Source organism: Alkalihalobacillus pseudalcaliphilus, from assembly GCF_028610675.1.
GTDB lineage: Bacteria > Bacillota > Bacilli > Bacillales > Bacillaceae_D > Alkalihalobacillus > Alkalihalobacillus pseudalcaliphilus.
The window spans coordinates 260,843-318,513 of record NZ_JAQQWS010000002.1 but is presented as its reverse complement, the minus strand read 5'-3'; the positions used below and the strand labels follow the sequence as shown (position 1 = coordinate 318,513).

The following is a 57,671-nucleotide window of genomic DNA, read 5'->3' as shown; positions in this document are numbered from 1 at the left end:
ACTAATTAAAGGGGCATTTTCTAGCTCAAGTTGCCAACTAATTTTATCAATAATGGTATGTTTTATTTGTAAAATATATCCGTTCTGAATATTGCGAATGTGAAGAAAGGCCTTATATGGTGAAATGGCTTGCCTCACTTGATATATCGTTGCATACAATTGTGATTTTGCTTTATTTAAATCCAGATGAGGGAATAACAGCTCTAATAAGTAATCTTTAGAAACAACCTCATTATGTTGTTGTAGTAAATAAAGAAATAACTGACAAGCACTGTTTGTTCGCCAATTAATAACCTCAGGTGCTTGGCTTCCTAATTGAAATGAGAACTCTCCAAGAACATGAATGGTTAATGACTCGTGGGGCATTTGAACGTGCTGTCTGGCCGCGTAGTAACTCTCAATTTTATCGATCGTTTTAGTTAAGCGCTTTAAGGTTACGGGTTTCAGTAAATAATCTAAAGCATCAATATCAAATGCCTTTACAGCATATTTCTCATAGCCCGTCACAAAAACGATAGGAATATGCCTGGTTTGTTTGGCGAGAGCCTTTGCTATGTCAAAGCCATTGACATGAACCATTTCAATATCTGAAAAAATGACATCAGCTTCTGCTATTTGACTATAAAGATTGTCTGATTCAAAGGTTGTATACTTGCCAACTATATGTACATCTTGAATCATTTTTAGCTGATGCTCTAAGTAATCCAAGGCAAGGGGCTCATCATCAAATAATACAATATTCATATAGTCTGACCTCCGACAATTATATGATTGAATAAACATGTCTCACCTGAACAAAACATGAAAATCTATTTACATATATATGAATAATTTTACATAATAAGAAATTTTAATCAAGCATTAATCAAGTTTTGGGTGAAAAAGGAAACTAGAAAGCTGAAATTTCTCTGACTAATTATAGGCTTTGGGAGAAAATATGTCTCAATAAAACTCATGTTTGTATTCGTTTAAAAATGAATAAAAAATGGTACTGAATGTCAATACATCAAGTACCATTTGTTTTAGTTACTTCTATTTTCATGGTTATCGGCTTTCGGCAATTTAAAGGTCACACATGTACCATGTGGTTGAATATTTGAGAATAATAAACCGGTATGATTAATTCTTTTCAGACGGTAATGAGCGTTATAGATACCGACAGAGTCAGGGTTTTGTGAATGAATAAGTCTGTTCACCTTATCAATATCAATACCTGGGCCGTTATCGGTAATAGCTAGTTGTGGCTGTTGCTGATGTTCGATTAATTGAATCGTAATAACCCCTTTTTGTGCCCGATTCTTTAATACACCATGATGAAGTGCATTTTCTACTAATGTTTGCAGTACAAGAGGTGGAATGAGAGCTTCAATGTCTTCTTGAATTGCCCATTCTACCTTAAATGATTGTGGAAAACGAGTTACCTGTATTCTTACATATGATTTTACAAGTTGTATTTCATCCTTTAAAGGAACAAGCTGTTTCGTATTTTCACTATCAAAACTACGATTTAAATAAGAACCGAACTCTTGTAATAAATCGACCATCGCCTCATGGTTTGTGGTGCCTAAAGATGCAATCGAATTAAGTGTATTATAGATAAAATGAGGTTTTATTTGTGCTTGTAGCCAGGCCGATTCCTTAGCGATTTGGTCTTTGACAGCACGTTGTAGTTCCACTAAAGTTTGGACTCTTGCCAGTAATTCATTGCGTTCTATCGGTTTACAAACATAATCATTTGCTCCATTTTTTAAACCGGTTGCTATTTCGCTAGGGTGGTTTAAAGCTGTTAGTAATAGGATAGGTAAATCGGTTAATGAAAATTGCTCTCTAATTTTTTGGGTGAACGTATGCCCTGACATTTGCGGCATCATTATATCGGTAATAATTAACGAATAGGTATATAAATCCTGTAATTCTAAGACTTGCTCTGGATTATCGTAAGTTACGACATCGTATTGATCCGCCAAAGCCATTCGAATCGTTTGTAGGTTAAGAGGGTGATCATCTAAAACAATTATTCTATCCTTGTGACGATTGGATGTGCTTGGCCTATAAGGTTCTTGGTGTTGCATAAAAGTAGAATGAGTAATTGTTGATGTGACCTCTGTCGTTTTGGTGCTCAAGTCTAAATGTATGGTGACCTTTGTACCGCTGCCTACCTCTGATTCAATCGAGAACTGGCCATCATGTAATTCTATGAATTGCTTAGCGATGCTAAGACCTAGACCAACCCCACCTACATCATGATAATAGGATAGATTACTCCCTCTTTCATACGGTTGAATAATGGTTTGTAATTCATCTTCTCGGATACCAATACCAGTATCTTCAATGGTGATTATCGCCTTACCTTTATACACATTGGCTTGAATATAGATAAAGCCTGCTTTTGTAAATTTGATCGAATTCTGTATTAGGTTAAAGAGAACTTGGAAAAGGCGTTGCTCATCGGCTTCAATAGGTGGAAAATGCTTTGGTACCTGATTTTTAATTTCAACCTTCTCACTTCGTGAATAAAGTCTGAGTATCTCAAGAATGTGATTGGTCAGACCATAAAGGTACGTAGGTTTGATATCCAAAACAATTTGATGGTCATGTAATCGAGATAAATCCTGTAAATCATTAAGTGTATATTTTAAATGATGAGAAACTTCTAATGCCAGTTGTAGCTCATTTTTCGCTTTTTTTGAAAGTGACTCATTTTGAAAAGAGAGAACATTTTCAAGACTGACCATCATCGCATGTAATGGATTGCGAAGCTCATGTGCCGTCATAGCTAAAAAATGGTCTTTTTTCTTCTCATTTGCAATGATAATATCGGTCTGTTTCTTATTCTCCTCTACGATCTCACCATGTTGTTTGAAAAAAATGATCATAATAAAAACCATAGAGAAAATGTAGTCTAGTGGATAAAAAGGCATCTCTATCGTATTTGATTTAATAAGAGCCCCCCAAAAGGCATTAGAAAAGTAGGAGACAACGAATAAGAAAATAAAGTAGCCAAAATGATTGCGATGTAGGATGGCTTTCACTGCTAAATAAAGCATAAAAATGACCGTATAGAGAAAAACAATGAATTGAAACATCGTCCAAAAATGAACATATTCAATAGGTATAAACATGGTCGAAACAATGAGAATAGGAAAAAGAATATAAGGGTTATTCCATTTTTTAAAAGTCATTTGAAATATCTTAGAAATTAACATGAACATGATAAATAATGTACTGATGAAAATGCATAAAATAAGCTTATTAGCTGCTCCAATAGAGAGGGGGAGCTGCAAGATTACGTCATCATCGATAAGTATGCCTGCTCCAAATAATGTTAACATGAGAGAAAAATATAAAAAGGTGTTTTTCCGAATATCTTTTAAAGTAAAAAAGATGATTAAAGAGTAGATGGCGTGTAAAAAGAAGATAAAGCTAACAAGGAGCTGCATGGCATAGGACGTTGATGAATGTTGCTCTATAACCCTTTGGTCCCCTAAATGCACATCGCCAATAATGCCGCCTATAAATGGTATTTGTTGATTACTAACTTGAACGATTAAATTAATGGAATGGACGTCATTTGGTAAATCTATTCGAAAAGGGCCTCTCATTAAGCCTCGATCATGTTTTTGATGGCCTAATTCATTAAATGTGCCAATTAATTCTCCATTTACAAAAAAGGAAGCAGCTGAGAATATGTTAAGAAACCTTAAAGTAAGTGGATTCTCTCGATTTATGGGTAATTCAATTTGAAGCTGATAAGTCCCGTGTGTAGAATAATTTTGGTTACGGAAGATCGATTCGTTCCAATTATCTGGAATAACGATGGTAGAGCTGTTTCTATTAAGTTCGTTGGGGTGTACGATTTCATCAGGATAAAATACCCATTCTCCTGCTAAAGATACGTATTTTTCTTCTAAATCCATGCTACGTAGATCAGCTAGTCCACCCTGGATATGTACAAATAATTCATCATTGGAATGATAATTAAACCAAGCTAACCTTAACGCGATGATAAGTACAATACTTATTAGTGTGAAGGTAATTAATGATTTAGAAGTCTTAAACAAAAGAAGCACCCCCGTAAATGGTCCATTCAGAACACGAAAATAGTTAGATTCTAAGAATGAGCTCTACTCGCCTATCATAACCCAATCAAGATTAAGATTCTATCTATGTTTTCCATCAATAGCGCTACCCTATTACTTAGAAATATCCTTTACCTGAACCCCGATTCATCCCTCCTTCCTAGTTCATTCCTCTCATTTACATATTTTCACAAAATCTTCATGCTAGATTCATAGAACTGTATTAAACTGGTACTGTACATAATCTACTAACCTTATCGGAGGACAAATTCTATGAAAAAAAGTTCATATTTCTCTTTGTTTTTCAGAGTATTTTTAGTTTTTGTTTTACTCGTTTCCTTCACTGCACCGATTAGTGCGGGGGCTGCTGAGGGTGAGAGTAATCATTTTTCGTTGTCAATTATGCATATGAATGATACGCATGCCCATGTTGAACAGCTACCTTATATGTATACAGCGGTGCAGGAGGTTCGTGCCCAGTATCCGGATGCCTTGTTGCTGCATGCAGGCGATGTTTTTTCAGGGACGTTGTATTTTAATCAGTTCCATGGAAAAGCCGATTTAGCTTTGATGAATTTGATGGGGTTTGATGCAATGGTTTATGGCAATCATGAATTCGATTTAGGATCCTCAGAGGATGGCCATCAGTCATTAGCTGAGTTTGTCGAAGGAGCTAATTTTCCATTTGTCGGAACGAATATTGATTTTTCTGGCGATGCCTTTATGAGCACACTCGCTAGTAAAGAATTTACTTCACCTGCCGAGGCGGGCAAGTCCTATGATGGAATTATTAAAGAAATTAATGGCGAGCAGGTTGGTATTTTTGGTTTAACGACAGAGGAAACAGCTGATATTGCTAGTCCGGTTAACGTTATTTTTTCTGATTATATTGAGGCAGCGAATAGAGCTGTAGCCGCTTTTGAAGAGCAAGGTGTGAATAAAATTATTGCGGTGACACATCTTGGTTATAACAGTAATCCACAAGTGGGTAATGATTTATTATTAGCTCAACATGTGGAAGGAATTGATGTCATTGTTGGTGGGCACTCCCATACACAGTTATCTGCACCTGTGTTGATTGAACAAGATAGTCAAGGCAATGAAAAGGATCCAACATTAATTGTACAAGCCTATCAATATGCGAATTATTTAGGTGAGTTACATGTTGATTTTGATGAGAATGGTGTAGTAACAAGTTATACAGGTCAGTTAATTGATACGAATGAAAAAGAAGCTGACGCAGAGGCACTGTCAATCTTACAGCCGTTTAAAGATAAGGTTGACGAGTTAGCGAACCAGGATTCAGGAGCGGTTGCCAAGAAAACATTAGCGAATCCGCGTCTGGGTGATAGTGAAGTCAGTGTGCGTGCCAATGAAACGGAGTTGGGCAATGTCATTACAGATGCGATGCTTGCTAAAGCACAAGAGCAATATCCAAATGCTGTGATTGCGATGCAAAATGGTGGTGGCATTCGAGCACCGATTGCTGAGGGTCCAATTACCGTAGGAGAAATTATTGCGGTATTGCCTTTTGGAAATGACCCGGTTGTCGTTGAGCTGACAGGTGAAGAAATTAAAGAAATCCTTGAATACAGTGTTCGATTAGCTCCTGCGGAGAGCGGGGCATTTTTACATGTTGCAGGGATGAAGTTTACGTATGATAGTACAAAAGAGCCAGGATCTCGTATTATCACGATGGAAGTGAAGCAGGGTGAGGCATATGAAGAAATTGTCGCTGAACAGACTTATCTAGTGACAACGAATAATTTTACGGCTAAAGGTGGCGACGGTTTTGACGTTTTTGCTACAGCCTATGCAGATGGACGTGTTAGTGATATCGGACAAATTGACTGGCAGCAATTCCTTGATTATTTAGTAAACCCTATGTACTTAAATGGCGTTGTTGATCCTGTTATAGAGGGCAGAATCATTGATTTAATAGGGGTTGAGGAAGAGGACGAAACGCCAGATCCGGACCCAGAGCCTGAGCCTAATCCAGATCAGACACCAATACCGGATCCAGATCCAAGCCCAGACCCGACTCCAAACCCAGATGATCAGAATGGTGTCGATGAGGACCAAGACCCAATTAATGACGGGAAAACGGATGACGATACTAACGAAGACGGAACGAGAACAGATGACGATCAAGGTCGTCAGTCAGGTGTCGGCGGCACACTACCAAATACCGCGACGAATTCTTATACGATTTTATTGGTTGGTGGCGTGCTCCTATTAATGGGTGTTACCATTATTATAGTGAGAAAGATAAGGTACAAAAAGTTAGTTTAATAAGAAATAAGTTAAAAGGTACGTTTTCTTTGGATTAAGTTTGTATTGTTAAGCTAGTTTAGGAAAAGAAAAATATTGACAAGGTTTGTTGGATATGAGAGTTTGTTGTCATTACGACACCATACACGTATTCAACAAGCCTTTCTTTTAATATTTTTATAAAACTAATAGAACTCTTTTGACTTGATTGGAAGAAATCAATCGTTTTGTTAGGAAAAGATTTTTTGCGGATATAAGGGAAAATCGGACGTATATCTAGAGGTTTTGAAGAAAGGCCATTATTATTTTTCTAGAAGTGAATAATTCTTAACTTTTTATGTAACTTCATTAGATATTTTCTCGTATAATCTAGTAAAATACCATGACAGGACGGAGAGACTCTTTTTGAAAAGTATCTTAAACTTAGTTATTAAATGGATCATTTGTTTCATCCTTTTTATTGCGATCGCTGTTGGCTCTTATTTACTTATCAATGGGATCCAATTCTTATTGTTTGTGCCAGATGATGCTGTGCTCTGGACCTTTGAAGCCACTACTCTGATTTTAATCTTTTTCCAGTGTGTGTTGCCGATCTCTGTGTTGTATGCCTTTATATTTGTTGGGAGAAGGAAAAGAAAGGATTTCCTGAGTGCTAACAAAAAGAAACTACTAGTCAGTATTTCGGTCGTTGGTTTACTTTTTTTGTATGCAGCGCTCACCTCGATTTCGGTGATAACAGATCGGACAATCACCCATCATTCAATGCTACAGCCTTTTGGTCAAGAATATCCGTTTACTGAAATAGAGGCGATTGAGACGGGCGTATATGGACGTAGCTCGGGCATTTTAATGAAGCAGAATAAGGGGGAATTCTATTACATACTCGAATTAAGCGATGGCACAAAAGTCCATACTCATCAAGCAGGTAGCGTAGGTGAGATGGATCATCCACTTGTTACGATTGAAAGGCTTGATCAAGTTTGGGTAGAGCTTGGGACCACTAAGAAAACGAGCACGGACTATTTCGAATTAACACAAGACCATTTAGCTAAGCCATACACAGACGCGATTTATAAGATTTTGACGAATACGAAGGATTAGAAGTAATGAAGGAATAAAGCCACATTTAAGTGGCAAAACGAGCGGAAGTGGCCGTAAATAGAAAGAAGCAGCCACATTGAAGGGAAAAAAGTAGAGGAAGTGGCTGTAAAGAGAGTAACAGGCACTTCAAATTAAAATAATCTTGGCCGACTGGATAGAGAGTCACAACCATGTCCACGTGACTCACGAGCACCATTTCCTAACAAACAAGTCAGTTAATTTACATCAATATGTTAGAATATTTAAAAAAGGAGTGATGACTATGAAGAAAACACGCCAAGAGGTGTCTGTCGAGGAAACGTGGGATTTAACCCCGATTTTTGCATCGGAGCAAGCATGGGAGCAAGCTTATGACCAAGTAGAACAGCAATTAGATCAGCTTTTACATATCAAGCCACAAGCTAAAAGTGCGCAGGACTTATTCCGTTTACTCCAACAATACGATCACATGATGGTCGACTACAGCAAAGTTTCAAATTATGCTTTCTACCGGCACACAGAGGATGCAACTGACGAGAGTAATCAAAATCGTATCGGTCGCTCACATGCATTAGCGAAAAAAAGTACACAACTAAGCTCTGAACTTGTGAATCATCTACTCGCCACGCCGAGCGAATTAATCGAGACTTATATCGAACAAGAGCCTCAGCTCCAAATCTACTCCCGCTATTTAGAAAAGATCGAACAAACAAGAAAGCATGCCCTAGATGCTAGAAGCGAAGAGCTTTTATCGGCATTGCGTCAAACGCTACAAGCCCCAAATGGTAACTATTTAACGGTGACCTCTTCGGATCTTGTCTTTAAATCTGTTAAAAATAAGGATGAAAAGGAGATACCTGTTTCTCTTTTTACATACTTAACTCAAATCGAAACATCCCCTGATACCGTGTTAAGAAGGAATGCGTATCGTTCTTTAACTGAAGGACTTAGTAAATATCAACATGGGATGGCACAAACACTGAACAGTGAAATCCAAAAAAATGTGACGATTGCTAAGCTGCGCGGTTATGAATCTACGATGGATTATTTATTGCAGTATCATTCACCAGCGGAGAGTCACTTTTATGCAGGTGATGGCGTTTCAACCGAATACTTTGAGCAGGTACTTGATACATTTTTACAGAAGCTCTCCCCACATATGCAGCGCTATGCAAGTCTTAGAAAACAGCAGCTTGGGTTGGACGAACTCTTACTCTCTGATGTAAAGGCACCTTTAGATCCAGACTTTGACCCAATGATTTCCTATGAGGAAGCTGGTGAAATAATTGTAGAAGCTGTTGCTGTGCTTGGACCTGAATATCAAGCACTAATGAAGCGGGTATTCACGGAGCGTTGGGTGTATCGTGCTGATAATGTTGGAAGAAGGATGATTGCCTTTGGTGGTGGTGTGCACGGCGTACATGGTTACTCTTTTTATCCATGGGTAGGTAATCTTTTTGATTTATTACTACTCGGACATGAGCTAGGTCACGCGATTCATCTCACTTTAGCGGCAGACAATCAGAAATTTATTAACAATAGTCATTCATTGCTTTTTATTGAATCACCTTCTACGTTAGTTGAGCACTTGATTGTGCAGTATTTGGAGAAAAACCGTACCGATCCGCGGTTACTTCGTTGGCTCAACATGTATCAGATGATGAGTTATCATCATAATTGTGTGACGCATATTTTAGAAGCGGAACTATTAAGGCGATTATATAAGATGGCGGATCAAAAAAAGCCGTTGTCAACAAATGTGATCAATGAAACAAAAGGAGCAGTTTTAGCAGAATTTTGGGGAGATACCGTAGATTTGGATGAGGGGGCTAAGTTAACCTGGATGCGCCAGCCTCACTATTATATGGGCTTATATCCTTTTACGTACTCGGTAGGCATATCCGCTTCGACCGTCATTGCCAATCGGATAAAAGCAGAGGGAGTATCAGTAGGTGAACAATGGACAGAAGTTCTAAAGCTCGGTGGAACGTTAAATGGTCTTGATTTATATAAACAGGCAGGTATGGATATGTCGTCAATGGCAGTCATTGAACAAGCGATTGACCATGTCGGACATATTGTAACGACGCTTGAGAAAAGTTTTTATTAATCAAATGACATGGTGGAGAAGTCACCTTGGGATTACCGAATCCTAAGGTGACTATGTAATTAAGGAATAAAAAGTATCACGAGCGAACCAGTAAAGCAGAGAGAGTATAACGAGAACAATATAAATAACGGCAAAAACGAATGACCATATGTTTGCCTTTCGTTTGAAGTTATTGGTGATGATTTTTACGCCTATTAAACCGATATGTGTGAGGCCAATCATGATAGGTGCTCCAATTATAAAATAAATTAGATAGGGAAGAATCCCCTCTTGAAGCGGGTAGCTGAAAAGCCATCCTTTCATTAGCCAAATGAATAGACCATAAATGAACATAATTGCACAGCTCATCATCATACCTACTCCGTGATTAATGAGGGCGTCGTTTACGCCACTGTTTTTCTTGGCAAGATCGACAGCAAGACTACGAGCACCCAAATAACCCAAGAATACGACAAGTACCGTAACAAAATAAAATGAAGATAAAAAGAGGTCTTCGTGATACATACGATTTTCTTCAGCAGTAAAAAAAAGCCCCATTCCAATCATAACGATAACGTTCAAGATGACCATCATCACTAGTGAAATGGACAAGTTATCAAGAGCCAACATCTGAGTTACGTAGAGGATGGCTCCTACAACTATGATAAGAGCTAATGCGACCTTTACGAGCACATCTAAGTATGGCATAAACCCTTCATTCATATAAAAGCCATAGTGAAGTCGCTTCATGCCTGCCATGCTCATTGAAAATATGTATAGAAGGAAGCCCTGGATATACATAAAAGTTAAAAGCCACCTCTTTCTCGATTCCGAAGCCGCTTCATTATCCGGTGTGGTAATGAAGTCAGTTGATAGGGCTGAGATAGCCATATATAAAAGGATACTGCTTATGATAAAAGGGGTCTGGAAAGAGTCAATCATCTCTTGCGGTGATTTAAAAAAACCAATAATAAAATAGAAAAGTTGGGAAAGGAGTAAGATGAATGTGATTAACATGTAAAGGACCATCAAATTACTTATCTCATCTTCTGATTTTTTCGGTGTGTTCACTTGTACGTTTTCTTCCATTCCTTTTTTACCTCCATCGTTGTATTTCATTTTATTGTAATAATCAATGGTTTCACCTAAAAAGGGGCTTCATTCCTATTTTAAGTAAGAAAATATTAAAAGGTCTACACAATCAATATCGAGTGTGCAGACCTTTGTAGGAAATAAGTATATCTCTAGCTGTTTAAACAGAAATAGTAAGTTATTTACCTCTTACAGTTTCTATAATGAGTACGAGGGCTGTAATCATATGCATAATCATACCGACGATCGGAATGATACCAATGATTGAGGTAATGATTCCCAATAGATGTCCAGCCTTACTTGTGCGACTAGACATAGCAAGAACGAGCCCGATAATGTGTACAGCTAACATAAACATAAGTGGTGCCCAACCTGTTCCAAAAATAATAAGTCCACCTAATAAAGGAATACCCCAAAAAGCCTCCAGTCCACCAGCGACAGCTTTTAATAGTCTCGATGCAGTAACCACATGATCTTCTCCTTTAATCTTTAATGAAAGATATTATATTAAAATATTGTTCGTGTGTGCCATTAGAATTCGTATTTGCTTGCTCCATGTTATGGTTCCTAAGCATATATTTGAGCGAGAGCCATGCTGAATAAAGAGTCATCAGTATTAAGTACATATAATCATATAATACGTCATCTGCATTTTTTAATCCATGCCTATAGCAAACTCTCCATGCTTATTTACATGAATACTAACCTGTTTATTTTTACGTCTTTTCTTCCTGAAATATGTAACTCCAATCATTTTGAAGTGGTTTTTGTAAGGTTTTGATTATTCCTTGTTTAATCAAAAAGTGTATGTTACCATAAAATAGAATTATATAGGACATCCACTAGGGGCGCCTTTTTTGGGCTGAGACAGTTTAACTGAACCCTTAGAACCTGATCTGGTTGATACCAGCGGAGGAAAGTGGAGCACGGATTATTGTCATGTAGACGTTTTATGAAAAACGCTTTATTTGGCATACTTTTCAAACATTCTGCTCCTCTACCATTTTTGGCAAGAGGAGTTTTTTATTTGAATAGAGAAGTAGGTTGAGTCCGTTGGCTATTGGGAAATGACTTTCAGGCAGGTTCGCCATGTTGTGATGTCCTCCAACTTAAAGGAGGAATTTTTGATGAAGTTTTCAGAGTTATTACGTAAGGAAGCAGACCCGGTTTTTGAGGCGATTTTTGAGCATCCTTTTATTCGTGGAATTGCTAAAGGCGATGTACCGAAGGAAGCGTTAATTCATTACGTCGAGCAGGATTATGAGTATTTGAGTACGTTTTGTCGCATTTATGGTTTAGCGGTATCTAAGTGTGAAGAGCGTCATGATATGGCATTTTTTCAGGAGCAAATTGGTTTTGTTCTAAATGATGAGGTACACCCACATAATAATTTTTGTCAGGTAGCGGGTGTTCAGTATGAGGATTTGCAAAAAGCCCCATTGGCGCCAACTGCTCATCATTATACGCGTCACATGCTAGAAGCTGCTCAAAGTGGTACCCTCGGTGAGACGTTAGCTGCCCTTGCTCCGTGCCCTTGGACGTATTATGAAATTGGCGTTCGCCTCGTTGAAGAAATCAACCCGGGACCTGAGCACCCATTTTATGATTGGATTCAATTTTATGCCAATGCAGAAGTCACTCAGATTGTCGAAACGTTTATTGAAAAAATTGACCAACAAGCCGAGCAAGCAAGTGAATCGGAAAAAACAAAAATGCTCGACCATTTCATCAAAAGCTGCCAGCTAGAGCATCAATTCTGGACGATGGCCTATGAGCAAGAAGACTGGCCAGTATCATTAAAAAAAGAAATAGTAAAATAATGAAAACGAGGGGTTTCCCTCGTTTTTTTATGCATAAAAGTATAGATACTATTCCATTAGCTGTTTCCACGGATGGCGAAAAAATGATTGATTAATCTGTTAACATTCGTTTAGATTAATAGATAAGATGGGATGCTGATCTTATTTTTCGTTCAATTCGCTCATGATAACACGTATATTCAACCAATGAGGAGGGGTGACATGCACAATCAATGGCCGTTGCAGCGGAAATTTCTCGTCCTTGTTTGTATATTAGTGACAGTAATTATGCTGATGGTAACGGTATTATATATATCCTTCGAGCGTGAGCAGATGCGACAAATGATTGGCCAACAAGCATTAACGACAGCCATTGCTGTTTCAGAAATACCAGAAGTAAAAAGGAGTATGGAGATAGATGGTGATGCGAGTGAGATTCAACCTTTTATCGAGAGAATCCGTATTCAATCGGGTGCCGAATTTATTGTCGTAGGTGATCGTAATGAAATTCGTTATACCCACCCCGACCCGAGTAAGGTAGGACAGAATATGGTCGGTGGTGATAATGAACAAGCTCTTGTTTATGGAGAAAGCTACGTCTCCATTGCTGAAGGTAGCCTTGGGATATCGGTGAGAGGAAAAACACCGATTTATGATGATGAACAGATTATTGGAGTTGTTTCTGTTGGGTTTATGGCATCGTATGTCGATTCACTATTCCAGCAAGGGTTACTTGGTTTCTTACTATGGCTGTCTTTGATTTTTATAATAGGTGTGATCGGTAGTTACTTACTTGCCCGCAGTATTCGTAATGATACATTTGGATTGGAGCCTTATCAAATTGCTCGTATGTATAAGGAGAGGGGCGCGATTTTAGAGTCAATAAAAGAGGGCTTACTTGCGACCGATCAAGCAGGGAATATTACGCTGGTTAATCATTCGGCTAAAGAAATTTTACACATCGAACAGGATGTTATCGGTAAGCCAGTTTTGGACGTATTACCGCACACCGAGTTAGCCCATGTTTTGTCAGACGAGCAAAGAGAGGGTTCCTACGAGACGACGATTCATCAGCAAGCTCTTTTAGTCCGCTATAAGTTCATTCATGACGATGGTCACTACGGTGGGAAAGTAGCTAGCTTTCAAGTCCGTTCAGATTTGCAGGAGCTTATTCATACATTGTCTGAGGTCCAGCAGTATTCTCAAGGCCTCCGAGCACAGACTCATGAATATACGAACAAATTGTATGCGATTTCAGGCTGGATGCAGCTTGGCCATCTTGATAAAGCCAAGCAATTTATTCATGAGGAAATAGGGAAACAGCATTCCTATGAAAAAGTTTTATTTGATCAAGTGGCAGACCCGACGATTCAAGCGGTATTGATTGGGAAAATCTCAAAAGCATCTGAAAAGAAAGTGGAGTTCTCCATTAATGAGGATAGTTTTGTTACGTATAGATGGCCCGATCAAACGACCAATCAGCTTGTTACGATTATCGGCAATGTTATTGATAATGCCTTTGACGCTGTTGCAATGGTTACCAAGCCGCAAATTGATATTTTCTTAACCGATATGGCTCATGATTTAGTTATTGAGGTGGCAGATAACGGTCTTGGCATTGCTAAAGAGCATGAGGACCGTATCTTAGAGCAAGGCTTTTCCACAAAAGAGGGAGAACACCGTGGTTTTGGTCTAGCACTTGTGCAAGCATCGTTGGCTGAGTTAGGTGGAACGTTAGAAATAACTAAAAATGAACCACAGGGCACCATTTTTATCATCTATATTCCAAAAGAAAGGGGCTAGGATCATGAATGTACTCGTCGCAGAGGATGATTTTCGTGTTGCAGAAATCCATCGCCATTATTTACAGGAGCTTCCTGGGATTAAGTATGTAGAACGTACAGCAAACGCGAATGAAACGTTGTTAAAGCTAAAAGATTGGCCTGTGGATTTGTTGCTTTTGGATGTTTATTTACCCGATAAGCTCGGTACGGAAATGATGGAAGATTTCAAAAAGGAAAATCCCGATTTACAAATTATCCTTATAACGGCAGCGACCGATATGGACATCGTTAAAAAAGCTTACTTGTCAGGTGCTGTTGATTATTTGGTTAAACCAATCGCATTAGAACGTTTAGCAGAGGCAGTCAAAAAAGCAGAGGCCAACTTGAAAATTCTTCAGTCTGAAGGAGAGGCTACGCAAAAGATCGTCGATGATTTATTCCAAGCGAAGCGTCTTAAGCTTGAAAAGGTGGAGGATTATCCAAAGGGCATTGACCAATTAACATTAGAAAAGGTGAAGGTCGTGTTGGAGGAGCAGAGAGAGGGAATGGCTGCCGAGGAAGTAGGTCAAGCGATCGGAGTCTCCCGTACGACATCTCGACGTTATTTAGAATATTTAATCTCTGTCGGTGAGGCCAAAGCTGAACTCGCCTATGGCATAGTAGGACGCCCAGAGCGAAAATACGTGTTACAAAAGAAAATCTAATGGGGGAGAGTAGTAGCTGAGGCTGCTACTTTTTTAATGGGGAAAATAAGGGGGGATTTATTTTGGGAATGTAGAGTGGCTGTGAATGCGCAGTCGTGAAGTGGGCAGATACTTGCAGTGCTGAGAACAGGAGAATAGGCGGAACTAGAGGAAGAAAAATGTCTCGCAGTGCTGAGAAAAGGAGAATACGCAGCAAAGGAGGAGGAAAACGTCTCGCAATGCTGTGGAAAAGAGAATACGCAGCAATGGAGAGAGAAAAGTGTCTCACAATGCTGCGAAAAGGAAATGCATAGCAGCAACAGTTCCAATTACAGCTTATACGGCCAGGCCCCAATTGCCGCTCGTGTGCATCAGAAGTGTATTTACAAATAATCATGCACAAAATGAACAAAATGTTCAGAATGTTATTAATGAACAATAAATTGAAAACGGTTACAAAAAGAAGTTGTGCAAGTAAAATGAGAAAAACTTAAGAAGGAGGGACTTACATTGAGGATGAAACTTTGGGCACTTAGTTGTCTTGCTTTTCTATTACTTGTGGGATGTTCTTTACCTGTTCAAAGTGGTTCAGTGAACGAGTACGGTGAATGGGTTCCAGACCGCTCGATTGAAATCATTGCTCCAGCTGGTGCAGGTGGCGGTTGGGACACAACGGCACGAATGTTAGCGCGGACGATTGACGAAGAAGGTTTTGCTAACCGTAGCTTTGGGGTGGTGAATAAGCCAGGCGGTGGTGGGGCAGTTGCTTGGTCTTATATTCATAAACGGAATGACCCACATAATATTTTTGTCAGTTCGCCACCGTTACATTTTGTGTACTTAAATGGACAATCCCCATATGGATATGAGGATTTCACGCCGATAGCAAATTTAATTGCTGACTACGGTGGTTTTGCAGTTAGACATGATGCGAAATGGGATACATTGGATGAGCTTTTTGAAGATATGAGAGAAGATCCTGGTAGTGTTACCGTTGTAGGGGCGTCTTCTCCGGGAAGTATGGATCATATGCAATTTATGATGGTCGCAGATAAAGCAGGTGTTGATATTACAAAAATTCGGTATATCTCTGACCAGGATGGTGGTGGGATGACTTCGGTCTTAAATGGTAGTGTCGATGTTATTTCATCAGGGGTTATGGATGTTGCCGATCAGGCACGTGCTGGAAAATTAAAGGTTCTTGCGATTACGGCACCGGAACGTCTTCAAGGTGATGAGTACTTGGAAACTCTGCCAACAGCGAAAGAGCAAGGGATAGACTCAGAGTTTATTGTTTGGCGAGGTATGTTTGGACCGCCAGAAATGACAGAGGAGCAGCTGGCTTATTATGAGGATGTTTTTCGACAAACGTCTGAATCGGAGGCATTTGCCAACATTCGTGATATGTACGGTTGGGATGAACAATTTATGGACAGTGAGGAATTTACGGAGTTTTTAAAGCAACAATCCGAGGACTTAGAGGCCATTTTAATTGAACTTGGCTTTATTGAAGAATAGGAGGGAGTTAAGAGCATGAATATAAACGTTAACAAAGGGCTCTCGCTGGCGTTATTTGTCATTGCTAGTATTTATTTAATCATGGCTTTTCAGCTTCCAGAGTATATCTTTGTTCCGGTTGATGCTGATCTAGTACCGAAATTGTTAGGTTTTTCCTTATTGGTATTATCGATTATTTTCTTTTTTAGTAAGGATGTTGATACGGAGGAGCAAAAACAAAAAAGAGTCATTCCTAAAAAGGATGCACTTATGCTGCTTGGTGTCCTCGGTATGATTCTTATTTATATTACGGTTTTAGAAGTGGTTGGCTTCGTCATTATGACCGGGTTTTTTATTGTGGCTTGCTCGCGATTTTTGGGCTATACGAATTGGAAGGTTCTGCTCATAACAGCTGTTATTTTCTCTGTTGGTGCCTATAGCATGTTTAACTATGGACTGTCGATTCGTTTACCATCTGGAATTTTACCATTTTAAATAAAGAGGGGAGTGAGATAAATGTTTGAAGGGATTATGCAGGGGTTTCAAGTGGCTTTTAGCTGGGAAGCGATCCTATTTGTATTTATTGGGGTATTACTTGGAACGTTAATTGGGATGATACCTGGTCTTGGTCCAATTAGTGCGATTGCGATTATGATTCCAGTGACTTATGGGATGAACCCGACTATTGCTTTAGTTATGATGGCCGGCGTTTATTACGGTTCGATGTATGGAGGCTCGACTTCTTCGATTTTATTAAATGCTCCAGGGGTTGCCGGAACGGTAGCGGCTTCCTTTGATGGTTACCCGATGGCTCAACAAGGAAAAGCGGGAAAGGCGTTAGCTATTTCGGCGATTGCTTCATTTATTGGTGGAACGGTCAGTGTAATTCTATTAATGTTATTTGCTCCAATGCTTGCAAGTGTAGCCATTATATTTGGTCCTCCAGAATATTTTGCCTTGATGTTATTAGGCTTGACGGCGATTGCAAGTCTATCAGAAGGCTCTACTATTAAAGCGTTAATTTCTGCCGTTCTAGGTTTTATGGTTGTCACGATTGGAATTGATTCGCAAACAGGAACGAGTCGTTTCACAATGGGTAGTGTGAATCTATTAGATGGCATCGATTTTTTAATCATTGCACTTGGTGTTTTCGCTCTAGCTGAAGTTTGTTTTTTAATTATTAATCGGAAGCAAAAGATGAAAGGTCTTAATAATATCGGTAGCTTGAAATTAACGAAAGAAGATTTTAAAGAAATGAAGGGCCCATTAACAAGGCAATCCTTTTTAGGGTTCTTACTTGGTGTGTTACCAGGTGCTGGGGCAACAATTTCTTCGTTTGTAGCTTATATTAGTGAGAAAAAAATTGCGAAAAAACCAGAGGAATTCGGAAAAGGTTCGATTAAAGGATTAACGGGTCCAGAAACCGCAAATAATGCTGCAACAAGTGGTGCCTTTGTACCGTTGCTTAGCTTAGGTATACCGGGTTCAGGAACAACCGCGGTCATGCTTGGTGCATTCCTCGTTCTAGGTGTCCAGCCTGGTCCTTTACTTATGACAGAAAACCCAACGGTATTTTGGGGTGTAATTGCAAGTATGTATATCGGTAATATATTCTTACTGATTTTGAACTTACCACTGATTCCTTATTTTGTAAAAATATTAAAAGTACCACGCCCTTTGTTGATTTCTTTAGTTGTCATTTCAAGTTTGGTCGGGGTATATGCGGTAAGCTTTAGCACATTTGATTTATATTTACTCGTTATTTTTGGAATAGTTGGTTACTTGATGAGGATATTTGCCTTCCCAGCAGCACCGTTTATACTTGCCTTTATTCTAGGTGGCATGATGGAACAGGCACTACGTCAGTCTTTAACAATCTCAGGTGGTTCATGGAGTATTTTCTATACAAGTCCGTTAGCTGTTACACTTTTTGTCGTGACGGTTTTAGCACTAGTCATCCCAGCATGGCGTGACCGAAAGCGAAGACAGAAAAATATCGAACCAACTGATGTAAATATGTAAGGATAAAAAAGATACCTGATTGCTAGGTGTCTTTTTTCTATTTAAGAGGGGCTTATATGAGTTAAGATAAACAGCATGATTTTTGGTAGTGGTAAGGTAAGTAGATCATCACCTATAGCATGAGAAAACTATCATAAAAAGCATACATGGGGGGCTCAAATCAATCTGAGATGGAGAAAAGGTAGAGTCGTGAGCTTGCGAGGTGAAAAATAGCCAGGGCAAAAGTAGAATCGCGGGGTTGTGGGCAGGAAAAGAGGAAGGAAGCCCGAGCAAAATACAAGTTTATAACCACCCAAACGTGATTGATGCACAACCTCCCTCCCCTAAGTTACATTTCCGTACGCTTTTCCTAACATAGCACTGATTTTTGCCCACCCAAAAGTGTACATGGTTATTTAATCGTTTCTGGACATTCCTAAATTAGGATTTATACACTTCCCTACCAAACACCTCGTCACTCGTACAAGCAAAACTGAAAGATAACTCATATCCTATTAAAAAGGAGAAGGATGTGAGTACGATGAAAGACTATTGGCCATATAAAAAGAAGAAGGTGATCGGACAAGGGAAAAATCGATTTTCTCAGAAATGTAAATCAAAAAAGCCTCGTTCTAAGTGTCACTCTATGAATTTGAGGTTACCATTTACCTTTACTAAGGTTGATAGCTCAACCAATCTACCATTAGGAGGAGCTCTATTTCGATTAGTGGATCAGTATGGAGACGTACAAGAAGAGGTTTCTGATTCTAGCGGACGAGTGCGTTTTTTATTACAAATTGAGATGATCTATCATTTAATGGAAGTTACACCGCCACTTGGTTATACGCCTAATCGACAAATGTATAAGGTTCGAATTGACCGATTTGGTGTAACATGGGTGAATAATTTTCAAAGCAATGAATTGGTTATTCCTAATTCGCCTGGTCAACCAGGTATAGTCGGTGAGTTTACCGCCTTAAAGCGTATGTATACTTCGCTTTCCCCACTCCCAGGTGCAATTTATACCCTTTATCAAGAAGGAATACCAGTCGATCAAGCCACATCGAGCCGCTTAGGTGAAGTGAATTTTAGCCATTTAGCACCAGGTTCTTATGAGTTAATAGAAACCGGAATACCAGCAGGTTATCGTCCGTTTGAACCAAGTTATCTAGTAGAAGTAGCCACATCAGGTGAGGTCACAATTAATGGTGAAGAGGCAGATGGCTTCCTATTATTTAACATGGAAGAAGCAGAACTGAATTTCGAAAAGTTGTCTTTTCCAGATATTTCGCCTTTAAGTGGTGCCCTCTTTGAACTTCTTGATAGCAGTGGGACTGTCATAAATACTCAAATTTCTGATCCACTCGTTAATTTCGCAATAGTGGAACCAGGAAATTATACGCTCGTTGAAAGTAATGCTCCTCCTAGCTATGTAGATAATCAAACAAGTTATGATGTTTTTGTCTCACCGTTTGGATATATCACAATCGATGGTTTTCCATTAGCCAATTATCAATTTGGTAATAGTACGGGACAATTGTTATTACAGCTTGCCGAAAGTGAGACGTATCGCCCTTTGCAAGATGTTGTTTTTGAAATTGCCCGACAAGATGGTACGGTGATAGGAACATTTACGACTAACTCCTCAGGATTTATTGAACAGGCTTTGCCAGACGGTGAATACAGAGTTCGTCAAGTAAGTGCTCTACCTGGTTATCAAATAGACCCAGTGACGTATATGATTGAGGTGAACGGAGGTGTGGTGACAAGTATTAATGGAGTAAGTCCAGACAATGGGGGCTTACTTGTACAAAATAAACCTACAATTCAAGGGCAAATTATAACCTCTTACGTTGATGAAGATGGAAGGTCTTTAGCAGCTGACACGGTTCAAATTGAAAACGGGCAATATGTCATAACACCAGATCAACTTTTAGAAATTCCAGGATACACATTGATAGGATTAGTACCTGAAAGTGCTCCATTAGTTGGGATTAGTTATCCTGATACACCTACTCAAATCCAATTCCTGTATAGGGTTAACCCATGACTAATAGTACCACGTTAGAGTGGGTAGGTGCTCCACATGATCAGAGGGAAAAAAGAGAAAGATGGTTTTTCCCTTTTAAGGGTGGATTTTTATGCAATGTTATTTTTACTTTTTGACTGGTGGCCTTTTGTTCAATTGGACTTTGCTTTTTTACTTGGGGGCTTTTCATTCATTCAGTTCTATTTCTTATTCATTTTTATATTTGTTGTAAGAATGATTTTGAATTTGAGAACTGCAGTCACCCAGCGGACGAAAACATGCGGAGACACCCGTGGGAAGCGGATCATGATTTTCGGTAGCGGCAAGTAGAACTCCGCACATCATCATTAGCATCACTTCCATCCAAAAGTTCTTCTCATCCAAGTGATAGAAAAGCATGATGAGCAAGGGCTTTTTTCATTTTTATAAAAATATGCTATGAAAAATATACATTTAATGAAATAATATAAAAGGAGTTAGAAAAGTAAAAAAGTAATTGAAATCTTGATATCAAGGTAATGTAAGCGTTTTGGTTTTTATTTCTACCTTCGAATCATAAGAGTTCTACTTTTTTATCCTGACTAAATGGTTTATAATTATTAGATAATAGAGGAATTTCAAATAAATATAACAGATATAAGGATGGGAGAAATGGGCAATCGAGAAACGAAGTCAGATGTTATTTTAATCGGTGCGGGTGTGATGAGTGCGACATTGGGCTCGTTGTTAAAAGAATTAGCACCGCATTGGAAAATGAAAGTATTTGAAAAGCTAGCTAGTGCTGGTGAAGAAAGCTCAAACGAATGGAATAATGCAGGAACAGGTCACGCTGCTCTTTGTGAACTTAATTATACATCCGAAAAGCCAGATGGTTCAGTTGATATAAGTAAAGCTATCAATGTAAATGAACAATTTCAAATCTCAAGACAATTTTGGGCCTATCTCGTACAGAGCAATGTAATCCGTAATCCTAAAGATTTTATTATGCCAATCCCTCATATTAGTTTAGTACACGGTGCTGAGAATGTTCAGTTTTTGAAAAAACGTATGGAAGCGCTATCAAATAATACATTATTTCATGGTATGGAATACACAGAAGATATTCACAAACTTAACGAGTGGATGCCGCTTGTTATGAATGGAAGAAAAACGGATGAGCCGATCGCAGCCACAAAGATTGATAGTGGTACGGATGTTAATTTCGGTTCGTTAACACGTATGCTTATTAGTCATCTTAACGAACAAAATGTCGAAGTGCATTTTCAACATAGCGTTAAGGATCTCAAAAAAGACTCGAGTGGTTTATGGAAATTAAAAATTAAAAATGAACAAACAGGAGAAGTCGAATATCATTCTGCTAAGTTCGTTTTTATTGGTGCAGGCGGAGGCAGCCTTCATCTTTTACAAAAAACAGGTATACCAGAATCGAAACAAATTGGCGGATTCCCTGTTAGTGGTTTATTTATGGTCTGTAAGAACAAGGAAGTCATTGAAAAGCATCATGCAAAAGTATATGGAAAAGCGAAGGTAGGAGCACCGCCTATGTCTGTGCCACACCTAGATACTCGTTATATTAATAATGAAAAGTCGTTATTATTTGGTCCATTTGCTGGCTTCTCACCTAAATTCCTGAAGACAGGATCCAATATGGATTTAATTTGTTCTGTCAAACCAAACAACTTTTTTACGATGCTTAGTGCGGGGATGAAGGAAATGGGTTTAACGAAATATCTCATTCAACAAGTACTTCTTTCGAATGAAAAGCGTCTAGAGGAGCTTAGAGAATTTATTCCCGATGCTCAGCTAGAAGATTGGCAAATGATTGTGGCAGGTCAGCGTGTACAGGTAATTAAGGATACAGTCGAAGGTGGAAAAGGAACGCTACAATTCGGGACAGAGGTTGTAACAGCAGGCGATGGTTCCATTGCTGCCTTACTGGGTGCCTCACCGGGTGCATCCACAGCTGTAAAAGTTATGCTTGATGTGTTAGCTCGATGTTTTCCTAAGGAAATGAAGGGCTGGGAGCCTAAAATAAAAAAAATGATTCCATCTTACGGTTTAGCGTTGATGGATCACCCGAAGCATTTTCACGAAATGATTCGCACGACCGATAAAATCCTTGGTCTTGGTGAAGAGCCGTCTAAGGAGAAAATCTTAAGTTAAAATAAAGGCATTTTTCGGAACCTTTTGTATGTAAGGGCTGTCTTATTCTGTTTTCAGAAAATGAGGCAGTCTTTTTTGTTTCGTTATTTATCAGTTGGTTGGGCAGGAATACCCGATGTCTATTTCGAATACAAGTTTCATAACAAGTGAAAGGGAGTGTTATGATGAGCAAGCATGTTCGCACTTTTTTCTTTTTTCCCGATGTATTCATTGTCACTTTGCTTTTTCTAGCCGGCCTTATATTTACCTTATACCATGTATCATTACTCGCATTTGTATACATTCTTGCTGGAGCATTCAGTTATGCACTTAGTGAATATGTCGTCCACCGCTTTGTCTTTCATATGAAGCCACCTAAGCAACAATTTTTCTTAAGATTGCTTAAGCGATTGCATTACGATCATCATACACATCCAAATGAGCTTCACCTTTTATTTTTACCATGGTGGTTTAGTTTACCAGGTCTATTTATTATCTGTGCGATTATTTATGGATTTACGTCAAATATCGTGCTGACACTCGCTTTTGCTACAGGGTTACTCGGTTATTTCCTTTTTTATGAATGGTCTCATTTTGTCGCACATCGGCCGATTCAACCGAAAACCGCCTTTGGACAAAAATTGAAAAAGCATCATTTGCTTCATCATTTTAAGAATGAGAATTATTGGTATGGGGTGACACATACTTCGCTAGATAAAACGATGGGTACGTGGAAGGAGCAAAATGAAGTTGATAAAAGTCAGACCGCTAAAAGGCTAGAGCACCGGTAAGAATTCCAATCCAGTCCATACTTTGCTCATAAGCTATATAAGTAGTAGAAAGGCTTTTGAATAGAGGGTGAGGAATATGAAGAAAAATGATTAGCGAAAATGGGAATCCAGTAGCGGGGTAATCGGCCTATGCACCAGCCAATGACTAGCAAAGGCGGCTGCGATTGAGACCCTAGCTGTAAATGTGGCACAGCTTGTATGAATACTTGTCGTTGTTCCGTTAATCTACCAGATTTTGTGACCTTTGGAGGTCTAATTAGTGAAGAAGGTACGATTACGAGTAGAAGTGGATTTACTGTTCAGCATACTAGTTTAGGTGTGTATACGGTACGTGTTGAAGAGCCTTATACTTTGTTGCCATAGGACAGTTTAACGATTGATGTCGATTTCCTTTTAACAGGTGAAAGTAATAGTCGCTTTGGGATTGCTCTGGTAATAATGTGGAATTTATTCAATTTTACAAACTGATTTCCGTTATTTTACTTTTATGATTGAAGGGAACGAAATTGTACAGACAGACTTACCTGTTAACTTTTCAATAACAGGATTAGAATAGAAAAGTTGTCCCTCTTTTGGTTACGTGACCAAATGAGGGACTTTTTTATGGAGAAAATCTGACAAAGAGGCTTTTATCGTGGGGATGATTTTGGAATATAGTTTTATCTTGGAATATATTGTATTTTTATAAGGTTTACTTAGCTAAAAGGACTATATGAAAATACGAAAATAGTAGCAAGGTAAAAATAATAAAAAATAGAATTACTAGAATGTTAAAAATTAAAAGGGTGAAGGAGTAGGTTATACGTGGTGAAAAAGTCGTTGGTTAAGATTCATTTATTAGTTCTTATATTCATTTTAGGTTTTCTTCCATTAGGCCATTCGGTATCGGCCAATAATCTAGTTATGAAGGAAGCAAAAACGGGTGCAGAGCTTGTTGGGGAGATTGATGTTACATCAGATGAGGTAACGTCGGTCATTATTGAGCTTGAGACACCATCTGTCGTTGAATCCAAGCATAGTGGAACGGTCAAAACACAATCGAGTCTATCAAAAGCACGAACACAAGTTATAAATGGAATAGATAAGGTCATTAATGAGGCGAAAATCATTCAAGAGTATGACTATCTTTTTTCTGGCTTCGCTGTTGAATTGACAGCCAATGAAGTACCTGCTTTATTAACGATTCCTGGTATTAAGGCTGTTTATCCGGACATTACCTACACGGTTACATCTGTAGGTGAAACAGAAGTTGTAGAAGAGGATGTATATCATCCCAATATGTTAGATAGTGCTCCACATATTGGGGCAGATGTCGCGTGGGAGTCAGGGTTAACTGGAGAAGGCATCACAGTGGCAGTTATTGACTCAGGGGTTGATTATACGCACCCTGATTTAGAGCATGCATTTGGTGACTATAAAGGCTGGGATTTTGTAGATAATGATGACGACCCACAGGAGACACCTGCCGGTGATCCGCGAGGCAGAGCGACCGATCATGGTACACACGTAGCTGGTACGGTGGCAGCTAATGGTCTCATTAAAGGGATAGCTCCAGATGCAACTTTACTTGCTTATCGTGTTCTTGGTCCAGGTGGGACAGGCTCGACAGCGAATGTTATCGCTGGGATTGAAAGAGCGGTGCAAGATGGTGCAGATGTGATGAACCTATCGCTCGGTAATACGTTGAATTTACCTGATTTTGCAACAAGTATTGCCTTAGATTGGGCGATGAAAGAAGGGGTTGTAGCTGTAACTTCGAATGGTAACAGTGGACCTAATAATTGGACGGTTGGTTCACCAGGTACGTCTCGTGACGCAATTTCAGTAGGAGCTACAGATCTTCCCTATAATATCTATACTTCGGAGGTTGTGACTTCTGGGAATTTAAGGCTAGCTTCTGCTAAGGTGATGGGTTTCCCTACAGATGAGGCGATTTTGTCCCTTGATGGACAAACCTATGAATATGTAAATGTAGGGTACGGGGCACCTGAAGAATTTGATGGTGTCGATGTAGAAGGAAAAGTTGCTTTAATTAGTCGAGGTGCAGGCATTGCTTTTGTTGATAAAGCCCAAGCGGCTAAGAATGCAGGAGCCGTCGCGGCAATTATCTATAATAATGTAGAAGGAGAAATTGTAACGGTTCCTGGTACAGCGATTCCGACGATTAGAACGACGGCAGAAGATGGTGCCAAGTTATTGGAGGAGCTTAACAAAGGTGAAAATGAGGTGACGTTTTCGATTGAATTCAGTCATGAATATGGTGAATCGGTTGCTAGTTTCTCATCTAGGGGTCCTGTAACAGATACGTGGATGATTAAGCCTGACGTTTCTGCACCGGGTGTTGGGATTGTGAGTACGATTCCTACACATAATGCGGCACAGCCACACGGGTATGGAGCGAAAAACGGTACAAGTATGGCTTCACCACATGTAGCCGGAGCTGTAGCTCTTCTTTTACAGGAAAATCCTGATTGGGATGTTGATTTTATTAAGTCTTCCTTGATGAATACGGCCGAAACACTGATAGATCCTGAGACAGGTAAGGGTTATCCTCATAATACGCAAGGGGCAGGAAGTATTCGAATTGTCGATGCGTTAGAAACTGAAACGCTTGTTACACCTGGTAGTCACTCATTTGGAATTTTTGATAAGAAAAAAGGTAAACAAGTGGAAAGACAGCATTTCACGATTTGGAACCTTTCTGATAAAAGGGAAACCTATACATTTGAAGTAGATTTAAAGGATGCGGAAAAAGGCATTAAGGTGATGACTAGTAATAATTTACGTGTGAACCCAGGGAAATCACAAAAGGTTAATATGAACGTTCAAGTTGACGCTAGTAAGCTAGATCCTGGTTACTATGAAGGGACGATAACGATTAGTAACGGTAAAGACCGTGCCGTTGTGCCGACGATTTTATTTGTCCAAGAACCCGATTATCCACGTGTGGCCAATCCATATATCATACAAGCAGGAGCCGGTTCTTATGAAATCGGTGGCAATCTGCCTGGCGGAGCAGAAAATGTTGAAATCTTTATTTATCAATCAGATAGCCAAGGGACACCTATAGCTTACCTTGGAGACATAGGTTACGTAGAGAATGTGAAGCCAGGATATGATACCGTCTTTAAATGGGATGGCACAGTTAATGGTGAAAAGCTACAGGCTGGTTTCTACAATGTGTATCTCTATGCAACAAAGAAAGGGCAATCTGATTTAGCAGGAGTGAACTTCCAAATAAGGCAATAACATTTAGGCGAAATGATAGAAGACCGACTAGTGAAGGTAGAGAGGCTAGTCGGTTTTTTGATGTGCACTAGTATGTGTGGATAGCTAGATGGTGAAAGGGAAACGGTGGGTACTGCACTGCAACGGTGATGTGCAGTGCCGATTGGATCGCAGGAGATATGCGGTGGAGGGAGGGGGAATACGTGGGCAGGTGAACAAGGTGGAGGGATAAGACAAGCGTAGGCAGTGCTGCTGGAAAGGGCTGAGGTGTTGTAGGGAAAGGTGAGAAGTAGTAACGTAAGCCTCTGAAAAGGGCTCTAGTATTGTAGGGAAAGCTGAAATCACAGGGTTTCGGGATGGAAAAGAGAGAGGAAGCCCAGGCAAACACGGAATCACGGGGTTGCGAGCAGAAAAAGAGAGAGGAAGCTCGGGCAAAAGCGGAATCACGGGGTTGCGGCTTGAAAAAGAGAGAGGAAGCCCGTTCAAACGCGGAATCACGGGGTTACATGCCGGAAAATGAGAAGAAAGCCCGAGCAAACGCGGAATCGCGGGGTGGCGCTTGAAAAAGAGGAAGAAAGCCCGAGCAAACGGGGAATCGTGGGGTTACATGCCGGAAAATGAGAAGAAAGCCCGAGCAAAAGCGGAATCACGGGGTTGCGGCTTGAAAAAAAGAGAGGAAGCCCGGGCAAAAGCGGAATCGCGGGGTTACGGGCAGAAAAAGAGAGAAGAAGCCCGAGCAAAAGCGGAATCACGGGGTGGCGGCTTGAAAAAGAGAGAGGAAGCCCGAGCAAAAGCGGAATCACGGGGTTGCGAGCAGAAAAAGAGAGAGGAAGCCCGAGCAAAAGCGGAATCGCGGGGTTACATGCCGGAAAATGAGAAGAAAGCCCGAGCAAAAGCGGAATCACGGGGTTGCGGCTTGAAAAAGAGAGAGGAAGCCCGAGCAAAAGCGGAATCACGGGGTTGCAGGCAGAAAAAGAGGAAGGAAGCCCGAGCAACAGGAGATGCGCAGTGTTGTGCGTGGAAAATACATAGAGATCGTAACAAGCATATAAAAAAGACTTGTCTAAGAGGCTATCTCTACATATGATTAGAAGAAAGGAGCTTATTTTCCATAAAAGCTATCTAGAAGGAGAATGCCAATGCATGCTCATGAAATTCGCTATCCTGTAAAGTTGTGTTTAGATAATGGCGATCTTAATCCGGAAAGTATTGGGTGGGCGAGGCAACCGCTCATTGATTGCAATCTAAGTGGCCATTTTGGCAGGAAGAAGAAATGGAATTATTGGTGTCTCACAAGTCCTGACTTTCTTTTTTCAGTGACCATTTCTCACCTTGATTATGCAGCCGTGATGTTTATTTATGTATTGGATTTGAACACACTTAAGTTTTTTGAAAAAACAGAATTATTCCCCCTAGGTCGGGAATTGGACATGCCTGATCAAGTGAATGAATCGGTGACTTTTCATGGAAAACATATGAATATTGAGTTTTTAGAAGCGTCCACACATACACGAATTCATGTGCAAATTCATCACTTTAGCCAAAAGAATGAAGTTTTACGAGCGGATTTTATTCTTGATCGGTCTGATGAGCCGGAATCTTTAAACGTGGTCATTCCATGGAGTAAGAAGAGGTTTCAATTTACATCTAAGCAGCCTGCTTTACCAGCGAGTGGGAAAGTACAATGGGGAAAAAAGGAGTACCTTTTTCAACCAGACTCTGCCTATGGCTGTTTGGATTTTGGTCGAGGGATATGGAAGTATTCTTCAACATGGAACTGGGGAGCAGCATCAGGGAAAAGTGCTGCCGGTCATGTGGTGGGTTTGAATTTTGGCGGACAATGGACGGTTGGTACGGGTCAAAATGAAAATGGATTAATTATTGATGGAAAGCTTCATAAAATTCATGAAGAGTTGCAATGGACTTATGATCAAAATCAGTGGATGAAACCTTGGCAAATAAAGACGGTACAGTCTACACGGGTCGATCTTAGCTTTACGCCCATTTATGAAAGAGAAGCATCCACAAACGTCGTCATTGTGCAATCTAGCGTACACCAGATGATTGGTTATTATAATGGTCGTGTTGTCGATGATGAAGGTGTGGTTCATTGGATTGACTCGATGTTAGGGTGGGCAGAAGACCATCAAGCGAAGTGGTAAAAAGATGCATGGTTGGCGAGAACCATATGCGTCTTTTTTTTCGTCAATCGTGTGAATATGAGTTGGCGGAAAAAACACATTAGTCGGTACATGAGATGAATATGTTAATTGACGAGACGGAAAATCATAAAGCGGATGTGCTTCATTCTCTACAAGATGTTGAAACGGCTATTTCCAAAGGAATAGAGAGTTCATTCGACCCTTCTTCAATCAAAAACTCTTAACAACCTAGAATTTCCATAATATGAATAGTGAAACCAATCCATACCCTCTTACGTATCTCCAAGTAAGAGTTTTTTTGAACGAGGAAAAAGTGAAGGGAGGGTGGGGGCATGAAGCGAATACATAATGGGTGGCTTATTTTGTTAGTGTTCTTGTTACTTGTTGCTTGTAGTGTATCTACAACAGAAAAGGCAGATGACATCATTGCAAAGCTTTTTGATGAAGAATATGAAGTGATCGTTGATAGTTATTTTGCTGATGAACTTAAGGAACGGTTAACCGTAGATGAGCTGAGGGAGCAATGGGAAACCATTCATCAAGTACATAGCCATTTAGAGAATCAACAGGGGCCAAAAGTAAGTCACAATAATCAGCATGATATTGTCGAGTATTTATATGATACTGAACAAGGTACAGTCAAAATGAGGATGATATTTGACGAGTCAAAACAGTTAACGAGTTTAAACTTTTCTGATGAGGTGATTGTCCAAATGCCAGAAGGTGTGATGGAAGAAGAGGTGACTGTTGGAGAGGGTAATGAGTTTGAGTTAGGTGGTACGATAACGGTACCGAGTGAAATAGAAGGTAAGATTCCTGTTGTTGTCATTGTTCATGGCTCGGGGCCTAATAATCGTGATGGCGAAATGCTGGAATTAACGCCTTATCGTGATATTGCATGGGGTTTAGCGGAGCGTGGTATTGCATCTATTCGTTATGATAAAAGAACTTTAATCTACCCAGAGGCTTTTATGAATCAAGATTTTACTTGGTATGAAGAGACTGTAGATGATGCTGTTTTGGCAGCGGAAATCGTTTCAAGTGACGACCGGTTTGATCAGGTTTATTTGGTGGGACATAGCTTAGGAGGAATGGCAGGGCCTGTCATTCTTTCAGAAAGTGATAGATTTGATGGGTTCATTTCTCTAGCTGGATCTTTGCGGTCTTTTTCCGATATCATTATGGATCAGTTTGAATATCTTCATCAAACTGGTCATGTACCAGAGGAGCAATTAGAACGGATAAGAGTCGAATATGAAAAAAGCAAAAAGTTACATGAGCTAGATGGAGGTGAAACGGTCTTTGGGCTTCCTGTTACTTATCTAAATACGATGGAGGACTTTCGTTATGAAGCCTTCTTTGAAGAATCAAAGAAGCCAATCTTTATTGTGCAGGGTGAGGATGATTACCAAGTAACCTTCAAGGATTATCAAAGCTGGCAGGAAGCTTTAGAGAATTATGAACCCGTTACTTTTCAGTTATATCCAGGGTTAAATCATTTCTTTGTTCATTATGAAGGGCCTCACAAGGGGACTCCAAATGAATATGGATATGGGGGAAGTTTTTCAGAAGACGTGTTAGATGATATGGCACGATGGATGGAGTAAATAAACTAAGGAGTGTTGTTAGGTGAAGAAGTGGATGATTCTCGCTCTAAGTGTTTTCGTTTTAGTAGCATGTGGCAGCGAGGAAGATGGTAACGAAGCGATTATTGATGAGGCAGAGGCGTTTATTGAGCATTTAGAAAATGGCGATTTTGAAGCTGCGTCAGGCTATTTTTCTGATGAAATGAAAGAACAATTATCTGCAGAAGAACTTGAGCAAGTGTATGGTGAATTAAATGAAATGTTAGGGGAGTTAGTGAGTTACGAGTATTCGGACATGCAAGTGCCTGAAGAGGGTGTCCAATCCCTTATTTTTGCCGCAGAGTTCGAAACGACTTCAGCGAGTTTAATTGTAACATTTGATGATCATCAAGAGATTATTGGATTTTTTGTTCAGTAGAGCTTGATGACTTAGGTGATTGCCAAAGTGTTAAGAAAATTTTTTCACTTTCGTCGTAGCAGTCACGATCCGCAAAATAAATTGAAAGCCAGTAGCGGTTTACAAAGAGTAAACACTACTGGCTTTTTTGTGTGGAAGCTAACCTTTGTCGTTAGGATAGCACAGGTCCCTTATTTACTTTCAGTTATTTGATTGGTAAGTAAAATAATCAAAGTCGGCATGTTGTTTTTCACCAGAAGTATCCTGGCATTGCATTCCTACAAAAGCTCCAGTGAAAAAGCCACCGCCTTGAACGAAATCATCTGATAGTTTATAAGAGTCAAAGTCTATCTCAATGTCCTGCCATGATTGTCCGTCTAATGAATAAGAGTAACGATACGTTTCCGTTTGGACATTTACACGCATATACACGTACTCAATGTCTTCAGGAATGGTCACTTCATTATTCAGTAATGGCTGACCGAAATGAGTGTTTTCACAAGTTGTTATCGTTAAAATTCGTCCCTTTGCTTCATCCAAAGTTAGTTGGAGGGCGGTCCAATTCTCCGTATTATAATAGTTTACTAGGCCGGCAGCCTGTTGGAACGTAGATGGGTTAAACTTCACTTTTGTTTCAGCTTGGAATTCAAAGTGTTGCCATCTTCTTGCAACAAATGCTTGCGTGAAGGTTGAAGTTAAGGATTCTTGACCGTATAATCGCAAATGGCCTGGCTTATCGACTAAGTTACATATTTTTTCGCTTAAAGGAATTCGTAATGTTTGGAAATGAAGGCTTAATGAATCTCCATCAAAATGATCGGTGTGCGGCTCTTCCTCCCAAATGACTTCCTCCATCTTAGGCCCTTCAATTTCTAAAGCAGGCTCATTCCCACCGACTACATACGGCCAATCGTTATGCCATTCAAGTCTTTGAATAGCGGTTTCACGGCCAAGTGGACAATAGCCACGATTTAAGGTGATAGGCTGGTCCTGCCTCGGTAATGGACGCCCTGTTAAATGAACAAGAAACCATTCATCCGTATGAGTATGAACAATTGAAGCGTGCCCGGCTTTTTGCAGCGGATTTCGTATAGATGGATAAGATGTAATTAATGGGTTTTCAGGGTGAACTTCATAGGGACCCCATAAGTCTTCCGAACGTGCAATGGTCGCCTGATGTTCGAATCTTGTACCACCTTCAGCTGTTAAAAGATAATAATATCCATTTAATTTATAGAGGTGTGGGGCTTCTGTTAGTTTAATATCAGTTCCTTTAAAAATGACTTCTTTTTTACCAACTAATTTGTTCTGTTTGGGGTCGAACTCTTGCATAACAATGCCGTAGAAGCTATGGTTTTGTAAGCGATGGTCCCACACCATGTTGACAAAAAATTTGCGGCCATCATCGTCATGGAAAAGAGAAGGATCGAAACCTGAGCTGTTTAAATGGGTAGGCTCCGACCATTCCCCATCAATTGTTTCACAAGTAACGAGGTAATTGTGACAATCCTTCCATTGCCCTCCTGTTACTTTGACGTCTGTATAGATTAACCAGAATTGTCCGTCTGCATAAGAGAGTGCAGGGGCCCACACGCCTCCTGAGTTAGGATTTCCCCACATGTTGAGTTGACTTAAGCGGTTAAGAGGACGACTGACTAGTTTCCAGTTCTTTAAATCCTTGGAGTGATAGATTCCAACACCTGGAAACCATTCAAATGTTGAGACAGCAATGTAGTAGTCTTCCTCAACACGGCAAATAGAAGGGTCAGGGTTAAAGCCTGTTAAAATAGGATTCTGAATCGTTGTCATAAAAAATTTCCACCTTTCAAATGTAAGATTAGTTGGATTTTATGTAGGCAGTCGTTAACTGTTACACACGAAAAAGTAATTCAATACAGGACTTTGGGCTTTTCTATAAGGTTTCTAAGTTCATCGTGATAAAATATTCGGTCGAAAAAGCGGCAACACCTAAAGCGGCTGAGCGTTTATTTAACTCTGAAAATTGAAGTTTTGTAACAGCCTCAGGGTTTGTTAGCTTTGAACTTTTGAGCTGTCTTTCTAAATCAACATGCAGCCACTTTTTTAATTCGGCTAAGCGATTGCCGATAATGATTTGTTCAGGATTAAAGATATTAATCATATTTTTGAGGCCGACAGCTAGATTTTTCCCTAATTGATGAATGACAGCTAATGTCCTTTCGTCCCCTCGTTCGGCTAAGTCGATAATCGTTTCAAAGGCACCATATAGCTGATCCTTACTAATAACGCCTTCTTTTAAAGCGGTTTGAAGCAACGCTCTTTCGGAGGCGTATAGTTCCCAGCAACCTTGGTTTCCACAATTACATATAGGGCCATCCATTTGAATCGTCATATGTCCGAGCTCGCCACTTAGACCTTGTTCACCTAGATAAAGCTCATTATTAAAGATAAGGCCTACACCAATACCTATGCCGCCACTAACATAGATGAGGTCCTTGTACAATTTGCCTGCTCCAAAGCGTTTCTCTCCATATGCCCCAGCATTGGCTTCATTATGAATCGTGACAGGTACATCATATTTGTCATTCACCATTTGTTTGAGATTTATGTTTCGCCAATGTAAGTTAGGAGCCATTAAGACTTCACCATCTTTATTAACCGTAGCCGGTACACCGATTCCGATTCCAATGACGGAATAAGGACTTTTAGGAGTATTCTCAAAAAGTTCATCAATGACCATAAAGAGATGTGTTAGAACATTGTCTAAGGATGTGTCGTCGATCTCGACTTTCTTTTCAATGACAATTTTTCCTTGAAGGTCGGTTAGTAGGGCAAGGATATAATTGACGCCGATATCGATACCAATTGAATAACCTGCTGCTTGATTAAATAAAAGCATAACAGGTCTTCGGCCCCCGCTAGAAATACCTGGTCCTGATTCAAGGATTAAATGTTCATCAATAAGCTCGCTCACGAGGGAGGAGACGGTGCCCTTGTTTAGACCGGTTTGTGCAGCTAGGGAAGCTCTTGAAATGGGATAGTGGTCGATTAATGTGTGTAAAATTAAGGCTTTGTTTCGTTGCTTAACAACATGTTGATTGAATGTTTGAAGCAATTGATTCCCTCCTTTTGTATGAAAGTGGATAGGTGTACGTGCTGCTCGTTTTGCCTGGTAGTATTCGTTTGTTTAACTACTAGTATATACATCTGTAAGCGTTTTCCAATATAAAATTGAAGAATTTATGTATATTCATTATACACTTAGTTTATCCACTAGACAAACATTGTTTTACGCGCTATTCTAAATTTACAGTTAGTTCAGAAAGTGAACTGACATATCAAAGGGGGAAATTGCAATGATGAAAAAGAAAGCGTTTACAGTGTTGGCGGTTGTTTTTCTTGTTTTATTAGTGGCTGTTGGTTGTTCTAATTCCGACGGTGAAACAGGAAATTCAAACGGCCAGGCAACAGTTGACTTTATGCATTTATGGCCACAAGGTAGCTCGGCGGAGCATTATCGTATCGTTAATGAGATTATTGCAGACTTTGAAGAAGAAACAGATATTTCTATTAATCTACAGGTGTTAAGTAATGAACAATATAAAGACCAAATCACAGTATTATCTTCGTCAAATGAATTACCAGATGTCGGGATGACTTGGGCGGCTGGCTATCTTGATCCTTTTGTAGAAGGAGAGCGTTTTACGCCATTAGATGATTTATTAGATGACGGATTAAGAGAACAGTTTGTGGCAGGCACATTAGAGGCCTATGAGAAAGATGGAAGTACGTATGGTTTACCTTTAGAGCTTAATACGGTTTATATTTACTACAATAAACAGATTTTTGAGGAATATGGTTTAACAGAACCATCTACGTATGATGAGTTATTAGAAATTGTACAGACGTTAAATGATAATGGTGAGAATGCGATTGCATTAGGGAACAGAGACCGTTGGACTGGTTCAATGTGGTATATGTATTTAGCGGACCGAATCGGAGGAAGCGACACATTAACGAATGCGATTGAACGTACGGGTTCTTTTGAAGACCCTGCATTAGTTGAAGCGGCAGCTAAGGTACAAGAGCTTGTTGAAAACGATGCATTTGTTAGTGGTTTTAATGGGTTGGCTGATGAAGAAGCAAAAAGTATGTTTATGAATGAGCAGTCTGCTATGTATATGATTGCAACTTGGGATTTACCAAACTTCACGACTAATGAAGATGTACCACAGGAGTTTAGAGATAGTGTGGGATACTTTGCATTCCCTACTGTAGAAGGTGCAGGGGACCCAAACAGTTTTGTTGGAGGACCAGGTGTCGGTTTATTTGTAAGTGAGAACTCGGATGTACAAGAGGAAGCCAAGCAATTTGCTGCCTATTTTATCGAGCAATGGGGAGAGAGGGCCGTTGCTGAGGCGGGGGTTATTCCAGCAACTATTGTTGATGGTGCAGGATTAGATTTGCCAGAGATGTATGTAGAGGTATTAGATGATTTAAATAATGCGACCAATCTTACTCTTTATGCAGATGTACAAATGACAGCAGCGGCAGCCCAGGAACACTTAGACTTAATCCAGTCGTTATTTGGATTACAAATTACGCCTGAGGATTTTGCTGAGTTACATGAAAGAGCTTTAGAAGAGTAAAGAGTGTTGGCTCATGCAATCAGGAATCATACGTAGATAAATGTCAGTAGGGGCAAGGCGAATCAAGGAAGTCTGCCCCTCACCACTCTAAGTAATTGGGGATGTGTTATATGAATAGAGTAATGTCCAATAAGTGGTTTATTACCTTATATTTATTGCCGGCATTGTTGCTAGTAGGGATTTTAATTTTTATCCCTTTAATTTTAACTGGTTATTATGGGTTGATGAAATGGGATGGAATTGGTGCCATGCAGTTTATAGGTTTAGAGAATTACCAAAGAGTTATCCAGGATATGCGTTTTTGGGATAGTGCCAAACACTCTTTTCTATTAGCTGTATTTTCGACCTTAAGTTTAATTATCTATTTACTTATTTCCATGATTCTAGCTTCTAAGATTAAAGGAGCAGATTTATTAAGGAAGTTATATTTAATACCAATGCTCTTATCCTCTGTTGCGATTGCCCAGCTGTGGATTAAGGTATATAACCCAGCTAATGGAATGTTAAATACGATATTGGCTTGGTTTGGAGTTGAAAATCCTCCTTTATGGTTAGCAAACCCAGACATTGTTTTATACTCGATTTTTATACCAATTTTGTGGCAATACGCTGGTTTTTATATATTAATCTATTATGCAGCCTTAAAAGGAATACCAGATTCAATTGTAGAAGCGGCTAAAATTGATGGAGCAAGCCCTTTTCAAATCGCTTATCGCATAAAACTACCTTTAATTATGGGGATAGTGAAAGTAACGGTTGTATTAGCGGTCGTTGGGTCATTAAAATATTTTGATTTGATCTATGTGATGACAGGCGGGGGGCCTAACGGAGCCAGTGAGGTTATGGCATCCTACATGTATAAGTTAGCCTTCGGTCAAAATAATTTTGGTTACGGTAGTGCCGTCGGATTTATGTTATTACTGATTACACTCATCGTTACGTATATCATTCGTAAAGTGACAGCTAATAAAGAAGAGCTGCAATATTAAGGGGGAGATTGAATGAGCCGCATAGGTTACTTTCTTTTGTATGTGACGTTAGGACTTGTCGCCTTGTTTCAAGTCTTTCCGATCGTCTGGTTATTCTTATTCTCATTAAAAGATAATCGCGAAATTTTTGCAGGGAATCCATTTGCTTTACCCGAGCAGATTAAATGGGAGAATTATTTAACCGTTTGGGAAGCGGGGATTGGCAATTACTTTTTTAATAGTATTTGGATTACGCTCGTTGCGATTTTATTGACGTTGCTATTTAGTAGTATGGCTGTCTTTGTGATAACGAGGATGAAGTGGAAGTTAAATAAGCTGGTATTAGGTATTTTTATGATTGGTTTAATGATTCCGATCCATTCTTCATTAATTCCGTTGTTCAGCATGTTTTTGAATGTGAATTTAATTGATAATCCTTGGTCGATAGTTATTACGTATACGGCGTATAATCTACCCATTACGATTATGATTTTACTAGGTTTCTATTATACGATACCAAAAGAAATTGAAGAAGCTGCCATCATTGACGGGGCGTCTTTACACAGACTATTCTTTCGTATCATTTTACCGATCACAACACCAGTGCTATCTACGACGGCGATTATTAATATGATTTATAACTGGAATGAATTTGTGTTTGTAAATACATTTATTAGTTCAGATAAGTATAAGACGCTCACCGTGGGAATTCAAAATTTTGTTGGACAGTATATGACCGACTGGGGAGCGATCGGCGCGACACTTGTCATTAGTGTGCTACCGATACTCGTCGCTTTCTTTTTCTTTAGTAATAAAATTGTAGAAGGGATTTCTGCAAGTGCGGTGAAAGGTTAAGAGATATTTGATTGTTTCTCTTCAACTTTTTGAAAAGCCCTTTGAGCAAATAGCGAAGTCACTAAAGCATAAAAGCTAGAACCAAAAATCATAGCAATAGCTGGGAATACGTAAATCAGCAAGGAAAAAGCAACGAAGGTCACGATGATTCCTAGAGATTGAATAGGGCTGACTAGCATGATGAAAAAGGCGTTTTTATATAAAGCTGCTAGGCTACTATCATAATGAACATAAGTAGGAAACACATAAAAAATGAAAAGTCCAAATAGGAGCATACCGGCAAATAGTAAGGCGGTTAACAGGCTTAGTGTTATATCCATATTGAAATAGAGAAATAAGAGATTAAATCCAACGATAGAACCAATTATAAAAAGAGGAAGCCCAAATACATTACTTCTTTTAAATTCTTGTTTATATATGTGCCAAAATCGTTGGAAAATCGGGAAGTCATACTCACCTTGCAGCCATTTTCTCATGATTGTGAAAAGAGCTATCGTTGCAGGAAAAAGTCCAAAAAAGAAAAAGCCTAGTAGTGTCGTAGCCAACCATAATATGTTTATATAGGCAAAACGCGTGATCCATTCCAAAATGTGATAGAGAGTACGACCCATAATAAACTCCTTTTTGTGTTTTTTCTCTTATTATACTAGGAAAAAGAATCAGTATGTTCATTTACTAGAAACTTTGTTTAATAAATAGACTAAGAATTTCAAAGTTTCGACCTTAATTTTTATATAAAATGCCCATGGCGCAGCAAAAAATGAAAGTATGGGTTTGTCCTTAACTTGGTGGATTTTTATTTAATTTTGTTTCGTTCTTTAACTGGTGGCATTTTGATTCAATTTGGATTTGCTTCTTTATTTGGTAGTTTTCCATTCATTTTGTTTTTTGTTCTCATTAAATTTAATGAATTGTTTTGAGATTTTTTTGAACAGAGAATTTAGGGTAGCGACCAGCAACGCTCCATGTTCGCACTAACTTCCATACAAAACCCGCATGGCGGAGCCCCATTCACTTCGCCACCAACAAAGATGAACGTAGTGGCGACTATTCAAACTGTTGGCCCGTTTACAACTCGATCACCATCAGGAGTCGGCCTGAATAAACAGGGAGCACTGTCCTACTAAGGTCATTGATCGCGAGGTGGATGACGAGCTAACTTCAAGGCACAACCCATTCGCCCCAAGTTAACTTTCATATAAAAAAACACTAGGAGGAATACGATGAATTACTTTAATGACATTTCAAAGATTCAATACGAGGGACCGAAATCAACAAATCCATTTGCGTTCAAATTTTATAATCCAGAGGATACGATTGATGGAAAAACTTTTGAGGAATACTTACGCTTTGGCGTTGCGTATTGGCATACGTTTACCGAGGATTTATCCGATCCATTTGGTGCAGGAACTGCATTGAGACCTTGGGATCGCTATACAGGTCTAGATCTAGCAAAAGCAAGAGTCGAAGCTGCCTTCGAATTTTTTGAGAAGCTTGGTGTTCCATACTTCTGCTTCCATGATGTTGATATTGCCCCTGAAGGCGATAGCTTAGCAGAAAGTAATAAAAACCTAGACATCATCGTTAGTATGGTTAAAGACTATATGAAGGATAGTAAGACAAAGCTGCTCTGGAATACGGTGAATAACTTTTCACACCCACGTTTTGTTCACGGCGCGGGCTCTGCGAGCAATGCAGATGTATTCGCCTATGCAGCGGCAAAAGTAAAAAAAGGTTTAGAGGTTGGTAAAGAGTTAGGTTCAGAGAATTACGTATTCTGGGGTGGGCGCGAAGGCTATGAGACACTTCTAAATACGAATATGAAGCTTGAACTAGATAATTTAGGACGTCTTTTCCAAATGTCCGTTGATTATGCGAATGAGATTGGTTTTGATGCCCAATTCTTAATCGAGCCAAAACCAAAGGAGCCGACATCACACCAATATGACTTTGATGTAGCAAGTGGTTATGCATTCCTTCAACATTATGGATTAGCTGATAAATTTAAATTTAATATTGAAGCAAACCATGCAACATTAGCGGGGCACACATTTGAGCATGAGTTACACTATGCACGGATCCATAACATGTTAGGTTCTGTCGATGCGAACCAAGGCCATCCGTTATTAGGTTGGGATACGGATGAATTTCCAACGGATCTGTATATGACAACTTTAGCCATGTACGAGATTTTAAAGAATGGTGGACTGGGTTCAGGTGGTCTTAACTTTGACGCCAAGGTACGTAGAGGTTCTTTTGCGCCTGAAGATTTATTCAAAGCACATATCTCTGGTATGGACAGCTTTGCGGTAGGTTTAAAGGTTGCGAAGAGATTACTAGATGATAAGGCGATTGAAGGGATCATTGAAGAGCGTTATAGCAGTTATTCTGATGGAATTGGTAAACAAATTGTTGATGGAGAAATTGGCTTGAAGGAACTGGAGAAGTACGCCTTGCAATTGGGCGATATTAAGCAAAGCTCTGGTAAGCTTGAACAAATAAAATCAACAATTAATCAATATTTATTAACAACATTTGCGGAGTAATTCATTTGGATCGTGAGGTGATAATGTGAACTATGTACTGGGGATTGATTTAGGAACGAGTGCCGTTAAGATTGCCCTTGTGAATCAACATGGTCAAGTGATTGATGAAGTATCCAAGGATTATCCTTTGTATCATGAGAAATCAGGCTATAGTGAACAGGACCCGGATGATTGGGTAAACAAAACGATTGAGGGCTTGACCGAAATAACGTCTAGGTACAGTGGAAGTGTATCGACGATTGAGGGCTTGAGTTTTTCTGGTCAAATGCATGGATTGGTCCTATTAGATGAAAAGCAGGTCCCTCTACGTCGTGCGATCCTTTGGAATGATACGAGAACGACGAAGCAATGTCATGATATTGAAGAAAAAGTGGGAGAAGCACGGCTACTTTCTATCACGCAAAATCGTGCACTAGAAGGTTTTACTTTACCAAAAATCTTGTGGGTAAAAGAACATGAGTCTACGTTATTTCAACAGGTAAAAAGTGTCTTGTTGCCAAAGGACTACGTCCGTCTTAAGCTAACGGGTAAACTTCATATGGATTACTCAGATGCAGCAGGTACATTATTACTAGATATTAAAAATCGTACATGGAGCTCTGAGATTATTGATATATTGGAGCTTCCACCAACTATTTTTCCTGAATTAGTTGAGTCAACGGCATTTGTGGGTCACTTAAGCGATGAGATTGTGAGGCAGACAGGGCTATCACATGACCTGAAGGTATATGCGGGTGGTGCCGATAATGCATGTGGTGCAATTGGTGCTGGCGTGAGTGAGCAGGGACAAACGATGGTGAGCATTGGTACATCTGGAGTGGTCTTGTCCTTTGAGCAAAATGCTGATAAAGATTTTGGTGGTAAGGTTCATTACTTCCATCATAGTGTCCCCGACAGCTTTTATTCGATGGGTGTTACATTGGCAGCAGGTTATAGCTTAAGTTGGTTTAAGGATGTATTTGCGAAGGATGAATCGTTCGAGCATTTGTTAGCCGAAGCTGGTGAGGTGCCAGTTGGGGCAAACGGACTGCTATTTACCCCGTATTTAGTCGGTGAGCGTACTCCGCATGCAGACTCAACGATCCGTGCGAGTTTTATCGGCATGGATAGCTCTCATAAACGTGCTCATTTTGTTCGAGCTGTTTTAGAAGGGATTACTTTTTCACTGAATGAATCGATTGACCTTTTTCGTAGCTATGGAAAAGAAATTGATCATGTAATTTCGATTGGTGGTGGAGCCAAAAGTCATGTATGGCTCCAGATGCAGGCGGATATATTTAATGCAAGGGTAATCAAGCAAAAGAGTGAACAAGGTCCTGCCATGGGTGCCGCTATGATCGCAGCCTATGGATGTGGGTGGTTTGAATCACTTAAGCAATGTAATGATACGTTTTTGGAAGTGGAACAAAGTTTTGAGCCAATTCCTGAGAATGTTAACCAATACCAACAACTATTCCATCTCTATCAAGCGGTTTACGGACAAACGAAAGAGCTTAACCAGGGTTTATCCCTATTCAGAAAATAAATGAAAGAGAAGCGGTCTAGTCTTTGACTGCTTCTCTTTCATTTAGGCTATTATGTAGCGGGAACTTCTGCTTTTAAAGCATGGGTATTTCCTTCTGTATCTTCAAAAAAAGCCATCCATGTCTCAGCCTCACCAACTTTTGCAACAAAATGAGGCTTACCTTTAAATGAAACGCCTTTTTTAAGGTAGTATTGATAGCCTTGTTGAATATCTGCAACTTGAAAGTATAGAACCGAGCTTGGATGATCAAATTCATCTTTTTCAGGAAGTGTAAGCATTAAAGTTTGACCAGCCAATTGAAAAAAAGCCATCGTTTCCGTTTGAAAAAGTAACGGAAGCTCTAATGTTCCTTGATAAAAACGAGAAGCCCTTTGTATATCTTTCACCGGTATCCCTATTTGAGATATTGATTGAATCACGGTTCCGTTCATTACATAACCCCCTTCATTCTAACTTACTAATTTCGACAAATAGAAGTGGAATCCTCTTGTCGATTTCAGGAATGGTAGTAGAGTCAAGGTGTTGCGGACGAAAAAAGAGAGAAAGCCTGAGTAAAACGAATTAACTCATCGGAAAACTATAAATAACTACTACCATAATGAAAGTGACGGTAGTCCTTAACAACTCAGATTTTCGATAGCGGTGATTAAATCTCCGCACATGATGTTTAGATACACTTTCATACAAACCCCACATGCGAATCCAATACCGCTCCACCACCAACAAAAATGAAAGTGGTGTCTGGCTCTTTAACTGGTGGAACTTCATTCAATTCGTTTTTGCTTTTTTATTTTTGGGATTTTCATTCACTTATTTTATATGAAAGTTACTTATGGGCGATAGTTCGTTCCTTGAAGTTAGCTGGTCATCCATCTTGCGATAGATGACCTTAACAGGACAGTGCCCCCTGTTTGATCAGGCAGACTCCTGATGGTGATCGAGTTGTAAACGTGCCAACAGTTTGAACAGTCGCCACTACTTTTATCTTTGTTGGTGGCGGAGTGAATTTGGCTCCGCCATGAGTGTTTTATATGAAAGTTACTTATGGGCGTTGCATAGCAAGTCATCATGGAAGTTTTGTATGAGAAGTTCTCTAACCAAGAAGCCTGAGTATGGGGATACTAATTTAGGAATTAATAATGTTTAAAAATCTCTAAGGTAATATACAAAAAGATAATCAATCGTTTCTAGCTTGGTTCTCACCGAATTGTACTCATCACTCAAAATCAAAAGGGGGAAACTTGTAGAATAAAAAGTAAGAGGTCTTGCCAGAGCTGTGTGTAGAAAGGACTAGATATTCAGGCGTAACTTTTGCAGGTTAGTTTTTATTAAAAAGGTGAGCCTATAGTGGGCTCACCTTTTTCTATTTGAGATTAATGAACTACAATATTATGCTCATTATTATCAACTTTAATATCGATCAATTCATTATAAATTTCTTGATCATCTTTTTTAATAATAAATTCGTAAGTAATTTCAGGTAGTGTCTTGAATTCAACGGTATTACTATTAGCATCTGCTTCTATTATCATTCCTATGTCACCTGCTAACGGGGTAGTGTCAAAGACGTACAAAGTAAAACCAACAATGGGTTCAGAGTGTTCGTTGTATACTTGTACTTTAACATCCACAGGTTCATTTGTTTCAACATTATCTCCTTGACAACTAACTAAAAAAATAAACAGAGTTAAGAGAATGAATTTTTTCATTTATTTAACGACTCCATGATTGAATATTATTAAAAGCAGCATTCGTTATCCTTGTAGCAACGTTATAATTAGTAGACCCTGCAGTGTGAATGGCAATAGCTGACCAACCATTATCAGTGTAATTTTTATAAAAAGGTGAGCCACTTTGACAACCTGTTGTATCGGCATTATGACGTAAAGTTCTTTCATATACAGCGCTAACACTTCCTGTATCTCTCCACATTGTTCCCCAACGTGCACTCTGAGGTGGCGTGCATGGATAGCCGGTAACTATAAACCTTTGGCCTAATGGATCCAGGTTACTACCGTTAGTAGTTCTATATCCAAACCAGCCCGTAGTGTTCCCAGGAGTTCCATTTAACTTAATTGCGCCATAGTCGTATTCTCTTTCCCCATCTCGTGTCCAACCTGTTACGGAGTGAAAAGTTGTGCCTCTATAGCTGTTATATGGGTAACTTGCGTCATTTCTACCCGGTGATGCTGTTATAGATGTTGCCCAACCACCTCTATCGTGGTCATATACACAATGACCAGCTGTAACCACTGTATCAGCACTGACTAAGAAGCCAGTGCAGCCAAAACGTGAGGTTCCTGATGAAGGGTATCGTATGTCTAAGTGTACAATAGCTCTATTAGGGAAGGCCGTTGTATTTGTAACCCTTGTTCGATTGTCAGTACCAATAATGGCACTTATTTCAAAATCATTATTAAACAATTCGGTTGCTTCATCTTTTTTATTAATTGGATTTACTAAGGAATCCGTTCCTTCAAAAGGTAATGAACTTTCTATGGCATCATCATTTTCTTCATTTAAAATTTCGTAATCAAAGCTTTCCTCTTTTGTTACAGGATCAAAACTTATTGATTGATTACTTTCGATGTCATCGATTGACTCACCTGCAAAAACTTGAGAAGTAAAAACAAATGAGGCAAAAATAATGCTCATAAATAACCACTTTTTCATTCGAACATCTTCTCCTTTTATTTTTCTATATGTATAAGCATAGATGAACTTTCGTTCCGACCCCTCCTTATAGCAAACGAATTAATCCCATTATATAACAATTTCTATAAATAAATATAAAATTTTAAATATTTTAACAATTGTTTGTTAAAGATGTGTTTTTATTTGTAAATGAAGTTTCTTGTTGAAATTATAGACCCCTCAAGCAAAGCTCGGAGGCTCAAGGAAGGCCTGCTGGAAGCGTGCCCTCCATTCCCGAAGCGATCGTCGAAGATGAGAATATCGCCTTTAGTTAACTTTCATACAATCCCCAATTCAAAAAACTTCCCTTATTTCAAGAAAAGTCTTACAATATCTTTATTCGCATTGCGAAATATCTTATAGCTACCGAGAAGGGAGTTACATATCATGAAAAACGTTACATTAAACAATGGAATTCAAATGCCTCAACTAGGCTTCGGTGTATGGAAAGTTGAGGATGAACAGGCAACAGCAGCTGTTGCTAAGGCGATAGAAGTTGGGTATACGTCGATTGATACGGCGATGATTTATAGAAATGAAGTAGGAGTTGGAAAGGCAATTGCTGACTCTGCTATCCCTCGTGACGAGTTATTTATTACGACAAAGGTTTGGAATGCAGACCAAGGTTATGAATCGACAATTAAAGCATTTGAAGAAAGCTTAGAGAAGCTGGGGCTCGATTATGTTGATTTATATTTAGTTCACTGGCCAACACCTGAATTTGACACGTATGTAGAAACTTATCAAGCATTAGAAAAGCTTTATCATGATGGTCGTGTCAAAGCGATAGGTGTATGTAACTTTGAAGTTGAACATTTAGAGCGAATTTTAGCAGAATGTGAAGTTGTACCTGTTTTAAATCAAATTGAGTGTCACCCGTATTTGGCACAGAACGAACTGAAAGAATTTTGTAAGAAACACGATATATTCGTGGAGGCATGGAGTCCACTTGACCAAGGTGGGGATGTTTTAAAAGACCCGGTTATCGAACAGATTGCTGAAGCACAGGGGAAAACAGCTGCACAAATTGTCTTAAGGTGGCATTTACAAAATAATACGATTGCGATTCCAAAATCGGTCACACCATCACGTATTGAAGAAAACTTTCAAGTACTTGATTTTGAATTAACAGATGAAGAGATGGCTAAGATCAATCAACTTGATAGCGGTAAAAGAAAAGGTCCACACCCAAGTGAAATGAACAGTCGCTAATCAAAAGCTGACAAAATGAAGAGCTACTTAACCTAGTGTTAGTGGCTCTTTTTAATGGAAGAGCAACTTATTTCAATATGTATTAAAATCGTTCATCTAAAAAAATTGTTAATGGCCTCAAGACGAATGCGATGCTGGCAGTCATCGCAAGTGAACATCTTTGTTTTTCTTTCTTTAAACTGCTTATAGGCGAGTGAACCTTCGTATACTTTAAATACAACTTTGCAACTATAGCATGACACTTCATAATACATATTCATAGCTCCTTTAGAATTTATGTGTCTATATATCTATATATCTATTTTCTACATGCATAAAAGTTTTTTGTCCACTTGAAACCCCTTATAGTTATGGTAATGAACAGAATGAAAACGCTTAAACTAAAGCTAGAATGCTTGTATGGTAGTGTGGTAGAATGAACAAGAAGGAGCTGATTTTGCTGTGTTGAACCATATAAAATATACGAAAACGACAAGAGATTATGTGTATAAGCATATTCGAGAATTAATTATGTCATTGGAACTTCCACCAGGAACGTCTATTTCAGAAAAGGAAATAGCGGAAAAATTACAAGTAAGTAGAACGCCTGTAAGAGAAGCATTCTTAAGGTTATCAGAAGATGAATTATTAAATGTTTTGCCTCAAAGAGGTACATTGGTAACGTTGATTGATTTGGAGCATGTAGACGAGGCGAGGTTTTTACGGGAGCAGGCTGAGGTTGGGATGATGAAGTTGGCCTGTCACACTTTTAGTGAAAAAAGTATGGAACAATTAGATGAAAATATACGAGCACAAAAAAAGGCGAGGAATGAAGAGGATGAGCAGCTACTTTTTCAACTCGATCATGCGTTTCACCGAATACTTGCGGAAGGGGTAAATAAGCTACGAGTTTGGCATGTCGTTCAAAAAATGGATACACATTCAAATAGGTTAAGAAAGCTAAGTATGGATTTAAAGTTTAATTGGGAGAAGCTAGTTGACCAGCATGAAGCCATGGTAGAGGCGATTAAAAAGCAAGATAGTGTGAAAGCAGAAAAGCTCATGCGCGCTCATTTAACTTTATTACAATATGATCAAGTAGCATTAAAAGTAGAATATCCTGAATATTTTAATTAGTTTGATTTGAAGGGGGAAGGTATCATGCGAATGACATTCAGGTGGTATGGGGAGAACAATGACTCAGTTTCTCTTGAACAAATTAAGCAAATACCGGGGGTGGAGGGTTTAGTTTGGGCCTTACATCACCGTTTGGCTGGTGAAGTTTGGACTGAAGAGGAAGTCATGGAGATTAAAAAGCAGGCTGACTCTTTTGATTTTCATTTAGATGTAGTTGAAAGTATTAATGTGCATGAAGACATTAAATTAGGGCTTCCGAGTCGAGAACTCTATATAGATAATTATAAAAAAAGTTTACGAAATGTCGCCAAAGTAGGGGTGAAAGTTGTTTGTTTTAACTTTATGCCTGTTTTTGATTGGACAAGAACCGATTTATATAAAGAGTTGGAGGATGGTTCTACCGCTTTATTTTATGAGAAATCAAAAGTCGAGCAAATGGAACCGTACCAACTAATTGAGCAAACAACGGTTTCTGGATATACGATGCCGGGCTGGGAACCAGAGCGTTTGCGAACAATCGAACAATCATTGAAAGCATATGAGCAAGTGGACGAAGAAAAACTTTGGGGGAATTTAACATATTTTCTAAAAGAGATTTTACCAGTGGCTGAAGAGTTAGGAATTAAAATGGCGATCCACCCAGATGATCCGCCCTGGTCTGTGTTTAATCTGCCGCGTATTATCACGAGTGAGCAGGCAATAGAAAGGTATTTAGCGATTTCAGATAGCTCGTCTCATTGTCTAACCTTATGTAGTGGCTCATTAGGTGCTAATCCCGAAAATGATATACCGGCAATTATTCGCAAGTTTCATCATCGAATAGCTTTTGCTCATATCCGAAATGTACGTATTTATGAGAATGGTGATTTCATTGAAACATCCCACCGTACAGAAGATGGTTCAGTACCGATTAGCGATGTCGTCAAGGCTTACCATGAAAATGATTTCACCGGTTATGCCAGGCCTGATCATGGCCGTCATTTGTGGGGAGAAAAATGTAGACCAGGTTACGGACTATATGATCGTGCAATGGGTATTATGCACCTATGGGGTTTATGGGATGCTTATGAATTAATAAAAAATAAGGGAGGTGAATAAGGTGTTTCCAAAGTATAAAGGACTGGCTGGCAAAACGGCTGTAGTTACTGGTGGGAGTGGTGTCTTGTGTCAATCCATGGCAAAGGAACTCGCACGCCAAGGTATGCAAATTGCGATATTAAATCGTAACCAAGAAAAAGGGCAAAAGGTTGCTGATGAAATCAATCAATTAGGTGGAACTGCAATGGCTCTATCATGTGATGTTTTAGATAACGAAAGTGTTAAACATGCTTATTTAGTGATTCAGAGAGAGTTTGGAGAATGCGACCTACTTATCAATGGTGCTGGGGGCAATCACCCAGATGCTGTAACTGATAAAGAGATATTTGAACGAGGAGACTTTGAGAATGCGAGTCTGAAATCATTTTTTGATTTGGAGTTACAAGGATTTGACCATGTCTTCCAATTGAATTTAGTTGGTTCGTTAATTTCTACCCAAATTTTTGCCAAAGGTATGACACAAAAAGGAGGGACTGTGATCAATATTTCTTCCATGTCTGCACCGGCACCAATGACGAAAGTTCCTGCCTATAGTGCGGCTAAAGCAGGTATTGATAATTTGACCAAGTGGCTAGCGGTTCATTTTGCTGAAGTGGGCATTCGTGTTAATGCTATCGCACCAGGATTTTTTTTAACTGAGCAGAATCGCGGTTTACTCCTAAAAGAGGATGGTGCCCTTTCCGAGCGTGCTGAAAAAATTATTCAGCACACACCGCAGAGAAGATTTGGCCAACCCGAGGACTTGTTAGGAACTCTATTATGGTTAGCAGACGAGCAGTCCTCACGGTTTGTTACCGGAATTACTGTTCCTGTAGATGGAGGATTTATGGCTTATTCAGGTGTCTAAGTGTTGTAGGGAAAGTAGAGACTATACTTCGCCACGCTATTGTCTCAGAGCGTGATTTTGGGTAGCGATGAGCAAAGCTTCGCATTTGAGCATCAGCACCAACTTTCATATAAAACCCGCATGGTGGAGCCAAAATCGCCCCACCACCAACAAGAATGAAAGTCATCTTTCACCATCTTAACAATTCATAAAGTTTTGTGTAGATACGGAGGCCGAACCCTGAAGTAACTGCACAAAGAGGGAGTTTATGTGAAGATGCTGGGTCCAAACCTTGGAGTATCTGCACAAAAAGACAGTTTATGTGAAGATGCTGGGTCCAAACCTTGGAGTATCTGCACAAAAAGACAGTTTATGTGAAGATACTGGGTCCAAACCTTGGAGTATCTGCACAAAGAGGGAGTTTATGTGAAGATGCTGGGTCCAAACCTTGGAGTATCTGCACAAAGAGGCCGTTTATGTGAAGATACGGAGGCCAAACCTCGGAGTAACTGCACAAAGAGAGGGTTAATGTGCAGATACAGAGGCCAAACCTCGGAGTATCTGCACAAAAAGAAGGTTAATGTGCAGATACAGAGGCGAAACCCCGAAGTAACTGCACAAAGGCCATTCTTCATGGATAGTGACGACTTCTTAACCCGTGGATACGAGTCCTCTCCAAATATATAAGTAGGGTTTCAATCATTACTTGGTGGAACTTCATTCAATTTGATTTTGTTTGTTGGATTGTTTTTAGAACTTGAGAATTAACAGTAACCCAGCGGAAGAAATGCCGCGAAGACTCCCGCGGGAAATAGTGGCAGAGCCGAAATCCACTAGCAAAGCTAGTTAGTTCGGCGCCACCCCGCAGGACGCGGAGCGAGCATTTCTGGAGCGACGAGTAACGCTCTATGTTCGCACTTTCATATAAAAGGAACGTTCATCTATCAATAAGATAGTGACGTTCCTTTTTTACATATATACTATCTTGTAGCTGCTTCAGCGTTAACGAGTCCGCTACCGAACTGAGTTGAACTACCTAATGAAGTAGCTGTATTCAAGAGGTGATTTCGAATTTGCGTGTTTGACCAACTAGGGTTCTTCTGTTTAACTAGAGCCGCAACTCCAGCAACATGTGGTGTTGCCATGGACGTACCGTTTAAACTAGCATAGCGATTTCCAGGGTATGTGCTTTGTACACCAACACCTGGTGCCACAATGTTTAAGCCTGTCCCATATTGAGAAAAGCTGGCACGGTTGTTATTTTGATCAGTCGCTCCAACAGCCAATGCATTCGTATAACGAGCTGGGTAAGAGACTGTTCCTGAACCATTATTACCTGAAGCGGCAACGACTAATACACCGGCACTATTAGCTTGATTCACAGCAAGTTCTAATGTTTGGCTTCCAGTTGGACTTCCTAAGCTAAGGTTTGCAATATGCATATTATTTTGTGCGGACCATTGTAGGCCTTGTGCAATAGCACTAACGGAGCCAGAGCCATTAGCACCAAGAACTTTCACGGCATATAACTCAGCATTAGGAGCTACACCAATAACACCAATTGAATTATTTAAGGCTGCAATTGTTCCGGCAACGTGGGTGCCGTGACCGTTGCCATCTTGATAACCAGGTTCACCACTGACAAAACTAACACCACCGCGAATATTTAAGTCGGAATGAGTGGCAATACCTGTATCAAGGACTGCTACACGTACGCCCGAACCAGTAAAGCCTCTATTCAACGCCGTTGGAGCTTGTACACGTGTAATTCCCCAAGGTGTCGTTTGGTTAGCTATTTTGACCTCTACATCCTCTTCAACGTAAGCAATGGAAGGATCTTTTTTGAGGCTTTGAACATCTTCAGGACTTAATTCAACCGATACAACTGGAATTTCTTCAAATTCGTATAAGAGTTCCATTTCAACGGTATCATTATTAACCTCTGCAAATAACGAGACTTGATCGTTTCCTTTTTCGGTTGCCTCAAGAAATTCGGTTACTTGAAGCTGATTCTCAAACCCAATCAGATATTGCTTTTTGATCTCCTCTGCAGATACGACGGAAGAAGTTAATGAAATGGATAAAAATAAAGCAGCACCAGCTATGAACTTTGTCCACATTTTCTTCAAAACAATCTCCTCCTTATGATTTTAATAAAACAAAAAGATTCATAGAGCGATTATGGAAATCTTGTTGAAGGGCAAGTGTGTAACAGTGGCTCTCACCTCCAAAAATATAAGCTCAAGGCGGCTGGTCTAGTGTAAAGTAGGAGTTCTTCGGTAAATGAGGAGACCATTCATGGTTGTAAACTAAATATATAACTAAAAATAATTATTGTAAATATAAAAATTAATAATATGTATATAAATATATTCATTATATATTCATTATTAATTAAATTTGAATAAAAAAAGAGACAGTCTTGAGAGGAGACTGTCTCTTGAAACATGATGAATGAACTAGTTGTTATTGATTAATAGAGATTGCTTTCAGAGTGGAGGCCTGGCATAGAATCTTTCTTATCATCAGCTGCTGCGACACCAAGAGAAAGGCTAACACTAAAAGCGATTAACACTAAAAATGAGAAAAATAAATTCTTTTTCATAATATCCCTCCTATTTATCAAGCTTACTCAAATATATGCTTGATATGGTATATTATACTATTTATTTATGATTAAATATATAGATTTTTCAGTTTTTCTTCAATGAATTTGACCATCTCATAATTTTTTTGTATTTCAAAAATTAACTTTGCTTGCTCCATATATTTGCGGCCATTTTCTAAGTCTTTAATTTGATGATAATTAAAACCGGTTTGATACAAACTATCACCTAAAGTATATAAAATTCCTTTATTGATACAGTGCTCAATACTAATTAAGCAATACTCAATCGATTGCTGGTATTTCTTTTGCTTCGTTAAATTAGTAGAAATATTAAATAGAATCTTGGCATAAAGGTGAAAATTGAAATTCTCGCCTTCTTTACTAGCTTCAAAGCATTCGAATAACATATTTTCTGCTTCTTCATACTTATCCTCATCCGATAAGATAATGCCATAGCTGATTTTCGTCTCAATTAATTGTTGTCTAGCAGTGGCATTGTTCATATCTGTTCGTAAAGATAAGGCTTTTTTGAGCTTTTTCTCCGCTAAAGCAAAATCAGTTTCTAAATAATAAATGTAGATGGCTTCATGCCAATATAAATATTGTTTATCCACGTTTGTAAGGGAGTGGACATTTTTAAGTTCATTATCAATGACGTACTTTAAAGAAATATAATCTCTTCGGTTTTTTAAATTGGTGACGATTTCTTTGATAGAATCAAGGTTAGAATGGTGGGTTTCTTCATGAGAGGTTTGTCCATATAAGTAACCCATACTAACACCTAGGCGTTCACTTAATAAATATAATGTATAGCTTGTGGGGTTCTCTTGACTATCTTCTCTTTCTAAGTTGCTAATTTGTGCTTGAGTACAAATCCCCTTTGCAAGCTTAGATTGCGTTAATCCTTTTTGTTGCCTAATTTCTTTTAGACGTTGTCCTAATAAATTCTTGCTTATAGTTTTCATTAATGGTGCCCCGCCCCTTTATGTATTTTTATAATTATATCATATTAAATATAAGAAGTGATGATGATTGTTTTATTTGGTATATAAAAAGAAAAGTTCCACACGCTTGAACGTTACATATGGTTTCATTTGATAATGGGCAAAGAACTTGCTGAATTTTACTTTTCCAAATACTGCTCCATGATTGGGATATACGTATTGGGGTATGTTTGTAACATATGAATCTTCATCTAAAGGTTATAACCAAAAATAAAATACTTGAAATACATTAGGGGGGTATAGTATAGTGGAGTTGTCATGATTTATGAACCATTCATTTGGTTGGTTTGATCGTATAAATGAGGGGCTTTTGGCACAAAAGAACCTTAAAAGGAGGATGCAGTATGACTTCAAAAGAAATATCTTTACAAATTTCTGGTATGACATGTGCAGCATGTGCCAATCGAATAGAGAAGGGTCTTGCGAAAGTGGATGGAGTCGAGGATGCCAATGTCAATTTTGCACTTGAAAGAACGAAGGTAAAATATGACCCTGAGGCGACTAGTGTCCAGCAATTAGAGGATAAAATTGAAAAGTTAGGATATCAAGTTATCCATGAGAAGGAGACCTTTGACGTATCGGGTATGACGTGTGCAGCGTGTGCAACCCGTGTGGAAAAGGGATTGTCTAAGTTAGAGGGGGTATCGAGTGTCAATGTTAATTTGGCACTTGAAACGGCAACCGTAATGTATAACAAAGAGGAAGTAAACCCTGCACAAATGATGGAAAGGGTTAAGCAAATCGGTTATCAGCTTAAGAAGCAAACGTCTAAAGAAGAGACTGCCTCCCAAAAAGAAACGGAAATTCGCCATCAAACAGGTAAATTTATTTTTTCAGCTATTTTAACATTACCGTTACTTTGGACGATGGTCACACATTTTAGTTTTACTTCGTTTATTTATATGCCTGATATGTTTATGAATCCATGGGTTCAGCTTGCTTTAGCGACTCCTGTTCAATTTATTGTCGGGGCTCAATTTTACCGTGGTGCATATAAAGCATTACGAAATAAGAGTGCCAATATGGATGTGTTAATTGCATTAGGAACAACAGTTGCTTACTTTTATAGTATCTTTTTAGGGTATGAGTGGTTTGCAGCTGGGCAGCAAGGAATGCCGGAGCTATATTTTGAAGCGGCGGCAGTCATCATTACTTTGGTTGTATTAGGGAAACTTTTCGAAGTAAGTGCCAAAGGGAAAACAAGTCAAGCGATAGAAAAGCTTTTAGGAATGCAAGCTAAAACAGCAAGAATTGTCCGTAATGGTGAGGAAATGGAGATTTCTGTAGAAGAAGTTGTACTTGGTGATACGATTATTGTTCGTCCAGGTGAAAAAATTCCTGTTGATGGCATCATTCAAGAAGGTCAATCGGCCATCGATGAATCAATGATTACAGGTGAAAGTATACCAATTGATAAAAAAACAGGTGATACCGTTATTGGTGCGACAATTAATAAAAATGGTTCCTTACAAGTTGAGGCTACAAAGGTAGGGAGAGATACAGCTTTATCACAAATTATCAAGGTTGTGGAGGAAGCACAAGGCAGTAAAGCAGATATACAAAGAGTGGCTGATAAAGTATCGGGTATTTTTGTACCGATTGTGGTTGCTATTGCTATCATCACATTCTTCGTCTGGTATTTCCTTATTTCACCTGGAGATTTTCGTTCGGCTATTGTTCCATTAATAACGATTTTAGTAATTGCTTGTCCTTGTGCATTAGGTTTAGCTACTCCTACATCGATTATGGCAGGCTCAGGGCGTGCAGCAGAGTTAGGTGTTCTCTTTAAGGGAGGAGAGCATCTCGAAAATACACGTATGGTTCAAACTGTTGTTTTAGATAAAACAGGTACGGTAACTAAAGGAAAGCCTGAGTTAACGGATGTGTTCATTGTCAATGACATGGATGAAGAAAAAGTCTTATCCTATGCAGCTAGTCTTGAGAAAAACTCTGAGCATCCGCTCGCTGAGGCCATTGTTAAAGGTGTTGAGAAAAAGGGAATTGCGTTTACGAGTAGCAGTGATTTTGAAACAATACCTGGTTATGGTATTCGTGGTCAAGTTGAAGAGCGTGAGGTATTAGTAGGAACACGTAAGTTGATGAATAAGTACGGGATTCACGTTGAGAAGTTTGAAAATGAAATGAGTCATTTTGAATCAGAAGGGAAAACGGCTATGCTTATTGTGATTAATGAGCAATTAGCAGGAATAATTGCTGTCGCTGATACGGTTAAAGAAACTTCGAAGGCAGCCATTCAACGAATGCACGATTTAGGCCTTGAAGTTATTATGTTAACAGGGGACAATCAGCGTACGGCTGAGGCAATTGGACAAGAAGTTGGTATCGATCGTATTATTGCTGAGGTTGTTCCAGAAGAAAAAGCGAAACAAATTGAAAAGATACAGAGCGCGGGTAAAAAAGTAGCGATGGTCGGTGATGGTATTAACGATGCACCAGCATTAGCTGTTGCTAATATTGGTATGGCGATTGGCACAGGTACAGATATTGCGATTGAAGCAGCAGATGTGACCTTAATGCGAGGAGACCTCCATAGTGTTGCTGACAGTATTCAACTAAGTGCTAAAACGATGAGAAATATTAAGCAAAATCTATTCTTTGCTTTCTTTTATAATACGGCATCTATTCCAATCGCAGCAGCTGGCCTACTTGCTCCATGGGTTGCAGGGGCAGCAATGGCTTTTAGTTCGGTATCAGTTGTCTTAAATGCATTAAGATTACAAAGATTAAAGCTAGCGAGAAGGGGTGATACAGCATGAAAATAAAGACATGGATCCTTAGTGGGGTTACGTATGTTAGCTTAGTGATGATTACTTTTGCTGTTATTACTGGGGGAAACCCATTTGAAAGTACGGACATGCTCCATGACGAGCATGGCGAACATGAGCATATGGATGAGTGATTACACATTAAACCTCGGGTGACGGTTAACTCGAGGTTTTTTAAATGGCTTATATATTTGGATAAAGAAGAGGTGTGGTTCACATATTAACGAAATAGAATTATCGCAATAGCCTATTTAGTTAAGTTTGCTAACCATTTTGAGATTGATTTAGAAAAGAGCTTCTACGATAAAATGGAAGAGGTAAATCAAAGATTGGTTAACAAATCATAGTGAGCGACTGTCCCTAATAAGAAGGGGGGATTAGTTTTCAAACTCCTTCCGTGAAAGAGGGATATTACCCCGGTCGTTCTCAAGATACTCTTTCAAATCTCTAATCTCTTGTAACATAATTTGCGTATTTTGCCATGCGGCAAGAGAACCTACGATGGCAAAAGCGATCAGAACAAAGATAATAATATCAATAAACATTTCAATCCTCCTCGATGAACTCATTTTTCTTATGTTCTCTAAAACCAGTTATTTTAAACATATACATATACATAGAACCAAAGCCTAAATTAATTTTAGGTTTTTTTATGATCTTTTTGGAATGATAAAAAAAAGCATCGAAGAAGATATAATGTGAGATGCTGGGGGCAGCATGAAAATAAATCTGCAGGCTTCAATCCACTTTAGTAAGTTTGTTCAGCATAATATCGAAAGCACCTTATCAGATGGATGAATCTGAATGGTGTTTCGGATTTGACTGTTCAAACTGTAGGCACGTTTACAACTCGATCACCATCAGAAGTCGGGCTGAACAAACAGGGAGCACTGTCCTACTAAGGTCATTTATCGCGAGATCGATGACCAGCTAACTTTACGGCACAACCTATCGCCCATAAGTAACTTGCATATAAAATAGAACATAAGCTTATTTAATTTTGTCATCCTTCTAGATGACGAAATTGTATTTACATTACATTGAGAATCTAAGTAGAAAACGCTTACTATAAAAGTAGGTCTTATTTATTCATTATCTTATTTTCATAAAAGGAGGAAAAACAGTATGGCGGAAAAAACTAGTATTCGTACAAAAGTACAACGTTTTGGAAGTAACCTAAGTGCAATGATTATGCCAAATATCGGGGCATTTATTGCTTGGGGTTTGATTACTGCTTTATTTATAGACACAGGATGGTTACCTAATGAAAACCTTGCTACATTAGTTGACCCAATGATTACGTATTTATTACCACTTTTAATAGGTTATACCGGTGGTAAAATGCTCTATGATGTCCGAGGTGGTGTTGTTGGTGCCACAGCGACATTAGGTATTATTGTGGGTGCTGATATTCCGATGTTTATCGGTGCTATGATTATGGGACCGCTAGGTGGTTACCTTATTAAAAAATTTGACCAGCTCGTAGATGGTAAAATTAAATCAGGTTTTGAAATGCTTGTTAATAATTTCTCATCAGGTATTCTAGGCGCTCTACTTGCATTATTTGCATTTGTGGGTGTAGGACCAGTCGTCGTAACTATTAGTAGTTGGTTAGCGAGTGGTGTCGCATCGATTATTAATGCAGGATTATTACCACTTGCAAGTATTTTCGTCGAACCGGCAAAAGTATTATTCTTAAATAATGCGATTAACCATGGTATTCTTGGACCAATTGCAATGGATCAAGCAAACCAATTTGGAAAATCGATTTTATTCTTAGTGGAAACAAACCCTGGACCAGGTCTAGGTATTTTACTCGCCTTCTGTATTTTCGGTAAAGGTATGGCGAAACAATCAGCACCTGGCGCAGTTATTATTCACGCAGTAGGGGGAATTCATGAAATTTACTTCCCATACATCCTAATGAAGCCAGCTCTCATTATTGCAGCAATCGCTGGTGGAATGAGTGGGATTTTAACATTCTCATTATTAAATGCTGGTTTGACGGCAACGCCATCACCGGGAAGTATTATTGCTTTAGGAATTATGGCTCCTCGTGGTGAACTATTACCGGTACTTGCGGGTATTTTCATTGCAACTGCCGTTTCCTTCTTAATTGCTTCATTTATCCTGAAAACGGGTAAACAAGATGAAGAAGCTGATTTATCATCAGCAGGTAAAAAGATGGAAGAAATGAAGGGTAAAAAGAGTAGTGTCTCTTCTTCATTCGAACAACAAGAGCTAGATTCAACACCGGTTCAAAAAGAAGATAAAGAAATTAACAAAATTGTTTTTGCTTGTGATGCGGGGATGGGATCGAGTGCCATGGGTTCCTCATTACTCAAGAATAAGTTGAAAAAAGCAGACATCCAAAAAGATGTTTCGAATACTTCAATTAGTAATTTGCCAGCAGATGCTGATCTCGTAATTACGCACAAGGACTTAACGGACCGTGCCAAACAGCAAAATCCAAATGCTGAACATATTTCAGTAGAAAATTTCCTGAACAGTCCTAAATATGACGAACTTATTGAACGTTTAAAGAAATAAAAAGCCATTCACCCGAGAATTTACTCCTCGGGTGAATCCCGTTTTCATGCGCCATCAGGAGTAGCACGAACAAAAATGGAGCGTTGACGAGCTAACTTCACGGCACGAACTATCGCCCATAAGTAACTTTTATATAAAACCCGCATGGAGCCAAAATCGCCCAACCACCAACAAGAATGAAAGTCATCTTTCACCATCTTAACAATTCATAAAGGTTTGTGAAGATACGGAGGCCAAACCTCGGAGTAACTGCACAAAGAGGCGGTTAATGTGAAGATACGGAGGCTAAACCTTGGAGTAACTGCACAAAAAGGCGGTTAATGTTCAGATAAGGAAGCCAAACCTTGGAGTATCTGCACAAAGAGGCCGTTTATGTGCAGATGCTGGGGCCAAACCTTGAAGTATCTGCACAAAAAGGCAGTTTATGTTCAGATAAGGAGGCCAAACCTTGGAGTAACTGCACAAAAAGGCAGTTAATGTTCAGATAAGGAGGCCAAACCTTGGAGTAACTGCACAAAAAGGCGGTTTATGTTCAGATAAGGAAG

The 57,671-nt window shown here is 39.2% G+C and carries 46 protein-coding genes and 1 riboswitch (1 of these 47 cut by a window edge); of the genes, 30 read left to right on the top strand and 16 right to left on the bottom strand.

Going from position 1 to position 57,671, the window contains the following annotated elements; translation table 11 throughout:
- Together PQ479_RS08145 and PQ479_RS08140 are read right to left on the bottom strand one after the other, a co-directional pair.
- A protein-coding gene (locus PQ479_RS08145; RefSeq protein ID WP_047986711.1) for a response regulator crosses the window boundary here: on the bottom strand, nucleotides 1-744 show its 5' portion. Its footprint begins 387 nt before the window's first position; only the first 744 of its 1,131 coding nucleotides appear in the window; it begins with the start codon at nucleotides 742-744; its stop codon lies off the left edge, out of view.
- Nucleotides 745-1,022: 278 nt separating this feature from the next.
- Entirely contained in the window at nucleotides 1,023-4,061 is a 3,039-nt protein-coding gene (locus tag PQ479_RS08140; protein WP_047986712.1) for a hybrid sensor histidine kinase/response regulator, read from the bottom strand.
- A gap of 291 nt (nucleotides 4,062-4,352) precedes the next feature.
- Here PQ479_RS08140 and PQ479_RS08135 point away from each other — a divergent pair, with 291 nt between their 5' ends.
- The 3 genes from PQ479_RS08135 to PQ479_RS08125 all read left to right on the top strand — a co-directional run bounded on the left by PQ479_RS08135 (nucleotide 4,353) and on the right by PQ479_RS08125 (nucleotide 9,540).
- The gene (locus tag PQ479_RS08135; RefSeq protein WP_047986713.1) at nucleotides 4,353-6,371 is read left to right on the top strand and encodes a bifunctional metallophosphatase/5'-nucleotidase; all 2,019 of its coding nucleotides are present in this window, start codon (nucleotides 4,353-4,355) and stop codon (nucleotides 6,369-6,371) included.
- Between the two features lie 384 nt (nucleotides 6,372-6,755).
- Complete coding sequence (locus PQ479_RS08130; protein WP_047986714.1) at nucleotides 6,756-7,451, top strand: hypothetical protein; 696 nt, start codon at nucleotides 6,756-6,758, stop codon at nucleotides 7,449-7,451.
- Between the two features lie 262 nt (nucleotides 7,452-7,713).
- The gene (locus tag PQ479_RS08125; protein ID WP_053070250.1) at nucleotides 7,714-9,540 is read left to right on the top strand and encodes a M3 family metallopeptidase; all 1,827 of its coding nucleotides are present in this window, start codon (nucleotides 7,714-7,716) and stop codon (nucleotides 9,538-9,540) included.
- 51 nt (nucleotides 9,541-9,591) lie between these two features.
- Here PQ479_RS08125 and PQ479_RS08120 read toward each other — a convergent pair whose 3' ends face one another.
- Both PQ479_RS08120 and PQ479_RS08115 read right to left on the bottom strand, forming a co-directional pair.
- Nucleotides 9,592-10,608: a hypothetical protein gene (locus tag PQ479_RS08120; protein ID WP_047986716.1), complete on the bottom strand. Its 1,017-nt coding sequence runs from the start codon at nucleotides 10,606-10,608 to the stop codon at nucleotides 9,592-9,594.
- 181 nt (nucleotides 10,609-10,789) lie between these two features.
- Nucleotides 10,790-11,080 (bottom strand): hypothetical protein, encoded by a 291-nt coding sequence (locus PQ479_RS08115; RefSeq protein ID WP_047986717.1) that lies wholly within the window; start codon nucleotides 11,078-11,080, stop codon nucleotides 10,790-10,792.
- A gap of 365 nt (nucleotides 11,081-11,445) precedes the next feature.
- Nucleotides 11,446-11,546, top strand: a riboswitch (TPP riboswitch).
- A 192-nt stretch (nucleotides 11,547-11,738) separates the two neighbouring features.
- On the opposite strand from PQ479_RS08115, the gene tenA reads away from it, so the two are divergent.
- The 12 genes from tenA (at nucleotide 11,739) to PQ479_RS08055 (ending at nucleotide 26,586) form a co-directional block, all read left to right on the top strand.
- Entirely contained in the window at nucleotides 11,739-12,431 is a 693-nt protein-coding gene (gene tenA, locus PQ479_RS08110; protein ID WP_047986718.1) for a thiaminase II, read from the top strand.
- Between the two features lie 201 nt (nucleotides 12,432-12,632).
- Nucleotides 12,633-14,213 carry an ATP-binding protein gene (locus PQ479_RS08105; protein ID WP_047986719.1) on the top strand — a complete coding sequence of 527 codons (1,581 nt, stop codon included), beginning with the start codon at nucleotides 12,633-12,635 and terminating at the stop codon, nucleotides 14,211-14,213.
- A 4-nt stretch (nucleotides 14,214-14,217) separates the two neighbouring features.
- Nucleotides 14,218-14,898, top strand: coding sequence for a response regulator (locus PQ479_RS08100; RefSeq protein WP_047986720.1), 681 nt, complete (start codon nucleotides 14,218-14,220; stop codon nucleotides 14,896-14,898).
- A 495-nt stretch (nucleotides 14,899-15,393) separates the two neighbouring features.
- Nucleotides 15,394-16,395 carry a tripartite tricarboxylate transporter substrate binding protein gene (locus tag PQ479_RS08095; protein WP_047987032.1) on the top strand — a complete coding sequence of 334 codons (1,002 nt, stop codon included), beginning with the start codon at nucleotides 15,394-15,396 and terminating at the stop codon, nucleotides 16,393-16,395.
- Nucleotides 16,396-16,410: 15 nt separating this feature from the next.
- On the top strand, nucleotides 16,411-16,869 hold the full coding sequence (locus PQ479_RS08090; RefSeq protein WP_047986721.1) for a tripartite tricarboxylate transporter TctB family protein: 459 nt from the start codon (nucleotides 16,411-16,413) through the stop codon (nucleotides 16,867-16,869).
- 21 nt (nucleotides 16,870-16,890) lie between these two features.
- Nucleotides 16,891-18,396, top strand: coding sequence for a tripartite tricarboxylate transporter permease (locus tag PQ479_RS08085; RefSeq protein ID WP_047986722.1), 1,506 nt, complete (start codon nucleotides 16,891-16,893; stop codon nucleotides 18,394-18,396).
- Nucleotides 18,397-18,916: 520 nt separating this feature from the next.
- Entirely contained in the window at nucleotides 18,917-20,425 is a 1,509-nt protein-coding gene (locus tag PQ479_RS08080) for an MSCRAMM family protein (protein ID WP_047986723.1), read from the top strand.
- Between the two features lie 36 nt (nucleotides 20,426-20,461).
- A complete protein-coding gene (locus PQ479_RS08075) occupies nucleotides 20,462-20,734 on the top strand; it encodes a hypothetical protein (protein WP_047986724.1) in 273 nt (90 codons plus the stop codon).
- A gap of 321 nt (nucleotides 20,735-21,055) precedes the next feature.
- On the top strand, nucleotides 21,056-22,567 hold the full coding sequence (mqo, locus tag PQ479_RS08070; RefSeq protein ID WP_047986725.1) for a malate dehydrogenase (quinone): 1,512 nt from the start codon (nucleotides 21,056-21,058) through the stop codon (nucleotides 22,565-22,567).
- A 161-nt stretch (nucleotides 22,568-22,728) separates the two neighbouring features.
- The gene (locus PQ479_RS08065) at nucleotides 22,729-23,337 is read left to right on the top strand and encodes a sterol desaturase family protein (protein WP_047986726.1); all 609 of its coding nucleotides are present in this window, start codon (nucleotides 22,729-22,731) and stop codon (nucleotides 23,335-23,337) included.
- Between the two features lie 198 nt (nucleotides 23,338-23,535).
- Nucleotides 23,536-23,700 carry a hypothetical protein gene (locus PQ479_RS08060; RefSeq protein WP_273716912.1) on the top strand — a complete coding sequence of 55 codons (165 nt, stop codon included), beginning with the start codon at nucleotides 23,536-23,538 and terminating at the stop codon, nucleotides 23,698-23,700.
- A 444-nt stretch (nucleotides 23,701-24,144) separates the two neighbouring features.
- On the top strand, nucleotides 24,145-26,586 hold the full coding sequence (locus PQ479_RS08055; protein WP_047987033.1) for a S8 family serine peptidase: 2,442 nt from the start codon (nucleotides 24,145-24,147) through the stop codon (nucleotides 26,584-26,586).
- Between the two features lie 473 nt (nucleotides 26,587-27,059).
- Here the strand turns inward: PQ479_RS08055 and PQ479_RS08050 are convergent, their stop codons facing one another.
- Nucleotides 27,060-27,560 carry a hypothetical protein gene (locus PQ479_RS08050; RefSeq protein WP_273716910.1) on the bottom strand — a complete coding sequence of 167 codons (501 nt, stop codon included), beginning with the start codon at nucleotides 27,558-27,560 and terminating at the stop codon, nucleotides 27,060-27,062.
- A gap of 144 nt (nucleotides 27,561-27,704) precedes the next feature.
- Here PQ479_RS08050 and PQ479_RS08045 point away from each other — a divergent pair, with 144 nt between their 5' ends.
- The 3 genes from PQ479_RS08045 to PQ479_RS08035 all read left to right on the top strand — a co-directional run bounded on the left by PQ479_RS08045 (nucleotide 27,705) and on the right by PQ479_RS08035 (nucleotide 30,731).
- Nucleotides 27,705-28,727 carry a DUF2804 domain-containing protein gene (locus tag PQ479_RS08045; RefSeq protein WP_053070251.1) on the top strand — a complete coding sequence of 341 codons (1,023 nt, stop codon included), beginning with the start codon at nucleotides 27,705-27,707 and terminating at the stop codon, nucleotides 28,725-28,727.
- A gap of 332 nt (nucleotides 28,728-29,059) precedes the next feature.
- Nucleotides 29,060-30,334, top strand: a complete 1,275-nt coding sequence (locus tag PQ479_RS08040; protein ID WP_047986731.1) for an alpha/beta hydrolase — start codon at nucleotides 29,060-29,062, stop codon at nucleotides 30,332-30,334.
- 22 nt (nucleotides 30,335-30,356) lie between these two features.
- Nucleotides 30,357-30,731: a DUF3887 domain-containing protein gene (locus tag PQ479_RS08035; protein WP_047986732.1), complete on the top strand. Its 375-nt coding sequence runs from the start codon at nucleotides 30,357-30,359 to the stop codon at nucleotides 30,729-30,731.
- 180 nt (nucleotides 30,732-30,911) lie between these two features.
- On the opposite strand, the gene PQ479_RS08030 is transcribed toward PQ479_RS08035, so the two are convergent.
- A complete protein-coding gene (locus PQ479_RS08030) occupies nucleotides 30,912-32,519 on the bottom strand; it encodes a glycoside hydrolase family 43 protein (protein ID WP_047986733.1) in 1,608 nt (535 codons plus the stop codon).
- 103 nt (nucleotides 32,520-32,622) lie between these two features.
- Entirely contained in the window at nucleotides 32,623-33,804 is a 1,182-nt protein-coding gene (locus PQ479_RS08025; protein ID WP_047986734.1) for an ROK family transcriptional regulator, read from the bottom strand.
- Nucleotides 33,805-34,045: 241 nt separating this feature from the next.
- Here PQ479_RS08025 and PQ479_RS08020 point away from each other — a divergent pair, with 241 nt between their 5' ends.
- The 3 genes from PQ479_RS08020 to PQ479_RS08010 all read left to right on the top strand — a co-directional run bounded on the left by PQ479_RS08020 (nucleotide 34,046) and on the right by PQ479_RS08010 (nucleotide 37,161).
- Nucleotides 34,046-35,338, top strand: coding sequence for an extracellular solute-binding protein (locus tag PQ479_RS08020; RefSeq protein WP_047986735.1), 1,293 nt, complete (start codon nucleotides 34,046-34,048; stop codon nucleotides 35,336-35,338).
- 110 nt (nucleotides 35,339-35,448) lie between these two features.
- Nucleotides 35,449-36,327, top strand: coding sequence for a carbohydrate ABC transporter permease (locus PQ479_RS08015; RefSeq protein ID WP_047986736.1), 879 nt, complete (start codon nucleotides 35,449-35,451; stop codon nucleotides 36,325-36,327).
- 12 nt (nucleotides 36,328-36,339) lie between these two features.
- Nucleotides 36,340-37,161, top strand: coding sequence for a carbohydrate ABC transporter permease (locus tag PQ479_RS08010; protein WP_047986737.1), 822 nt, complete (start codon nucleotides 36,340-36,342; stop codon nucleotides 37,159-37,161).
- Here PQ479_RS08010 and PQ479_RS08005 read toward each other — a convergent pair.
- A complete protein-coding gene (locus tag PQ479_RS08005) occupies nucleotides 37,158-37,772 on the bottom strand; it encodes a YesL family protein (protein ID WP_047986738.1) in 615 nt (204 codons plus the stop codon). The two genes, PQ479_RS08010 and PQ479_RS08005, sit on opposite strands and share 4 nt — an antisense overlap.
- A 612-nt stretch (nucleotides 37,773-38,384) precedes the next feature.
- On the opposite strand from PQ479_RS08005, the gene xylA reads away from it, so the two are divergent.
- Together xylA and xylB are read left to right on the top strand one after the other, a co-directional pair.
- On the top strand, nucleotides 38,385-39,707 hold the full coding sequence (gene xylA, locus PQ479_RS08000; protein WP_047986739.1) for a xylose isomerase: 1,323 nt from the start codon (nucleotides 38,385-38,387) through the stop codon (nucleotides 39,705-39,707).
- A gap of 25 nt (nucleotides 39,708-39,732) precedes the next feature.
- Nucleotides 39,733-41,232 (top strand): xylulokinase, encoded by a 1,500-nt coding sequence (gene xylB / locus PQ479_RS07995; RefSeq protein ID WP_047986740.1) that lies wholly within the window; start codon nucleotides 39,733-39,735, stop codon nucleotides 41,230-41,232.
- Between the two features lie 50 nt (nucleotides 41,233-41,282).
- Here the strand turns inward: xylB and PQ479_RS07990 are convergent, their stop codons facing one another.
- From PQ479_RS07990 to PQ479_RS07980, 3 genes are all read right to left on the bottom strand, one after another.
- Nucleotides 41,283-41,663 carry a VOC family protein gene (locus tag PQ479_RS07990; protein ID WP_047986741.1) on the bottom strand — a complete coding sequence of 127 codons (381 nt, stop codon included), beginning with the start codon at nucleotides 41,661-41,663 and terminating at the stop codon, nucleotides 41,283-41,285.
- A gap of 942 nt (nucleotides 41,664-42,605) precedes the next feature.
- Entirely contained in the window at nucleotides 42,606-42,941 is a 336-nt protein-coding gene (locus PQ479_RS07985; protein WP_047986742.1) for a hypothetical protein, read from the bottom strand.
- A 4-nt stretch (nucleotides 42,942-42,945) separates the two neighbouring features.
- Nucleotides 42,946-43,905, bottom strand: coding sequence for a trypsin-like serine peptidase (locus PQ479_RS07980; RefSeq protein WP_053070252.1), 960 nt, complete (start codon nucleotides 43,903-43,905; stop codon nucleotides 42,946-42,948).
- A gap of 408 nt (nucleotides 43,906-44,313) precedes the next feature.
- On the opposite strand from PQ479_RS07980, the gene PQ479_RS07975 reads away from it, so the two are divergent.
- Nucleotides 44,314-45,138: an aldo/keto reductase gene (locus tag PQ479_RS07975; RefSeq protein ID WP_047986743.1), complete on the top strand. Its 825-nt coding sequence runs from the start codon at nucleotides 44,314-44,316 to the stop codon at nucleotides 45,136-45,138.
- 92 nt (nucleotides 45,139-45,230) lie between these two features.
- Here PQ479_RS07975 and PQ479_RS07970 read toward each other — a convergent pair whose 3' ends face one another.
- A complete protein-coding gene (locus tag PQ479_RS07970; protein ID WP_083991117.1) occupies nucleotides 45,231-45,398 on the bottom strand; it encodes a DUF2197 domain-containing protein in 168 nt (55 codons plus the stop codon).
- A gap of 181 nt (nucleotides 45,399-45,579) precedes the next feature.
- On the opposite strand from PQ479_RS07970, the gene PQ479_RS07965 reads away from it, so the two are divergent.
- From PQ479_RS07965 to PQ479_RS07955, 3 genes are read left to right on the top strand one after another with little or no spacing between them, the layout of a single operon-like run.
- Nucleotides 45,580-46,254: a GntR family transcriptional regulator gene (locus PQ479_RS07965; RefSeq protein WP_047986744.1), complete on the top strand. Its 675-nt coding sequence runs from the start codon at nucleotides 45,580-45,582 to the stop codon at nucleotides 46,252-46,254.
- A gap of 24 nt (nucleotides 46,255-46,278) precedes the next feature.
- Nucleotides 46,279-47,352, top strand: a complete 1,074-nt coding sequence (gene uxuA, locus PQ479_RS07960; RefSeq protein WP_047986745.1) for a mannonate dehydratase — start codon at nucleotides 46,279-46,281, stop codon at nucleotides 47,350-47,352.
- 1 nt (nucleotide 47,353) lies between these two features.
- Nucleotides 47,354-48,199, top strand: a complete 846-nt coding sequence (locus PQ479_RS07955) for an SDR family oxidoreductase (protein WP_047986746.1) — start codon at nucleotides 47,354-47,356, stop codon at nucleotides 48,197-48,199.
- Nucleotides 48,200-49,158: 959 nt separating this feature from the next.
- Here the strand turns inward: PQ479_RS07955 and PQ479_RS07950 are convergent.
- The 3 genes from PQ479_RS07950 to PQ479_RS07940 all read right to left on the bottom strand — a co-directional run bounded on the left by PQ479_RS07950 (nucleotide 49,159) and on the right by PQ479_RS07940 (nucleotide 51,751).
- Nucleotides 49,159-50,298: a S8 family serine peptidase gene (locus tag PQ479_RS07950; RefSeq protein WP_273716934.1), complete on the bottom strand. Its 1,140-nt coding sequence runs from the start codon at nucleotides 50,296-50,298 to the stop codon at nucleotides 49,159-49,161.
- 353 nt (nucleotides 50,299-50,651) lie between these two features.
- Complete coding sequence (locus PQ479_RS07945; protein WP_273716908.1) at nucleotides 50,652-50,783, bottom strand: hypothetical protein; 132 nt, start codon at nucleotides 50,781-50,783, stop codon at nucleotides 50,652-50,654.
- Nucleotides 50,784-50,854: 71 nt separating this feature from the next.
- Nucleotides 50,855-51,751: a helix-turn-helix domain-containing protein gene (locus tag PQ479_RS07940; protein ID WP_047986749.1), complete on the bottom strand. Its 897-nt coding sequence runs from the start codon at nucleotides 51,749-51,751 to the stop codon at nucleotides 50,855-50,857.
- Nucleotides 51,752-52,134: 383 nt separating this feature from the next.
- Here PQ479_RS07940 and PQ479_RS07935 point away from each other — a divergent pair, with 383 nt between their 5' ends.
- Complete coding sequence (locus PQ479_RS07935) at nucleotides 52,135-54,567, top strand: heavy metal translocating P-type ATPase (RefSeq protein WP_047986750.1); 2,433 nt, start codon at nucleotides 52,135-52,137, stop codon at nucleotides 54,565-54,567.
- A complete protein-coding gene (locus PQ479_RS07930) occupies nucleotides 54,564-54,710 on the top strand; it encodes a hypothetical protein (RefSeq protein WP_273716906.1) in 147 nt (48 codons plus the stop codon). Before PQ479_RS07935 ends, PQ479_RS07930 begins: the two co-directional genes overlap by 4 nt.
- Before the next feature lie 243 nt (nucleotides 54,711-54,953).
- On the opposite strand, the gene PQ479_RS07925 is transcribed toward PQ479_RS07930, so the two are convergent.
- Nucleotides 54,954-55,121 carry a hypothetical protein gene (locus tag PQ479_RS07925; RefSeq protein WP_273716905.1) on the bottom strand — a complete coding sequence of 56 codons (168 nt, stop codon included), beginning with the start codon at nucleotides 55,119-55,121 and terminating at the stop codon, nucleotides 54,954-54,956.
- Nucleotides 55,122-55,701: 580 nt separating this feature from the next.
- On the opposite strand from PQ479_RS07925, the gene PQ479_RS07920 reads away from it, so the two are divergent.
- Nucleotides 55,702-57,126: a PTS mannitol transporter subunit IIBC gene (locus PQ479_RS07920; RefSeq protein ID WP_047986751.1), complete on the top strand. Its 1,425-nt coding sequence runs from the start codon at nucleotides 55,702-55,704 to the stop codon at nucleotides 57,124-57,126.
- Nucleotides 57,127-57,671 lie beyond the last annotated feature (545 nt).

Coding starts and splice junctions, on each gene's coding strand:
- PQ479_RS08085 (WP_047986722.1), top strand. CDS start 16,891: ATGTTTGAAGGGATTATGCAGGGGTTTCAAGTGGCTTTTAGCTGGGAA.
- PQ479_RS07990 (WP_047986741.1), bottom strand. CDS start 41,663: ATGAACGGAACCGTGATTCAATCAATATCTCAAATAGGGATACCGGTG.
- PQ479_RS07925 (WP_273716905.1), bottom strand. CDS start 55,121: ATGTTTATTGATATTATTATCTTTGTTCTGATCGCTTTTGCCATCGTA.
- PQ479_RS07940 (WP_047986749.1), bottom strand. CDS start 51,751: ATGAAAACTATAAGCAAGAATTTATTAGGACAACGTCTAAAAGAAATT.
- PQ479_RS08065 (WP_047986726.1), top strand. CDS start 22,729: ATGATGAGCAAGCATGTTCGCACTTTTTTCTTTTTTCCCGATGTATTC.
- PQ479_RS08075 (WP_047986724.1), top strand. CDS start 20,462: ATGATCAGAGGGAAAAAAGAGAAAGATGGTTTTTCCCTTTTAAGGGTG.
- PQ479_RS08080 (WP_047986723.1), top strand. CDS start 18,917: ATGAAAGACTATTGGCCATATAAAAAGAAGAAGGTGATCGGACAAGGG.
- PQ479_RS07975 (WP_047986743.1), top strand. CDS start 44,314: ATGAAAAACGTTACATTAAACAATGGAATTCAAATGCCTCAACTAGGC.
- PQ479_RS08005 (WP_047986738.1), bottom strand. CDS start 37,772: ATGGGTCGTACTCTCTATCACATTTTGGAATGGATCACGCGTTTTGCC.
- PQ479_RS08125 (WP_053070250.1), top strand. CDS start 7,714: ATGAAGAAAACACGCCAAGAGGTGTCTGTCGAGGAAACGTGGGATTTA.
- PQ479_RS07985 (WP_047986742.1), bottom strand. CDS start 42,941: ATGAAAAAATTCATTCTCTTAACTCTGTTTATTTTTTTAGTTAGTTGT.
- PQ479_RS08015 (WP_047986736.1), top strand. CDS start 35,449: ATGAATAGAGTAATGTCCAATAAGTGGTTTATTACCTTATATTTATTG.
- PQ479_RS08100 (WP_047986720.1), top strand. CDS start 14,218: ATGAATGTACTCGTCGCAGAGGATGATTTTCGTGTTGCAGAAATCCAT.
- PQ479_RS07920 (WP_047986751.1), top strand. CDS start 55,702: ATGGCGGAAAAAACTAGTATTCGTACAAAAGTACAACGTTTTGGAAGT.
- PQ479_RS08040 (WP_047986731.1), top strand. CDS start 29,060: ATGAAGCGAATACATAATGGGTGGCTTATTTTGTTAGTGTTCTTGTTA.
- PQ479_RS08120 (WP_047986716.1), bottom strand. CDS start 10,608: ATGGAAGAAAACGTACAAGTGAACACACCGAAAAAATCAGAAGATGAG.
- xylA (WP_047986739.1), top strand. CDS start 38,385: ATGAATTACTTTAATGACATTTCAAAGATTCAATACGAGGGACCGAAA.
- PQ479_RS07970 (WP_083991117.1), bottom strand. CDS start 45,398: ATGAATATGTATTATGAAGTGTCATGCTATAGTTGCAAAGTTGTATTT.
- PQ479_RS07930 (WP_273716906.1), top strand. CDS start 54,564: ATGAAAATAAAGACATGGATCCTTAGTGGGGTTACGTATGTTAGCTTA.
- PQ479_RS08045 (WP_053070251.1), top strand. CDS start 27,705: ATGCATGCTCATGAAATTCGCTATCCTGTAAAGTTGTGTTTAGATAAT.
- PQ479_RS08135 (WP_047986713.1), top strand. CDS start 4,353: ATGAAAAAAAGTTCATATTTCTCTTTGTTTTTCAGAGTATTTTTAGTT.
- mqo (WP_047986725.1), top strand. CDS start 21,056: ATGGGCAATCGAGAAACGAAGTCAGATGTTATTTTAATCGGTGCGGGT.
- uxuA (WP_047986745.1), top strand. CDS start 46,279: ATGCGAATGACATTCAGGTGGTATGGGGAGAACAATGACTCAGTTTCT.
- PQ479_RS08105 (WP_047986719.1), top strand. CDS start 12,633: ATGCACAATCAATGGCCGTTGCAGCGGAAATTTCTCGTCCTTGTTTGT.
- tenA (WP_047986718.1), top strand. CDS start 11,739: ATGAAGTTTTCAGAGTTATTACGTAAGGAAGCAGACCCGGTTTTTGAG.
- PQ479_RS07950 (WP_273716934.1), bottom strand. CDS start 50,298: ATGTGGACAAAGTTCATAGCTGGTGCTGCTTTATTTTTATCCATTTCA.
- PQ479_RS08095 (WP_047987032.1), top strand. CDS start 15,394: ATGAAACTTTGGGCACTTAGTTGTCTTGCTTTTCTATTACTTGTGGGA.
- PQ479_RS08060 (WP_273716912.1), top strand. CDS start 23,536: ATGAATACTTGTCGTTGTTCCGTTAATCTACCAGATTTTGTGACCTTT.
- PQ479_RS08010 (WP_047986737.1), top strand. CDS start 36,340: ATGAGCCGCATAGGTTACTTTCTTTTGTATGTGACGTTAGGACTTGTC.
- PQ479_RS08090 (WP_047986721.1), top strand. CDS start 16,411: ATGAATATAAACGTTAACAAAGGGCTCTCGCTGGCGTTATTTGTCATT.
- PQ479_RS07980 (WP_053070252.1), bottom strand. CDS start 43,905: ATGAAAAAGTGGTTATTTATGAGCATTATTTTTGCCTCATTTGTTTTT.
- PQ479_RS08030 (WP_047986733.1), bottom strand. CDS start 32,519: ATGACAACGATTCAGAATCCTATTTTAACAGGCTTTAACCCTGACCCT.
- PQ479_RS08020 (WP_047986735.1), top strand. CDS start 34,046: ATGATGAAAAAGAAAGCGTTTACAGTGTTGGCGGTTGTTTTTCTTGTT.
- PQ479_RS07935 (WP_047986750.1), top strand. CDS start 52,135: ATGACTTCAAAAGAAATATCTTTACAAATTTCTGGTATGACATGTGCA.
- PQ479_RS07945 (WP_273716908.1), bottom strand. CDS start 50,783: ATGAAAAAGAATTTATTTTTCTCATTTTTAGTGTTAATCGCTTTTAGT.